This window comes from Proteus penneri (assembly GCF_022369495.1).
Lineage (GTDB): Bacteria > Pseudomonadota > Gammaproteobacteria > Enterobacterales > Enterobacteriaceae > Proteus > Proteus penneri.
The window spans coordinates 692,059-749,729 of the sequence record NZ_CP059690.1 but is presented as its reverse complement, the minus strand read 5'-3'; the positions used below and the strand labels follow the sequence as shown (position 1 = coordinate 749,729).

Sequence of the window (57,671 nt, the reverse complement as noted above, 5' to 3'; positions counted from 1 at the left end):
AAAACAGAGTAATCAATCTGAATTACTGAACGCTTTGGGTAAACCTGATGCGAAGCTTATTCCTGCTACTCCTCGCTTTGAAGATGCTTTTATCGATTTATTAGGAGGTGGACCTTCTCATAAATCTGAATTAGCTGAAATTATGCCTCAGATCCCTCCTTCACCTAATGAGACTGTGATTGAAGCGCAACAGTTAACCAAAATGTTTGGGCAATTTGCAGCAACCGATCATGTCGATTTTCAAGTTAAACGTGGTGAAATTTTCGGTTTATTGGGCCCTAACGGTGCAGGTAAATCGACAACCTTTAAAATGATGTGTGGTTTATTAGTCCCTACCAGCGGTAAAGCCCTTGTGCTAGGTATGGACTTAAAAGAAAGCTCAGGTAAAGCGCGTCAACATTTAGGTTATATGGCACAAAAATTCTCACTTTATGGCAACCTTAAAGTGGGACAAAACTTGAAATTCTTCTCTGGTGTTTATGGCTTACATGGCAAACAGCAACGCGATAAAATCAACGATATGATAACTGCTTTTGGTTTACAGCCAATGGTAAATCAAATCACTGAAACCTTACCTTTAGGTTATAAACAGCGCCTTGCCCTTGCGTGCTCATTAATGCATGAGCCTGATATTCTCTTTTTAGATGAACCAACATCAGGCGTTGATCCATTAACACGAAGAGAATTTTGGCTACATATTAATGGCATGGTTGATAAAGGAGTGACCGTGATGGTTACCACTCACTTTATGGACGAAGCCGAGTATTGTGATCGTATTGGTTTGGTTTATCGCGGAAAAATCATTGCGGCTGGTGAGCCAGATTCTCTCAAAAAAATGGTTGCCAGTGATGATAATCCAACTCCTTCAATGGAGGATGCCTTTATTGGTTTAGTGCTGGATTACGATAAAAAACTTGAAAGTGAAAATGATAAAGGGAGCGAAAAACATGCATAATTCAGCTCAATCATCTCATGCTCGCTTTTCTTGGCGACGTTTATACGCACTGTGTTTAAAAGAAACAAAGCAAATCACCCGTGATCCCAGTAGTGCCCTAATTGCTATTGTTATCCCGCTCACTTTGCTATTTATTTTTGGATATGGCATTAATTTAGACTCAAGCAAATTAAATATTGGTATTTTAACTAATCAACAAAGCCAACCCGCACAAGAGCTTGTTTACACCTTCACAAACTCACCGTATATCAATGCAACTATTAGTGATAATCGACAATTATTAATCGATAAAATGCAAGCGGGGCAAATTCGTGGCATTGTGGTTATTCCTGTTAATTTTGCTGAATTACTTGCCCGTCAAGATACTACAGCCCCTATTCAAGTGATCACCGATGGCAGTGAGCCCAATACTGCAAACTTTGTTCAGGCTTATACCAAAGGCGTTTGGCAAATTTGGTTGCAGCAACAAGCCATTAGTAAGGGTATTGATACTACACCATTAATTGAAATAGAGCCTCGCTATTGGTTTAATCCTGCGGCGATAAGTCAGCACTATATTATTCCAGGAGCGGTTACTATTATTATTACCGTTGTCGGCGCAATTCTCACTTCGTTAGTAATAGCTCGTGAATGGGAACGTGGTACTATGGAAGCGCTACTTTCCACCCAAATCACTCGCACAGAACTCTTACTTTCAAAACTTATTCCTTACCAAGTGTTAGGCAGTTTTGTCATGATCTTGTGTATGGTAGTCACCGTATTTGTGCTTGGCGTACCTTATCGAGGATCGTTGTGGATTTTAGGTGGGATCACCTCGCTCTTTTTAGCTACCGCTTTAGGCATGGGATTGCTTATTTCCACGCTAACGCGTAATCAATTTAATGCGGCAATGATTTCGTTAAACGCTGCATTTTTGCCCGCAATTATGTTATCAGGCTTTGTGTTTGAAATTGATAGTATGCCCATCTTTATTCAAGTGGTGACCTATTTTATTCCTGCGCGTTATTTTGTGAGTAGTTTACAAACGCTATTTTTAGCTGGCGATATTCCATTGATATTGATGCTAGATATGTGGCTATTAATTGTATCGGCGATATTTTTTATTGGATTAACGGCGTTAGCAACACGTCGTCGATTAGATTAAAGGGAGAACTTTATGTTTTATCGACTTCTCACCTTGATAATGAAAGAGCTACAGTCATTATTACAAGAGCCTCAAACGCGTATTATTTTAATAGTACCCGTGATCTTTCAGATGATCTTATTCCCTTTTGCAGCGACGTTAGATGTTACCAATGCCTCTATTGCAATTTTTGATGAGGATAATGGAAAACAATCTATTGAGTTAACCCAACGTATCGCCAAAGCAAGTGCATTTTCTCAAACTCTTTTGCTTAAAAACGAACATGAAATAAAAGAAACGATTGATAATCGCAAAGCGCTTTTATTAGTTCGTTTTCCACAGAATTTTAGTGCTGATTTAGAAAGCCGTGCTCCTACCAAATTGCAATTAATCCTAGATGGTCGAAATTCAAATAGTGCGCAAATCGCTGCTAATTATGTACAGCAAATCGTTCAAAACTATCAAGCTGAATTAGCAGGTAATACACCTTCTTTGCTGAATAAAACAGAACTTGTTGTTCGCAATTGGTATAACCCTAATTTAAACTACAAATGGTTTATTGTACCTTCGTTAGTAGCGTTGATTATTACCATTGGCGTGATGATAGTCACTTCACTTTCCGTTGCTAGAGAACGTGAACAAGGCACTTTAGATCAACTATTAGTTTCACCTCTATCAACATGGCAAATTTTTATCGGTAAGGCGATTCCTGCAATGGTTGTCGCTGCCGTTCAAGGTACCATCGTATTAATTATTGGGATATTTGGTTATCAAATTCCGTTTTCTGGCTCACTGGTTCTATTTTACTTTACCATGCTGATTTATGGCTTATCGCTGGTAGGGTTTGGTTTGTTAATATCGGCCTTAAGTTCGACACAACAACAGGCTTTTATTGGTGTATTTGTGTTTATGATGCCTGCGGTTTTATTATCCGGTTATATTTCTCCCGTAGAAAACATGCCCGTTTGGCTACAACATGCCACATGGATAAACCCTATTCGTCATTTCACCGATATCACAAAACAGATTTACCTTAAAAATGCAGATATCACCGTAATATGGCACAGCTTATGGCCTTTATTAGTGATTGCAGTAGGAACGGGTAGCATTGCTTATTATCTTTTCCGAAGAAAGATTGCTTAAAACAATAACAATTAAATTATTCAATACAAAAAAATCCCACAACTTATAAAGTTATGGGATTTATTTTTTATACTGTTGTTAAACAGCGTCTATCAACGTCATATCGTTAAAATTAACGACGGTCGCCTAAAATACGCAGTAACATTAAGAACAAGTTGATGAAATCTAAATAAAGCGTTAATGCACCCATGATTGAGTAACGGCGCATATTTTCTTTATCTTCTTGGTTAATCTCATTACCCATATCTTTTAGTTTTTGTGTGTCATAAGCAGTTAAACCTGCGAAAATTAACACACCAGCGTAAGAGATAACCATGCTCATCATTGAGCTTTGCATAAAGATATTCACGATAGAAGCAATAATGATACCGATAAGCCCCATAAACAGGAAGCTACCCATACCCGTTAAGCTACGTTTAGTGGTGTAACCGTAAATACTTAATGCACCAAACATTGCCGCACAAATAAAGAAGGTGCTCGCAATCGAAGATGCGGTATAAACCAGTAATACGCTTGAGATAGTGACACCGGTTAGCACGGAATAGAGCATAAATAATGAGGTTGCCATTGCACCACTCATTTTATGAACCATACCTGATAACACGAAAACTAATCCTAATTGAGCAATGATCAAACCAAAAAAGACGATCTTGCTTGAGAAAATCATTGATAATAATGCTTCGCTTGATGCAACGTATAATGCAACAAACGCAGTTAATAACAGGCCGACAGTCATCCAACCATAAACCTGAGCCATAAAGGTTTGTAGGCCAGAACCTGTGCGCTGTACGATTGAATCATTTGAACGTGAAAATCGATCCATGATGATTACCCTTTAATCATAGTGATAACGTTAGGTTTAACGATAACGTTTATTTCAGTAAAGAGTCCATTATGGACTCATTAGGATTTAATTTTATCACACTGACTTTACATTTCCATAAAATAAACTGTATGAAATGTCATCATAAAATAAATTGAAGTAAAGTTATGTAGCGTTTAATTCAGCGTAGTGGTTTATTCCCAACGCTCGGCTGAATCATAATCACTTTGGCGTGCTTCAACCCATCTATCATTATTTTCAGAGAGCCCTTCTTTTTTCCAAAAAGGCGCACGTGTTTTTAAAAAATCCATAATAAATTCAGCAGATTCAAACGCGCTATTACGATGGGAACTAGTGACACCCACAAACACTATTTCTTCACCGATATTCAATGTACCCACTCGGTGAATAACACTAACTCGTTGTAAAGGCCAACGACCTCGCGCTTCATTAACAATGTCATTAAGCGCCTTTTCAGTCATACCTGGGTAATGTTCAAGCGTGAGCGTACTGACTTCATCCCCTAAATTGTGATTACGCACTTTCCCTGTAAAGGTCACAACAGCGCCATCACTGTCGCACTCAGAGAGCCATTGGTATTCATCACCAACACTAAAGTTTTCGGTTTGTACTGAAATACGAGTTGATGCGCTCATCTTATCCTCCTGTAACAGGTGGGAAAAAGGCGATTTCATCACCATCATTAATAACGTGAGAACCTTGAACAAAAGATTGATTTACCGCTGAGAGTAACTTGCCATCTTCTAACGCAAGTGACCATCGTTCACCTTTGTTGATTAATACTTTACGTAAATCGTCTACTGTGTGGTATTCACAATCTAATTCGAGAGAATCAACACCCACTAACTCACGGACTTGCGCAAAAAAGAGAACTTTAATCATGCTTCCACCTTAAAGTGGCCTGATTTACCACCTGTTTTTTCTAATAAACGTACAGGCCCTATCACCATATCTTTTTGAACGGCTTTACACATATCATAAATCGTTAACGCCGCTACCGATGCCGCAGTCAATGCTTCCATCTCAACCCCTGTTTTACCGGTTAAACGACAAACAGATTCAATGCGTACACGATTAGATTCAGTGAGTGCTTCTAAACGCACTTCGACTTTAGTTAATAACAGCGGGTGACATAATGGGATTAATTCCCATGTTCTTTTTGCTGCTTGAATACCTGCAATTCTTGCGGTCGCAAATACATCACCTTTATGGTGTTTACCTTCGGTGATCATGCTTAATGTTTCTGCTGACATTTCAACAAAAGCTTCAGCACGCGCTTCTCGCACTGTTTCAGCTTTAGCGCTAACATCCACCATGTGAGCTTCACCGGCAGCATTAATATGAGTTAGTTGAGACATGCACAACTCCTGAAATTAACGAAATAACAGAGCGAAAAACTATCCACCAATAACAGATAAATTCGGTGTCATACCGCTATCGCCTTGATGAAGAAAATGAGTTTCTCGTTTATGAAGAAGCCCGCCCTGAATACGCTGTTGTAATGCTTGTTGTTGACTATCATCAGCAAGTAAGTCGCGTAAAGGAATGCCATTTTCACCAAATAGACAAAGATGGAGATTACCAATAGCCGAAACACGTAAACGGTTACAGGTTAGGCAAAAGTCTTTCTCATAAGGCATGATCAGACCAATTTCACCTTGATAATCAGGATGGGTAAATACTTGAGCAGGCCCGTCACTACGGGCGCGAGGAATTTGTAACCAACCTTCATTGAGTAAGCGCTGACGAATAACTTCACCAGACAAATGAAAGCGGTTGAAAATATCACTCCCGTCACCGGTTTCCATTAATTCAATAAAGCGCAGCTGAATAGGTCTGTCTTTGATCCAATTAAGAAAATCAGGGAGGTTTTTATCATTCACATTGCGCATCAACACAACGTTAACTTTGACTTTTTCGAACCCCGCAGTAAATGCTGCATCAATACCTTCCATTACTTGATTAAATTTATCTTGCCCAGTAATAGCATGGAATTGACGAGGATCGAGGCTATCAACACTCACATTAATTGCACTTAAACCCGCGTCACGCCATTGTGCAACATCTCGTGACAAACGATAACCATTTGTTGTTACTGCAATTTTTTTAATTGCAGCATTATCTTTGATTGTCGCGATAATATCAGTAAAATCGCGGCGCATTGTCGGTTCACCACCGGTTAAGCGGATTTTTTCTGTTCCTAATGCAGCAAAAGATTGCGTGAGTCTACTGATTTCATCTAATGAAAGAAATGATTTGTGTCCATTAGGCTTATAACCATTAGGCAGGCAATAAGTACAACGGAAATTGCACACGTCTGTAATTGAAAGACGTAGATAGAAAAACTTGCGGGAAAACGCATCAACGAGTTGTTGCATAATAACACCTTTCCAAATCGGGAGATGCAGACATTTCTACCTTGCACCCTGGTGACTTGCTTCGTCACGGCCAGAACATCATATCTTGTCAATACACGACTTAGACGTAAAGGCTAGGAGTTTATCTTTACCTGTTTTTCACAGGTTTCTAATACCTATATATTTATTGTGGATTCTACCTGCTAATTATGCAAAAAGCGAATAATGTTTTCGCTATATAATTTATAATACAACGACTTACAACACTTTAGTCACGCTAATAACATAAATAAAAACACTTTCATTGGTTAAATATTAGGCTATCAAAAGTGAAATAAAACTAGGAATGTGATGAAATCACGTCGTGATCATAGGCTTAAAATTTAATTGTGATAAATTAGCGGCAAATTTTTAAAGATGAGTAGAACAAATATGCGAAATCGCACGCTAAGTGATTTAGATCGTGTTGTTGCCCTTGGTGGTGGTCATGGCCTTGGACGTGTGCTTTCAGCACTCTCCTACTTAGGCTCTCGCCTTACTGGTATTGTTACAACAACAGACAATGGCGGTTCTACTGGCCGTATTCGTCAAGAAGAAGGTGGCATTGCGTGGGGTGATATGCGCAATTGCATTAATCAGTTAATTACTGAGCCTTCGGTGGCTTCTGCCATGTTTGAATACCGTTTTTCTGGTACAGGTGAACTGGCTGGGCATAATTTAGGAAATTTAATGCTAAAAGCGTTAGATAACTTAAGTGTTCGGCCTTTAGAAGCAATTAATCTTATTCGTGGATTATTAAGAGTCAATGCACATCTTATTCCTATGTCTGAACAAGCCGTTGATCTAATGGCAATAGATGATCAAGGTAATGAGATTTATGGTGAAGTTAACGTTGATATTTTGCCTAAAATCCCACAAAAACTTGATCTTTATCCTAAAGTACCCACGACGAGAGAAGCTATTGAAGCCATTGATCAAGCAGATCTTATCTTAATCGGCCCCGGTAGTTTTTTTACCAGTTTAATGCCTTTGTTATTATTGCCAGAGCTTGCACAAGCATTACGCCGTAGTAGTGCAACAACGATTTATATTGGTAATTTAGGCAAAGAGCTAAGCCCCGCGGCTGCCAGTATGACGATGTCTGATAAAATCGCTATGATGGAAAATTATATTGGTTTACAAACAATAGATGCCGTGATCATTAGCCCTGAAACACAATATGAATCGATGAAAGGTCGATTAATTGTACAGACCCAATTGGAAGCTAAAGATATTCCTTATCGTCACGACCGCCATCTATTAAGCAAAGCTATTGAGTTAACATTACAGCAATTAGGGCAACGTAATTCATCACCTCAAGCGATTAAATAGTATTTATTACCTTGCTTCCATAAAAAAACCGCATCTGCAATAAACAGCAAGTGCGGTTTTTGGTTGGTAAAAACACAATATCACTATTGGTTTTCAACGTATTATTAGCTATTAAGCTGCTTTAATGTAATACGCTGGCTAATCACTTCTTCAATTTCGTCAAGTGTCATTGGTACATCATTTTTCATCAGACCGAGACCAGCCACAGTACGAGAGAAAGATGTTAAATCCAATGGCGGTAAATCCATTATCCAGTTTTCTTCTGTTGCCAACGTATCTTCTGCATTCAGAATATTTTGTATCACATCCGTAAAAGCTTGATGTGAAGAAACCCAATCTTGATCGCCACTTGCCCAAAACCAACGAGCAGCAATAAAGTTTCTCCACATATCTTCCCAACCATCATAGATCCGACGCAACATTGATGCGCTCATTAATGACCAGGTTTGAGCTTCTTGTTGAGTAATATAACCTTGTTGGCAACCTTCTAGACAAAGTTTGTTAAAACGGCAGAGATCCCAAATAAGGTATTTCACATTTTGGATGTTCATGCGATTAGTGCTCATCATATCGATTTGCCATAAACGCTCATTTTTATCATGTTCAGTTAACTCAGAAAGTAAAATGTCATTTTTTAATGACTGAACATCGTCTTCTTTGCCATTCAAAATTTGATCACGTAGCTGATAAAAATCATTGGTGTGGCCTTGAGTGAGCAACCAAAATAGTTGATACACTAAATCCCAACGGTCGTTAATTCCCCAACCTGCTGATAATCCACCATCATCTTTACCTCGAGCATATTCGTTATATGCCCACTCATTCATTGCGGCATAAGGTGCTGCAACATATAAACCCCATTCATGAGGTAATAACTGAGCTGATGTATTTTCTGCTTCAGATAAAATGGGCTCTTGCCCTGATGTTGATGATTTTTGCAACTCACTATCTTGTACAGTAAATTTGCGTAGCCATTTAAAAAGTATAATAAGAAGAATAACTCCAAGAATTACCCCAGCAGAGCTAGGAAACCCTGCATAAACATAACCACTCATTCACTGTCCTTAATATCTTTTTTATCTTTGTAAATAATTGACGCTTTGTTTGTTGTGGTATTTAAACAGTTGAACGCCATTAAGGGAATATAAAACTAGGCAAAAAATGGAAGATAGAAGATAAAAAGGGATAATCCCTGTAAAATAAGGATATCCCTTTATCGGTTTGTGAATTTAATTTCGCTAATTAAGAGTTAGCAATAAATTGAGCACGTAATGCTTGCAACTTATCACGCGTACTCGCTGCTTTCTCAAATTCAAGATCTTTTGCATATTGGTACATTTCAGCTTCTAAACGTTGGATCTCTTTTTCCAATTCAGCCGTTGATAACAACGGATAATTTTCATGAATATCTGTTGCTTTATGCCCTTTCTTATTGCGCCCTTGCGTAGGTTGACCAATCTTAAGAATATCACCCACTTTTTTATTTAATCCTTTAGGGACAATACCATGCTCAAGATTAAATTGTTGCTGTTTCTCGCGACGACGCTCAGTTTCGCTTATCGCTTTTGCCATTGAATCGGTAATTTTATCGCCATATAAAATTGCTTTACCTTCAAGGTTACGAGCCGCACGACCAATTGTCTGAATCAATGAACGTTCTGAACGTAAGAAACCCTCTTTATCAGCATCTAAAATCGCTACTAAAGAGACCTCAGGCATATCTAAACCTTCTCGAAGTAAGTTGATACCCACTAATACATCAAACTCACCTAGACGCAAATCACGAATAATTTCGACACGTTCAACAGTATCAATGTCAGAGTGTAAATAGCGAACTCGTTCGCCATGCTCTTCAAGATATTCTGTTAAGTCTTCAGCCATTCGTTTTGTTAGTGTTGTAACCAATACACGTTCATTTTTTGCTGCACGAATACGAATTTCAGAAAGTAAATCATCAACTTGTGTGGCAACCGGTCGCACTTCAACAATCGGATCAAGTAAGCCTGTTGGTCTTACAACTTGTTCGATAATTTCATTACCCGATTTTTCAAGTTCATATTTACCCGGTGTTGCTGAAACATAAATCGTTTGTGGTGCTAACGCCTCAAACTCTTCAAAACGTAACGGACGGTTATCAAGCGCGGAAGGTAAACGGAAGCCATATTCAACTAAGGTTTCTTTACGCGAGCGATCGCCTTTGTACATTCCGCCAATTTGTGGAATGGTAACGTGTGATTCATCAATCACTAATAGACCGTCAGCAGGAAGGTAATCAAACAGGGTTGGAGGTGGCTCACCAGGCCCTCTACCTGATAAATAGCGTGAATAGTTTTCGATACCTGAGCAATATCCCAATTCATTCATCATTTCGAGATCAAATTGAGTACGCTGTGTCACGCGTTGTTCTTCAACGAGTTTATCATTCGCTAAAAGCACTTTGCGTCTGTCTGCAAGTTCTTTTTTGATTTCTTCCATCGCTTCAAGAATACGCTCGCGGGGAGTGACATAGTGCGTTTTAGGGTAAACAGTAAAACGAGGCACATTATAGTGAATTTGCCCTGTTAAAGGGTCAAACAGTGAAAGGCGTTCGACCTCTTCATCAAATAGCTCAACACGTAATGCATAATCATCAGATTCAGCTGGAAAGATATCAATCACTTCACCACGTACGCGAAATGTACCTCGCTGGAAGGCTTGATCATTGCGAGTATATTGTAAATCAGCAAGGCGGCGTAAAATGGCACGTTGGTCGATTATCATGCCGTTAGTCAGATGAAGCATCATTTTTAAATAACTATCAGGATCACCTAAACCGTAGATAGCAGAAACCGATGATACGACAATAACATCTTTACGTTCTAGCAAAGCTTTAGTCGCAGATAGACGCATTTGTTCAATATGTTCGTTAACAGAAGCATCTTTTTCAATAAAAGTGTCTGAGCTTGGCACATACGCTTCTGGCTGATAATAATCGTAATAAGAAACAAAGTATTCCACTGCATTTTCAGGAAAGAATTCTTTCATTTCACTATAAAGCTGTGCTGCCAATGTTTTATTCGGCGCCAACACCATAGTCGGACGATTGAGATTGGCAATTACATTGGCAATCGTAAAGGTTTTACCTGAACCTGTTACCCCTAAAAGGGTTTGATGAGCAAGACCATCATCTAACCCTTCACAGAGTGAGGCAATAGCGGCAGGTTGATCACCACCCGGTTTAAATTCAGAATGCAGTTTGAAATCTTTGCTCATATTTTTATCTCCTCGCTGACACTCCTTATGATACTGGATAAAAATCCAGCTTCAATCTCTATCTCACAAAATTTGTCTGAATAATTAGCATAAGTTATCCCCAGTTTTGGAACTGAATTTTTTTCAAAAAGGCAACCCCTTTTTTGTGAATTATTCCAAGAGACACACCAACACCACTTCCTCTATTGATTTTATTTAATTAATTGATATATAAGAATTAAAAATAAAAGTTGAGAATAACACCAATCTTTAGCAATGCCTTGTATTCTCTCTATTCAGCGTATTTTTATAATGGTAATACACAAGGTTATCCACAGGAATAGTGGATAACTGTACAAAGTTGTTATCTCTCGGTAGGTTACGTCTTTTTTTCTACCTTAAAATATCCCTAAAAATTGACTGAATTTATTTTTTTTATTTTTTTATTAGTATAAAAAATAGACTTTTATAATTTACTTAATAACCGCCTATCAACTTAGTTTTAAACAGGAAAGATCGAGATAAGAAGTAAAATTATGCTCTTTTACTTCGTTTAAGTAGGGTATTTTGCCTAAAAATGGTGCGTTAATATGCTGTTTTAATGTTGCCAGATATTCTTTTTGATATCGCCCCGCAGGTTCAACTTCATTTGCAACCCAGCCAGCCAATGTTAAACCAGACTGAATAATTGCTTGTTGCGTTAATAACGCATGATTAATGCAACCCAATTTAACACCCACAGTCAAAATAACAGGTAGCTTTTCATTGATAACCCAATCAGAGAAAAAATAGTTTTCTGACAGTGGGGTAAACCAACCACCAGCGCCTTCGACTAAAACCCAATCAGCTTGTTGCTTTAAATAAGACAACCCTTCTGACATCACATTAAAATCAATAGGCTGTTTTATTTCTTGGCTAACAATATGTGGCGATGTTGGCGTTTCAAAACAGTAAGGATTAATACGGTGATAATCTAACTTTACTGTACTGAATTTTTGCAGTGTCAGTGCATCTGAATTACGTAAACCTTCATTTAGCCACTCACTTCCCGAAGCAACAGGCTTATAGCCTACGGTTTGATACCCTTGATGCCCCGCACATTGCAATAGTGCACTACTAACTACAGTTTTACCCACTTCTGTATCTGTACCTGTTAAAAACCATGTCTTAGCCATATGATATTTTTCCTATAACAATTTGATAAGTGAGTAAATATTTACCTGATTCTGTTTTCCATACATTTTCTAGCGCACGAAATTTTTGTCGTGTCATCAACCCTTTTTGTCGATCTCCTTGCACAAAATTGGCGCCAACGCCCTTTAAAGAAGCAAACAACGCATGTAATGAATCATAATGTTCTGTAACCGTTTCAGTAGAAAATTGGCAATGAAAGCCACAACACGCTTTCTTAATATCGTGAAGCGATAAAAAAGGATTAACATGCGGATGTTGATCAAGAGATTGCCAAGCCTCTCTGACTTCTTGCAGTGTCAACGTAGTGAGTGTTGAGAAATAAAGTGCACCTTTTTTATTTACTGCTTTCATGAGTGAGTTAATCGCAACAGATAAATCATCACACCATTGCATCGCTAAATTACTAAACACGATATCCACACTTTGTGGCGTAATTGCACAATGCTCGATATCACTTTGTAAGTAACCATCAGCCCGCTGTTGTTGTTTTGCCACTTGTAGCATGGTGTGTGACAGATCAAGTGCAATAACAAACTTGCCTTGTTGTTTCCATTTTTGGCTGAAATATCCTGTTCCGCATCCTGCATCTAAGACAATTTTGCCACTATCATAACGCGCTAAATCCATTAATTTATTACCGCTATAGCGCTGAATATTGGCGTGATTATCGTAATGAACCGCAGCTTTACCAAATGTTTGGGCTATACGTTGTTTATCTGTTTTGACTAAAGAATGCATGAAGCGTCTCGATTAACAGCTTAATATCTGAAAGATGATGGCGAGTGGTTAACGTTATTCGTAAGCGTGCACTTTGAGGCGGTACAGTAGGAGGAAAAATTGCCTTTACCCATAGACCTTTAGATTGCAGATAATCTGAAAGTGTTTGGCATAATTGCTCATCACCGATAATTAATGGCTGAATAGCCGTTTGTGAAGGCAATAATTTAATAGGAAGCGAAACAACACCTTGGCGAAAGGTATCAATTAATTGTTGAAGGTATGCTCGCTCACCATCAGCTTGTTTAATCATATTGAGTGCTGAATGTAACGCAACTGCCTGTGCAGGTGGCATTGATGTACTGTAAATAAGATGGCGTGCGTATTGTTCAAAAAATTCCGCTGTTGACTTGTTACAAAGCACTGCCGCCCCACTGACACCAAAAGCCTTACCAAAAGTCACCACTAATAGCTCAGGTTTGATACCCGCTTCATCACAACTACCTCGACCTTCTTTACCTAAAACACCAATACCGTGTGCGTCATCGACCATTAACCATGCATCATGTTGTCGGCTTATTGTTGCTATTTCTGTTAATGGGGCTTGATCTCCATCCATGCTAAATACCCCTTCTGTAACCACCAAGGTTTTACTAGCCGACGTTTTATTAAGTCGTTGAAATAAAGAATCAGAAGAATTGTGTAAAAAACGCCATAATATAGCGGGTGATAATACAGCGGCTTCCATTAACGAGGCATGGCAAAGTTTATCCGCAATAATAGCATCGTCTTTTTCAAGTAATGCCGAAATAACACCTTGGTTAGCACTATAACCGGATGAAAATAACAATGCATTATCGTAACCTAGCCAATCTGCAAGATGCTGTTCTAACTGTGCATGAGCTTGTGTAAATCCAGTGATATGCCCTGATCCACCGCTACCTACACCATACTCATCAGCACCTTGTTGCCATGCTTTAATGACGTCCGCATGTTGGCTGATACCTAAATAATCATTACCTGAAAAATTAAGGTACTTTTCACCTGATATTGTGATCAAAAAACGCCCCTTCACCTGTTTGATCACGTTGCGTTTTCGCCATAATGGCGTATTTCTACGCCCATTAAGTTGTTCATCTAAATAGGTTTGCCAACTCATTACAGTGCCGCATTATAAAATTGTTCAGTGTCTTTATTGGCAACCGCTTGCATCAAAGCTTCTTCTTGCTGATTGTCACCCATAGATACTGCTAATCGTTCAGGATTTAAGCCTAATTTACGGAATAATTGGTGATCTTTATCTTCAGTTGGATTGGTTGTTGTTAACAATTTGCAACCATAAAAAATAGAGTTCGCTCCAGCCATAAAGCAGAATGCTTGTGTTTGTTCACTCATTTGCTCACGACCGGCAGAAAGGCGTACATAAGAGCGAGGCATCATGATACGAGCAACGGCGATAGTACGAATAAAATCAAAGGGATCGACATCTTCATTATCAGCTAATGGCGTACCTTTAATTTTGGCTAACATATTAATCGGCACACTTTCTGGCGGTTGTGGCAAATTGGCTAATTGCACCAACATTGCAGCGCGATCTTTAACTTCCTCGCCTAACCCTAAAATTCCGCCAGAACACACTTTAATACCCGCATTGCGCACTTTATCAAGCGTATCTAAGCGATCTTGATAGGTCCGTGTTGTCACAATACTGCCGTAAAATTCAGGTGAGGTATCAAGGTTGTGGTTATAAAAATCCAGCCCTGCATCTGCTAATCGGTTAGCTTGTGAATCATCTAACTTCCCCAAAGTCATACAGGTTTCCATGCCTAATGCTTTGACTTCTTTCACCATCTGTTCAAGATAAGGCATGTCACGTTCATGCGGGTTTTTCCAAGCTGCTCCCATACAAAAACGCGTTGAACCCGCTGCTTTCGCTTTTTTTGCTGATTCAATCACTTGCTGCACTTCCATTAAACGCTCTTTTTCTAATCCGGTTTTATAGCGCGCACTTTGAGCACAATATTTACAATCTTCAGGACAAGCTCCTGTTTTGATAGAAAGCAATGTACTGACTTGGATCTGTGAAGGGTCAAAATGTTGACGATGCACTTGTTGTGCTTGAAAAACCAAATCTAAAAATGGCATATCAAACAGTGCTCTGGCTTCTTTTAATGTCCAGCGTTTTAATGTGCTCACAATACAATCTCCTGTTTAAAAGTGATTGCCAGTTTAAATAATAGGGTTATCATGTCAACTAAAATTGATCACCATTGGTTTACATGATTAAGTGAAAAATAGAATGACACCTGAAGATATCGCTTTCGATTTACGCCACATTTGGCATCCATACACCTCGATGAGTAATCCGTTACCTGCTTACCCTATCGTCAGTGCAAAAGGCGTTGAATTAGTCTTGGCTGATGGTAGAAAACTAATTGATGGAATGTCTTCATGGTGGGCTGCAATTCATGGATATAATCACCCAGAACTTAATAATGCCGTTACAACACAGCTAAGCAATATGTCTCATGTGATGTTTGGTGGCATTACTCATCCCCCAGCAGTATCACTTTGTCGTAAATTATTGGCGATAACACCAGAGCCTCTTGAATGTATATTCTTAGCAGACTCAGGTTCAGTTGCTGTTGAAGTCGCACTGAAAATGGCCTTGCAATTTTGGCAGGCTAAAGGTGAAAAACGTCAACGTATTGTGGCGCTAAAGCAGGGCTATCATGGTGATACTTTTGGCGCGATGTCAGTGTGTGATCCAGATAACTCCATGCACAGTCTGTACAAAGGTTACTTGCCTAATCATCTCTTTGTGGATGCACCCAAAACAGGCTTTTATGAAGAATGGGATCCCACTGATATCCACTCATTACACTCAACACTAGAGCAACATCATCAAGAAATTGCCGCCGTTATGCTTGAACCCATTGTTCAAGGCGCGGGTGGAATGCGAATTTATCATCCTGAATATTTGAAACACGCAAGAGCATTGTGTACTGAATTTGATGTGTTATTAATTGCAGATGAAATTGCCACGGGTTTTGGCCGAACAGGTAAGCTTTTTGCTTGTGAGCACGCTGGAATTTCTCCTGATATTATGTGTGTAGGTAAAGCCTTAACGGGCGGTTATATGACCTTATCTGCTACCTTAACTACACGTCATATTGCCGAAACCATCAGCCAAGGTGATGCAGGATGCTTTATGCATGGCCCTACTTATATGGGAAATCCTTTAGCTTGTGCTGTTGCTGATGCCAGTTTGTCTCTAATAGAAAAAGGCGATTGGGTAAATCAAGTTGCACAACTTGAAGCCCAACTTAAAAAAGAGCTCCTGCCATTAAAACAGGTAAAAAGTGTCAAAGATGTGCGAGTGTTAGGTGCGATTGGTGTGGTCGAAATGAACGAGCCCGTTAATATGGCAAAATTACAAAAAATCTTTGTAGAAGAAGGGGTTTGGATCAGACCTTTTGGTAAGCTGATTTATATTATGCCACCATTTATTATGCCACCAGCAAGCCTGACTAAACTCACTCAAGCTATTGAGAAAGTGGTTAATCTCTCATAAATCTTTCATTCAAATAAACCTCTAGTAAGGTAATGTTTTGCTAGAGGTTTTCAGTAACTTTTATACTGTGATAGTTATTTCGTCACAACAGTAACCCACATTGCGCCTTTACCTACTGGATAACACGCTAATTCTGTTAAGGCACCCGTATGTTTATCAATCCGAGAAACAGACGCAAAATCTGATTTTTGACCACAAGAAATCAAGTAATTACCTGTATTATCAAGATTAAAACCACGAGGCTGTGTTTGTGTTGGATAATAGCCTACAGGTTGTAGATAATCGCCAGCCTCAGAGATTGCCATCGCACAAATAAAGCTTTCAGAGCGTTCGCTAGCATAAAGAAAACGCCCATCAGGCGTGATATGAATATCTGATGCCCAACGAGTACTGTTAAATGTTTCAGGAACAATATCAACCGTTTGCATTAAACGGTATAAATCTCCCATGCGACGATAAACATTGATTGTCGCATCTAATTCATTAAGGCAATAAAACACATTACCATTAGGATGGAATGCCATATGGCGAGGCCCTGCATTTTGTGCTGTTGTCAGCTCTTCAGTACCTGCTTCTGTTAAACGCCCCTCTTCTGATAAATTAAATAAACGAATATGATCTTCACCTAAACAAGGCACAATCAGTTGTTTATTATTCCAATCAATATTAGATGAGTGAGGTTTATTTAATCCTTCAATAATTTGGATAGGTGATTGAGGGATACCCTTATCATTAATAGGTAAAACAGCTAAATTACCTTGATGATAAGAAGGTACAAATAAGAAACGCCCCGTTTTATCTAAGCATAAATGAACAGGAGTACTTGGAATGGAAGTGATAGCCTTTTGTTCTAACTGACCATCGGCAGCAATCGCAAATGTCACCACACTAAAATGAGGTCGAATACCGACATAAAGGTATTTTCCATCTGCACTTGCAATCATCGGTTGTACTTGCCCTGCAATCTCTACAACCTGCAATAAATCCATTTCACCTTCAGCGTTTAATGCATAAACATGGATTTGTTGACTCTCTGGACTTGCTACGTAGACTACCTGTTTCATCCCTTCTCCTTAAAATCGATTACCCATTGATTTATAAAGAATAATAGAGTAACTAACGATAACCTGTCACGATTAAGCTAGTTTATCTTTTATTAGTTAACGTGTACCATCAGCAACATTGCATCTTAATACTATCAAGGGGCTTATTTATGTCATATCGCGTTATTGCATTGGATCTTGATGGCACACTGCTTGATGACCAAAAACGTATCCTGCCAGAATCTTTAGAAGCACTCAATCTTGCAAGAAAAGCAGGTGTTAAAGTCTTAATTGTAACAGGTCGTCATCATGTTGCTATCCATCCATTCTATCAGGCACTCGATCTTGACACCCCTGCAATTTGCTGTAATGGGACTTACCTTTATGACTATATTGGTAAAAAAGTACTGGAATCCGATCCATTAACCACTCAAGAAACCAGAGCAGTATTAGATCTCGTTAAGCAAACAAATGTACACCATTTAGTTTATGCTGACGATGCAATGATGTACGACCAACTTACTGCAGCAGTACAACGCACTCTTAATTGGGCAGATACCCTTCCCATTGCACAGCGCCCCAATCTCGTTAAAGTCGATGATTTTTATAAAGCAATGCATGATGTTAATGCCATTTGGAAAATTGCCACAACAACGCCTGCTCACGATGAACTACACGCATTAGTTGAAAAAATTGAACAACAAGTCGGCTTAGAGTGTGAATGGTCTTGGGTTGATCAAGTTGATATCGCTAAAAAAGGCAACAGTAAAGGTCGTCGTTTGCAACGCTGGGTTGAAGCGAATGGGATGAATATGAGTGATGTTATTGCCTTTGGTGATAATTTTAATGATCTTAGCATGTTAGAACATGTTGGTTTAGGTGTTGCAATGGGTAATGCTTCAGATGAAGTGAAAGCACGTGCGAAAATGGTCACCAAAGTGAATTCGCAGCCGGGTATTGCAGAAACTATTCACAAATATATTTTGTCTTAGTTTTATTTTTACCTCCCCAAAAGGAAAAGACCTCATTTAAAATGAGGTCTTTTTTATCAGCACATATAACGAATGAATCAAAGATGGCGGCTTAGGGAAATACTCTTAATTTGCGCATAAAGCCATTGCCCTTCTTGAATATTCAATTCATCTTTTGCCCAAGGCGTGATCCTTGCCCATAAATAATTACCATCATTGACAAGCTTTACATCGACTTGACCATCATTTTTAATGGTTTCAACCACTTTCATATGCAAAATATTACGAATACTGCTATTTGATGGACGACTCGTGGTTAATGACACATCAGAAGCATCAATACGGACACGCACATCACGACCAATTTTAGCCTCGATTTGAGGTAACCACAGCACTTGGTTACCAAAAGCCGTTGCTGTCATATCGTAATGACTATGGTGTTCTACCACCATCACATTGGCGATACTGCTTAATGTCTCTTTTTGTAACCATGGACGTAATGCACTGCTTGCCCATACATCTTCCAGCTTACCTGTCGCCTTAATTTTTCCTGCATCCATCACAATAACGTTATCTGCAAGTCGAATAATTTCATCAAGACTATGGCTCACATACAAAATAGGAATTTGTACATCTTGTGAGAGCTTTTCTAAATACGGCAGTAACTCGCGTTTACGCGGTAAATCAAGCGAGGCTAACGGCTCGTCCATTAGCATAATATCTGGCGCTGTTAACAATGCTCGCCCTATGGCAACACGCTGTTTTTCACCACCTGATAGTGTTATCGGGAAACGTGAGAGTAAATGTTCGATACCTAACAAATGAATAATGCGATCAAACTGCACTTTCATTGTTGGAGACATACCATAAAGCAAATTTCCTCTTACTGTATAATGAGGAAACAGTCGAGCATCTTGGAATACATAACCCACTTTACGTTTTTCAGGTGGCAGATAAATCTTCTTTTCAGTATCAACCAGTGTGTGATTATTTAATACGATGCGCCCTGAATCGGGTTTGGTTAAGCCACCAATTACATTAATCAGTGAGGTTTTACCCGCGCCAGATAAACCAAAAACTGCAGTAATACTTTCTGTTGGCAGTTCAGTATTGACTTCCAGACGCAGTGATCCTAGCGTCTGTTTAAAATTCATCTCTAGCATACGCCCCCCAATCTTTTACGACCCCAACGAGTTAGCCACTCTGAAGCCATTAAAGAGACGAGCGCCAAAATAATTGCAATGACACATAAACGGGCAGCATCCATTTCCGCACCAGGTGTTTCAATCAAAGTATACATTGCCAGAGGGATAGTTCTTGTTTCCCCTGGAATATTGGAGACGAAAGTGATTGTTGCGCCAAATTCTCCCAATGAGCGCGCAAATGCCAACACAATGCCTGCGATGATCCCTGGAATAGACAAAGGTAACGTTATGGTAAAAAAGACACGCAACGGTGAAGCACCTAAAGTTCTCGCTGCTTGTTCCATTCGTTGATCGACGGCTTCTAATGCTAATCTGATCGCTCTTACCATCAATGGAAATGCAACCACTGCAGATGCAAGTGCTGCGCCTCGCCAACTAAAGGTAAAGCTAAAACCAAACCAGTCATATAACCATTCACCAATAAATCCGCGTCTCCCCATACTGATCAGTAAAAGATAACCGACTACAACAGGAGGTAGAACTAAAGGTAAATGGATAATGCTATCAAGCAATGATTTACCGGGAAAACGTACCCTAACTAAAAGCCAAGCCATAAAAATACCAAAAGGTAGACTAATAATAACTGCAACAGTCGATACCTTAAGGCTTAGTATGATGGCTTGCCATTCGTATTCACTTAACATCTCCAAAAGTATAATTCCTACAGTGGACTAAAGCCGTATTTCTTAAAGATTTCTGCGGCTTGAGGTGTTTTCAGATAGTCATAAAAATCACGAACTGCTTTATTGTCCTGACCTTTTACAACTGCCATTGGATACTCAACAGGTTTGTGGCTATCAGCTGGGAATACGCCGACCACTTTCACTTTATCACTCGCAACTGCATCAGAACCGTATACGATACCTAATGGTGCTTCATCACGCTCAACCAGCGCCATACCGCTACGCACGTTATTAGTACGAGCCATATCTGGGCTTACTGTATCCCATGCACCTAAATATTCTAATGATTCTTTTGCATAGATACCAACAGGCACATGGTCCGGATCGCCAACAGCAAGTTTTCCACCATTAAGTAAGGATTTCCATTTGGTTTCCTTATTAATAACAACGTCATTTAATTTGCTATCTTTAGGGGCAATGAGTACTAAATCATTACCTAATAGTGTATGGCGTGAATCCGCAACCATTAAATCTTTATCGATTACGTAATCCATCCACTGCTGATCTGCTGAAATAAACAGATTTGCAAGTGCACCTTGCTCAATTTGACGAGCCAATGTTGAAGAAGATGCATAAGATGCAACCACTTCAGTTTTCTTTTCTTGCTTATATTGTGCCGAAATTTCATTAAGAGCATTGGTAAGAGAAGCGGCAGCAAATACCGTTACTTTTTCCGATGCGAAACTTTGACTCACTAAAGCAAAAGAGATAACCGCACCAGCAAGTAACTTACCTGATAATTTTTTCATGTTCTAATTCCACTTAAATTAAGGATAACCACGCTGTATATATCAAGATATAGCGTGAAATGAAAGGATTAGATGTTAGAAACTGGTTATATATCAATAAATATAACCATAAAAATAGAGGCAAAAAATAGAGATAGAAGCGCAATAAACAACACAACAATATGAAATGAGTGAATAGATACTCTAAATAATTCAAGTCACAGCTAGGCGACAAGTGAATGAGTCACTGGGAGCATACATAAGTATGTGACAGTGCGAATGAACACAGTAAACAACGCTGTGGCTTGAAGTATGACGAATATGGCGAGTAAAAAAATAGCCCTTTAAGATAAAGGGCTATTCTAAATCAGGAAGGGAAAATTATGATTTTTTGTCTGCTTTTGGCTGACTTGGTGAAATCAAGTTAAACACTTCACCTAAACCATAAATGATGCCCATAATAAGTACCATTACAACAGGTACCATCAAGAGAGCGAACCCTAAACTTTTCAATAATTCAAGCATGATAACCTCTTTATCATGGTATATTCGGAAAGCCAGAGTTGGCATTTCTTCACGAATAACGAATAATAACGCTATAGTTGTATATATTCTAGAGAATTATCGCTTTGTGTCGGCACAAAAAATGCGATAAACACACAAAAAAGAAGAAGCCTATCATTATGCAAGCAGAAATATTATTAACACTTAAACTTCAAGATAAGCTCTTTGCCGATCCTCGTCGTATTGCATTATTAAAACAGATCAAAGCGACAGGTTCTATTAGCCAAGGGGCAAAAATGGCAGGCATTAGTTATAAAAGTGCTTGGGATGCCATCAATGAAATGAATCAACTCGCAGACGAACTTCTTGTTGATAGAGCAACAGGGGGGAAAGGTGGTGGCGGTGCAACACTGACACATTATTGTGAGCGTTTACTTCAACTTTACGATCTGCTAGGTCAAATTCAGCAAAAAGCCTTTGATGTATTGAAAGACGACTCACTTCCTCTTGATAGCCTGTTAGCAGCTATTTCTCGTTTCTCATTACAAACCAGCGCAAGAAACCAATTTTTCGGTACCATTATTGAGCGTGATAACTTACAAGTTCAGCAACATGTTAATGTTCAACTGTCTGATAAAAAAACCATCATTCATGCAGCCTTAACGGAAAAAAGTGCAGATCGCCTAGGGCTTAAAAAAGGTAAAGAAGTACTGATCTTAATTAAAGCGCCATGGGTCAATATTGAAAAAGGCTCATCTTTAACACAGCAATATGACAATGCCTTGTCAGGTATCTTAACTCAAATTGAGACGGGCAATGAAAACAGTGAATTAGTAGTGACATTAGAAGGTGGACAAGAAGTGTGTGCCACTTGTTCTAATCAACATGTTAAAGAGCAAAAACTGCATATTAATGACAGCGTAACGGCTTTGTTTAATGCCGATCAGGTCATTATTGCCACACTGTGTTAATTATTAGCATGGTTGCTTTTTATTAAAAAATAAAACCATCACTTAGTTAGTGTTTTAGTAAAAATATTAAGTGATGGTTATATTTATATTTTAAAAATTGAATATGGAATAATTTTAGGCATTAATTAAATCTAATTTGGCACTATTCAAAATGGCCATAAAATTATCTAAATTAAATTTATGCTTCACATCTTCACTTAAACACCGACTATCATTAAAAAATTCAATTTCTATGTTATCGGCTCCACTATCTTTATTTAATTGACAAAGTATTTGTTTTTTATATGAAATTTCAACAGTAATATTCTCATATTTATTGTCACTTACAAAATCAATTTCAAAGTTAGAATCGATCATCTTTTTTCCTTTAATTTATGAATAACATTATAAAAAGCTCTAGATAACAGGCCCATCCCATCGTAATTGATGACGTAATTCATTAGGGACCAAATTAAATAACATTTTTATATACTTTATATTGCCATCATATAATATACTTATTTTTGAACTGCATTTTTCAGTATATGTTTTAGCTTGAAAGTTTAAAAATGAAATATCACTTTCATCAAAATTTTGATTAAGTATTTTTTTTGGTAAATTATGAATTAACTGTAATTCATAATAACAAGATTTATCTTTTGCTTTTGCTATCATTCCTCTGGACTGAATATTTCTTAATTGAGGTAAAATCCAATACATCATATCTATGTATATTTCATTTTTAGTCATTATTTTTTATCTCTTAAAAAAACATTATGAATATAATGTCAGTTAATTAAGCTTCACAACTAATACAACGCGTAAAAGCTTCTTTTATTGAGACGCCTAAAACCTCGTCACTACAATTGCTTTTTAATGTAAATTGCATTATTAGATATATTTTTTCCAACTTAATGATTTAATCGTAAGTAAACATTTGTGATTTTAAACTCCATATCAAAGCTAATATTTTGTAATCGTAATAAATCACCTGAAAAATTATCCATACGTAAATGGTTTTTCATTTATAAACTAAAGTGATTTAATCTATTTTTTGATAGCAACATTTTAATTTTTATCTTATCTTCAGGATGCTTTAACAAATACTTTTCACAAGATAATCTAATAAATTGATAACAAGTATCTTCGCTTACAATAACAATATCTTTATCTGTTAGAGGATATCCTACTCCAAATTTAACACCTAAAAAATGATCAGATACATCAGCACTATTCATATCTGGAAAAAAGCAATATATTCCATCAAGGGCAAAAGATTCTTTTTGAACAATATTAGAAACAGCATCTAAAAAACAACCTTCATTATATATAAGATCAAAATAACTTTTTATAGTCCAATTAGGCTCACTCTTTTCATAGGGTAATTCAAATAAATATTTCATCAATAATGCTCCTACTTAGGATGGAAGTTAGTAACCATCTTTGTTTCTTTATCTAAATATACTCTAAAAGTAATGCCTTCTGACATTGCATCATAGGATTGCAATTCTTTATCTAACGCATTCTTATATCCATTAGCCGCTGCTTTTTGACCTAATTCAAGTATTTTTTAGTCAGAAAAAATCTTGGGATCATAAATTGTTTTTTTAAAAGGTTGAGCGCCATTACCTTTATAATGAGTTATTTCTCCAGTTTGAGGATGCTTCGCAGGTATTTTATATTCATATATATTATCCCTCGCACATTTGTTGGGATCTCTTTTATAATTTTCAAATTTTTATCCTTTACAACATTGTAAAATACATTAGCATTATGACCACCTGAAATTCCTATTTTCTGGATAAATTTATCTACTGTAGCTAAATTTACTTTAATCTGTTCGCTCTTAATCGGTGCGACTTTTGCATAATAACCTAATTCTTCATCAAGAAAATCATTAGGTAAAACTTTATAGCCTTTTTTTAAATCCATTATATAAATTGAGCATCCAGAAAAGGTGACTAAAATATAGTAATTACCATTGTAATAAACACTTGCCTCTAGTTCACTTTTTTTAGATAAAAGCATTAATTATTCCTCTATAATAGTGATATTAACTTTTATATTTTCTGATGATGCATTTTTAATAAAATTATTTATTACATCCCATTGTTCTTTGGTTGTTCTTGCAGGAACACCTAATTCTAGATTTTTTTGATTTAACATCAATTGATAAAATCTAAGCTCTTCTTTTTCTCCAGAATATTTATCTATTTAAGTATTTTTAAAATAAAAAAAATCACCTAACCATTATCTTTAGAATAATATTAAGCAACAGTTTTTTATTTAATTAATATTTTTATAAAAAATTAGTAGCTAAGTTATTTACTCTGAATACATGCGAGTGAAATAATCGCTAATTTTATTGTTATCGAGCAATCTATCTTTGGTAAAATCAAGACTATCAGAGACTACAATATATTTTCTTAGCTCTTCAGGAATATCCTCTATCGTTGCATAAATAGTTGGAACAATAAAACGAAAATAGTCACCCATTTTGGTTTTTCCTTCATATCCTACTGGATGGTCTTCATATAATTCATTAAGGGCTTCAAAAAGAAACATTCCAATCTTTTTAATTCAAAATCAAATTATTTAATTATTTTAGTATCCATTACCTAAAATTTACATATATATTACATTTCAATTTTACAGGATTCTCACTTTCGTTAAATTAAAATTTCTTAGTAGTACACCGACTAAATGCAAGACGAATACCCGAACCTATCTCATCAAATGAGCTATCTAACGATAAAATAACCTTATGGGATGCCCCAATTCCTTCCCACCCTTCAAGACTTGAATGGTAAGAAGGTAAAATTAATATTTTGTTATTAGAAAGATAAATAGAACAGTTTAGCATATTAGCTAAAAGTTGGCGTTTTGAGCGATAATCATATTTATACCGTAATAATTCTAACCATGAATTCCAGTTTTTTTTATATTTTCCTTTTTAAAGAGTTTATCATATTCCTCATCTTTGAGCTGAGTTCGACTATTTTCTAAAACTTTAATTAAACTTTCACCAAGCTTCTTATTTGAACACGTTAAAGAAAGTATAATTGATGAAAAATTCGGATCGATTGTCATTAGCCCATAGCCAGATTCAGTATTTAAGCAAAAAAATTTATCTGTCATTACTATCAAAGCACAATACTCATTATCGTTAATAAACGTCATCATTTTACCTGCGTTATTTTTATTTCAATATTCATACTTTTTCCATAAGCTACCGCACGGTTAATTTCAATCCATTGAGCCTTTGTTGTCGATTGTGGTACGGCAAGCCAAATTTCTCGTTTTGCTATCATTTCTGAATGTAAATTGACTCCTGACAATCTATGACCTTCAAATTTTGCAACATCATCTATATTACCTTTAATTGTATTATAAATTTGTTTTGGTCGATTAAGTTTACTCATCGTTTGAGTATCTAGGCTTTTTGCACTTATTGCTACTTTATCTCATCATCAGAATACCCCTTTATTTTATGGATATTGATAAGAATTTCTGGATAGATAGAATGTAAATCATTTATTAATTGATTATTTTTCATAAATAAACTCATATGATAAAAAATCACCTTACACATCATTAGAATAAGGTGATTTTATTTATAACCCATTTAAACTATATAATTTTACATCATTAGATTTCAATCAACTCACCAATAAAATCATATTTTAAAATATTATTTATATTCTTTCTTGTTGATTTATCTATTAAATACATTAGATAATCATTAAAATCCCAATGAGTATTTTTTATCACTTCTTCATTTTCATCATACTGATAAACTTTATTTGGATTATCTGAATAAGTTAATAAAAATAGATATTGCGTTTCTGACTCTATCGAAAAAAAGAAAGGTTTTTGATCTAATAAATCGTGTTTTTGTATGCCACAAAGCTCAGAACAACTACCTATTTGAAACTGCACATGATCTCTAACAGAGAAACTATTACGGTAAAATAACAACGAGGAATCACCAAAGAAACCACCACTGCAACGCCCCATACAACTTAGAAAATCATATAATTGCTCTGTTACATTAATACGATATAAACGTTCAATTTTTCTTATCTCATCATCAGAATACCCCTTTATTTTATGGATATTGATAAGAAGTTCTGGATAGATAGAATGTAAATGATTTATTAATTGATTATTACTCATAGATAAATTCATATAATAAAAAATCACCTTACACATAATTAGCATAAGGTGGTTTTATTTAGTATCCATTTAAACTCTACGACTAATACAACGCGTAAAAGCTTCTTTTATTGAGGCACCTAAATCCTCGTCACTACAATTGGTTTTTAATGTAATAATTGCACTATCGGGTATTCCCTCACCTACCCAATGATCCATACGTAAATGGTTTAGAGGACTAATAGTAATTTCATCATCTGTAAGCTCTAAGCTACATCTATTCATATTATTAAAAAGTGCTGTTTTATTTTTATAATCATACTCTTTGATTATTTTTTTTATCCAATCTTGATAAGTTTTTTTATCATTATACATTTGATGAAACTTATCTGAATTTCCTTTAATCTGTTCGCTCTTAATCAGTGCGACTTTTGCATAATAACCTAATTCTTCATCAAGAATATCATTAGGTAAAACTTTATAGCCTTTTTTTAGATCCATTATATAGATAGAGTGGCCAGAAAAAGTTAATAAAATATAATGAGCATCATTATAATAAACACTCGCTCTTAATTTATTATTTTTTAATTTAAACATATACTATTCCTCAATAATTGTAATATTAACTTTTATATTTTTTGATGATGCATTTTTGATAGAATCATTAATAGCATCCCATTGTTCTTTAGTGGTTTTTTTCTGGAACTCCTAATTCTAATGTTTTTAACTTTACATCTTTTTTATAAATTTCTGTAGTTCCACGTCCATCACCATTATAACTATCTATTTTTGAAATATATGTATTTAATGTATTTTCTATTGATTTTGGATTTTTAATTCTTGAGGCTGTTTGGGTATTCAATGTCTTTACACTAATATATTCACCTGTATTACCATCATAATAGTCAAATGTTTTGGCGTTAAGATGTAATCGTGTCAGTCGTTTATTTGATAGACCAATGTAATTCTCAAATGTCATTCCTTGCTCTACTATTGTACCTTGGTACATCCATTGCATTGTGATTTTATTTCCTGATTTGTCAATAAAATAAATATCATTTATTGGTATAAACTGCGTTTTATTGGCATTAAAACTTATTGGACCATAAATTCTATTACCATTACGCCTAGTTATTGATGCACCTATTGCAATTACTGAAGTTAAGTTTTCAAGTGTTTTTTTATCCCATCCAGTAAATTTACTCGCATTTTCAATCCATTGATTTTTTGAAAATGTTTCACTATCTGTTAATTTATCGGCTTCAGTGTAAGTAAATAATTTGATTTTTTCATAACCACTAAATAAGGGATAATTTCCACCTATCCTAGTTTTCTCTTTTGTGATCCAATAATCTGAAAGTAATGAATCTTCCACATGTGTATATGGATATTTTTTCATTAAAGATTCATAATAATTTCTTTCAGATGAATCTAATGATTCTTGAGCAACGCAATAAACTTTTCGACAAGACGCAGCTAATAAGCGCTCTAATTTATTTTTATCTCCATTGGCTAATTTATTAATTGCTTTTGTTTCTTCTAAATGAAGTTGTCGATTATAACGTTCTACTAACTCTGCTGAATTAGCTGCACTAATAACGCCTTCCGCTTTACCTGTTGCTAGTAAACCAGCCAAAGCACCAACTAGACGGCTTCTCTGAGCTTGCTGTTCTCGCCACTGCTCTGTCTTAATTAGATTATCGTTGAGTGATATCGCCGCTATCTCTGCCGCCAAGGCGCCTGCTACTGCACCAGTAACACTGCCTCCTGCAATTTCTGCACTAATACCTGCAACGACACCATGACTTAACACCTTTCCCGCATGCCCTAATACGGCACCGTTATCACCAATTAGATTGGCACCTTCGGCATGGAATTGACTGCCAATATTGCTTAATAACGCGGTTTTAAAATTATCAATAAACTACCGCCTTGAATTGCCGTACCCAGTGTTGAGCTAACAACTGAATGCGAGGCGACACGCTGTGCAACTTGATTCCATGTGGCATTATCAGTAAGCAATAACTTGCCTGTTGAGGGTAAAGTTCCTCCTTGGATTGCCTGATCCCAACCCATAAATTGGTCAAGACCTTGCAATGCCCCTGCAACCACCATACTTGTAACAATAGATTTAGCGGTATCACTACGGCCGAGTGATTCAAGTGTTTTTGAGATATTGCCTCGGTTTTCAGCTAAAGAGACAGTCGCTTGCGAAACTAAAGAAGCAAAACCTGCTTGTGCTGCAACCGATGCCGTTGAAGCCACGCTTGCTGAAGCCCCTGCCGCAATAGTAGCTTCACTTGCCATTCCACCAATGGTTGCCGCCGTGGCAGTACCGTAAGTTGCGACCCCTACCGCGATGGCAATAACGGCACCAACAACCGGATTTAATTGCTGAGTTTTATCATTCCAACTGGAATAAGTGTCTTTAACTAAATTCCAATTAATATTTTCTTGCTGTTGGAGAGCGTTAAGCCAAGCATATTCTGGTGTATTACTTAAAACAGTTAATGCTTGTTCTAGTGATTCTTTTTTCTTAGCCTTAATATCCGCAGATATGCCTTTTGGGGCATCAATTGTGAGCTTTCCGCCAATATAGAGTTCAGGTAACACCCATATTCCTTTGGTGTATCCCTGATCACGCTGAGTAATATAAATATCTTTTGAATGAGTAATAACTTGTTTAAATGCCGTATTTTTTACTGCTCTAAAATTAACTTTTCCTGTTTTACTGGTTAATTTTGCATTCTTAGCAGTTTCTAGTTTACTTGCTTCTAAGGTAATATCATCTTTAGCAAATAAATTAATATCGCCATTAGCAATAAATTCGGTAACTTTATTATTGGTATTATAAAATGTTTTTGTATATTTCTTTTTAGTAATACACAAAGTCCACCTATTACATTTTTTCTTTTCCTCTTCGTAATAACTCGACTCTTCCATTGCTTGCGCGTAAAGAAAACCACCTTTAGCGGCGATATCCATCTCTTTATTAGCAGTTAATCTTGATGCTTGAAATAAAATACTGCCTTCAGATAATAGAGTTAGATTATTACCACTATTAATTTCCGTACTTATTTGTTTGCGAAGATCTTCTAACTCAGAACCCGACTCTTTACGAAAATGTGTTTGCAGTGATCCCAATTGAATATTGCCACTACTTGAAATAGTGACATCACCCTCTGATTTAAGTGAACTTCCTTCTGTGATTAAAGTGCCTGATGACGCAATAGAAATACCTTTATTTCCCGTAATAGCAGATGTGGCATACTGAATATCTTGAGCATCTTCGTGAGGATCTGTAATAGCAGAATAAGCATTTGCACCCAGTTTTATATTTCTACCTGCTAATACAATGACTTTATCTTTTGAATTTAATACGGTTGAACTTAAGTCAATATCACGAGCGGCATTTAAAATAAGGTTATTGTCTGAAAATAACTTAGATTGTAATTGAGGATAATAAACATCACTAAAGAAAGGATCGGCTTCTTTTATTGATTTGGAGGCAAGGAAAATATCCTGTCCGGCATTGAAAGTTATGGCTTTATCACTATGATATTTTATTCCTTGACTGATAATATCTTTACCTGAAGTAAAAACGATATTGTTATTACTTTCCCAAACCCCCATGTTAATTAAAAAGCCCGGAATATATCCACTATCTCTAATAAAAGGTACTAAATTAAAAAGAAAAGATTCATCACGATTTATTTTAATATCTTCTAGTGCAGATAAATTTATTTCATTAGGTTTATTAATTATTACATTTGAAATGTAAATATTTTTTCCAGAATGAAAATCTATTTTTTTAGAAATATCAATATATGGTGATTTAATACCTTTTAGAGTATAAAAGGTAGTGGGATTAAATAAATGACTAATATCTCCCTTTTTAGTTGTAGTAGAAAAATATTTTGCAGCTACATCTATATTCTCAAAATTTATAGCATCAGTCGCTGTCAAACTTATATTTTCATCAGCTAACAACTCTGAATTAGTTATATTTATATTTTCATCAGCAATAATAGATAAGGAATCTTTCGCTGTTAAATTTAAAGAAATATTCACATTATTATCATTTAATAATATATTTTTAGCTAATATAGTATTTTCAAAATCTGATAATCCTCTGAATTTTTTTATTTCTTTTTCTAAAAATGGAAGTTTACGTTCTAAATCTATACTATTTTTAAAATCTAAAACTAAATTGTTACCTGCTTTTATTACATAGTCGGAAACATCATTTACAGAAAATTCATAATGACTACCCGTTTTCACAAAAGGTACGAAATGACTTACCTTATTAAACTTAGCTTCATCAAGCTTATATTTAATTATATCATCACGATAATAAAATTTAACATTATCATGAGAGTACATGTCCCATTTATTAAAATATCCAGAACGATAATAATATGATTTCGCATTACTGCCTGTTGCAATTAAATTATTATTTGCAACAATTCTAGATTGGTTATTAATAAACTCATTAGATTGTATATATAAATTATTCCCTGAAGAAATAACACTTGGAACATATTGATCACTTTTTTCAAAAAATGTGCGTTCTACATTAACTCCTCCATTACTTTTTAAATCTAAAATATCAAACCATTTTTTATCAGAAAAATCTTTTAATTCAGGGAATAAAATAACTAAAAGAAAATCATCCGTAGGACTTCTGGAAGGCAAGAGGAGATGATTACCGATATTTATAGAGAGATTAGAATCAGGCTCTTGTTGTATCTCTTTAAATAAAGGAGTAATAGATTCATTGACCAACTTCTTTGTTCTAATAATCAAATCACCATTTTCTGTTTTTATTGTGGCTGATTGATTTTCAATTAAACTACTAGGATCACCCTGCGCATTTTTTTGTATCCATAAATTATCTTTTGCCTGAATAAGTGCCTTTTCACCTTTATTAGTGAGTTTATCTGCAAATAAACGCATATCTTTTTCTGAGATAATTTCACTATGATTAGTTAATGTGTTAGATGCTAAAGTAATATCCCTTTTTGCTTTTAACTTTGCATTACTATTAATTTGTAGTTCTTTACTGCTAACATTAATATCTTGTTCAGATTGAATATTGCCATTAAAGGTAATTTTTCCATCAACCGTTAAATTCACACTATTTTGATTTGTTTGAATACCACTTAAATTAACGCCAACCCCTTTTTCTGTACTGACTAGCCTGATTTGGTTGGCATACATTCCACCCAGTGCTTTCGTATCAATAGAGATTGTTGGCTTTATGCCTTCTCCAATAAGGTTATTTACTGTTCCTTTTTCAAAATCAATACGGTTATTTCCTTGCATTAAAGAAAGGTTTTTAGCATTTATTTTCCCGTTTAACTCAATACTACGGCTAATAATGTCAGCATAATTCTGAGCTTGAAGATCTATACCTTGCGTGCCAATAACAACATCACCTTTTTTCACTTCTATTGCCGAATAAGCACCTTGAGGATTAAAAAGAGGTTTTCCTGTTGTGAGCGTAATTGCTGGAGTATTAATAAATGAACAATCATCACAAGTAATGCCATTTGGATTGGCAATTAAAACATCTGCTTGTTGTCCTGCAATTTCTAATTTACCTAATAATTGTGAACGCCCATTTCCCACCACTTCATTAATAATTAAATTAGCTGCATTACCTTTTAAATTGGTATTGGCATTCACTTGTTTGGCTAATTGTGTATTAACAGCGGTTGTTGCATTATTTAGTACAACACCTTGTTTGCCGACGTTAAAGGAGTGAAATTGATTATGAGAAATACCAACATTATTAGGTGTTGTAATATTAATAATAGGAACGGTATTTTGCTGACTTATTTTTATTGTTTTATCTGATGGAGTCATCGCAGAACTCCAAGCAGGGTGTAATGGATAAATAGCAGTTAAATAAATAATGCTATAGCCAATTAAGCGCTGTTTTCGAGAGATATCCTTTTCGTGCATATAAACCTCCAAACTTTAAATAGCAAAAGAAACAGACCAAAATAAAGACCAGTGATCGGGCTTTAATGATGTGGGATAAAACATAGGTTTATTAATTAATATTTGAGAGGAAAAAATAGAGTGATAAAAAGAAGCACCTATTGCACTTCCAATTATTTCACTCTTCTTTGTTTCATATTTATCTGAATGAGCAACACCATAATCAAGTGAGAAAATAAAATTCCATTTTCCTAAAAAAGAATTTATTGGTGATATATTGATTTCATTACGCCAATAAAACCCGCTATTCGCATTCAATTTTGATTCTTTATATCCACGAACTGCTTTTATTCCATCAATTGCTAGTTTTTCTATACTATAAAGATTATCTTGCGTATATTGTCCATAAAATGACGTAATATAGGAAAGTTTATTAAATAATAAATGTTGATAGCTTAAATTTATGCTTAGCTTTCGATAATGACTACGAGGTGAATTATCAGCAATATAATCAGGTGATGCCCCCCAAAAAGAAAGTCCCACTTCTATCATTGGATTAATCGTTAAATATCCTCTATCGAAATGTAAACTATATTGTGGGCTGAATAATAAAGAAGTTAATGTGGGGCTACTTATTAATAATTTTTGTTGAGCTAATTGTGTTTTTGCTTTTCTATGTTTTAATGTCCCCTTTAGGGTTATTCGTTGTTTATTATCACGATAGACTAAACGGCTAATATCAAATTGTTGATTTCTATTTTTGTTTTTATAACTATACTGAGCATTCTGACTTTGAAAAGGATAAGAGGATTGACTATGGGATAATTGATATTGATAAAACCAATAACCATAAGGAATATTCACACTTGCAGAATAAGAGCGAGAATAGTGAGCACGAGAAAAATCTATATTTGAACTTAGTGAAAAACCCCATTGTTCGCCCAATCCAAATAATGAATCTATGGTTGTAGTATTAGCTAATAGAATTTCACCTGTTGTTTTATCACCTGAATTATCAACGATTAATTGATTTTTAAAAGGAGTTTTTTATTATTTTGAACAATAAAAATAGAAGAATATCCCACACTATCGCTTGGTTTTATATCTAATGTATATTGTGATGTTGTTAATCGATTAAGTTGTTCTAACCCATGTTCTAACTCTCGTAGATTTAAAATCGCTCCTTTAAATGAAGGAAAAATAATATCGACCAATCTAGAAGAAACACCATTGATAGAAATATCTTTTATTCTGCCTTCAATAATCTTTATTACTAATTTATGATTGGAAATCTCTTGCTCTTCAATTATTGCTTGCGATGTGACATAACCTTTTTTAATATAATTATGAGTAATTAATTCAGCTATCTTTTTTATCTTATTTGATGTTAAACATTGTTGTAGATATGGTGAAATTATTTTAGATTTACTTCTATAATCTAATAAATTGCTTCCTATCAGATCAATTTTATTAATAAGAAAGCAATTGTTATTTACACTTTCATTATTCAAAGAAAAACTATTTTTACTAAAGAGTAAAAGTACAAAGCAGAATAGGTGAATTTTTTTAAATTTATGCATATATAAATCATCCTTAAAAAGATGTTTATATATTTACATAGGAAACGCATTTTAAAGGTTATCATTAAATAGTAGGTGTATAATACTTGTGGAAAACGTTCTTTCAGCAAATATTGACAAGTTTCTATTAACCCTATATTGCTAGATACTTAACTTGCACTTAGCTTACATTAAAAAAACAAGGCTAATAATAATGAAACACTTGCAACTCAACAAAACACAATTTCGCTTAAGCGATAAACTCTGTTTACAAATTGACAATTTAGTCATAAACGAAGGTGACAGTTGGGCATTTGTAGGCAGTAATGGAAGTGGCAAAACTGCCTTAGCAAATGCATTATGCCAAGAAGGTATTTTGCTCTCTGGTGAGTTTATCAATACATTTTCTCGTCCAATTAGCCTCTCTTTTGAAAAACTACAAAAAATGATTGAAGAAGAGTGGCGTCGTAATAACACAGATTTATTAAGTGAAGGTGAAGAAGACACTGGCTTAACCGTAGCTCAAGTTATTCAAATGCAGGTAAAAGATGATGACAGATGCTTTTTATTAGCAAAACAATTTGGTATTGAATACTTGCTATCAAGACGATTTAAATATCTTTCTACTGGTGAGTCTCGGAAAGTATTACTTATTCAGCTTTTAATGAACAAACCAGATTTGATTATTTTAGATGAGCCTTTTGATGGCTTAGATGTTGATTCTCGCCGCGCTTTAAATGAGTTACTAACTCTATTACATCAACAAAATCTTACTATCATACTGATTTTAAATCGTTTTAATGATATTCCTGACTTTATTCAGTATGCAGGTCTACTAATTAATTGCGAATTAGTCGCCAACGGTGAGAAAGAACAGGTGTTATCTGACTCTGTAATAGGGCAATTATCTCACAGTGAAACGCTGGAAAATCTCACATTACCTGAGCAAGATCTACCAGATGCTATTCCTCAATTATCACCGACACTTTCCCCTATCGTGCTAAAAAATGGCGTAGTGAGCTATAACGACAAACCTGTTCTTCACCATTTAAGCTGGGAGGTAAAACCTCAGCAACATTGGCAGATTTTAGGCCCTAATGGTGCAGGGAAATCGACGTTATTAAGTTTGATTACAGGTGATCACCCTCAAGGTTACAGCAATGACTTAACACTATTTGGCCGCAAAAGAGGCAGTGGTGAAACAATATGGGAGATTAAACGCCATATTGGTTATGTCAGTAATGCCTTGCATCAGAGTTATCGAGTTTCTTCAACAGTAAAGAATGTCATTATTTCAGGTTTTCATGACTCTATTGGCATTTATCAAGCGATTACAGATAAGCAGCTTAAACTTGCTGATGAATGGTTAGCGTTAATTGGTTTAACAAACTATGCCAATAGTCCATTTCATGCTTTATCATGGGGGCAGCAACGTTTAGTGTTAATTGTTAGAGCATTAGTTAAGCACCCTACTTTGCTCATTCTTGATGAACCACTGCAAGGATTAGATACAACGAATCGGCTCTTAATCCAACGTTTTATAGATATCATGATAAGCCACAGCAATACGCAACTTTTATTTGTGAGCCACCATCAAGAAGACGCGCCATCGTGTATTACTCATCGATTGACATTTATTAAAGAAGGCGAAATTTATCGTTACCAACAAGAAATTTGTTAAATGTTGATTTTTACTGTCATAATCAGGGCAATGATTTTAGAAATTAACGGTAAACTTAGCTTTACTTTTTTATTTAAATTGACGCTTTTTTGCTTATTATTCGAACAATAATAAATAAAAAATGTGTCATTTTTACGGACGTTATTTTCGTCTATTTTTTATACAAAACGGATATTTTGTTTTTTTACGCCGATCCCGCTAGATTAACAGCTTGAACGATTAAGCAAAAGGTGTGACAACTGTGCAATAATTCATCGAACAAACGACATTTTTGACTTAATCCCTCTTGTTTTGTCACTTATGTTTGGCGTTCTTGTCGATGATCCATATAATGATTGAAGTGCTGATTTTAAACTTATATTAAGAAAGTAATTATAGGAGTCTAAACTATGGCAGTAACTAAGCTTGTGCTAGTTCGACACGGTGAAAGTGTATGGAACAAAGAAAACCGTTTTACAGGCTGGACTGACGTTGAGCTGTCCGAAAAAGGCCGTAATGAAGCGCAAGAAGCAGGTAAACTGCTAAAAGCTGAAGGTTTTGCTTTTGACTATGCATATACTTCTGTTTTGAAACGCGCAATTCACACCTTGTGGAACATTCTTGATCAAGTTGATCAACAATGGCTGCCAGTTGAAAAAAGCTGGAAATTAAACGAACGTCATTATGGCGCTCTGCAAGGTTTAAACAAAGCTGAAACCGCTGAAAAATACGGTGATGAGCAAGTTAAACAATGGCGTCGTGGTTTTGCTATCACTCCACCAGAATTAACTAAAGACGATGAACGTTTCCCAGGTAAAGATCCTCGTTATGCATCTTTAACTGAAGCAGAACTGCCATTAACAGAAAGCCTAGCATTAACTATCGACCGTGTAACACCATACTGGGAAGAAGTGATCAAACCACGTGTTGCTTCTGGTGAGAAAGTTATCATCGCCGCTCACGGTAACTCACTGCGTGCTCTGGTTAAATACCTAGACAACATGAGCGAAGATGAAATTCTTGAGCTGAATATCCCAACCGCTGTACCTTTAGTTTACGAATTTGATGAAAATATGAAACCAATCAAACGTTACTACTTAGGTAATGCTGACGAAATCGCAGCAAAAGCAGCCGCTGTTGCTAACCAAGGTAAAGCAAAATAATTTTACTTTTATTTTGAGTTAGATAAAAAAATGCCACTTCAAAGTGGCATTTTTATACTCTAAATTTAATTATTACGCTTTATTTCGACGCGCCGCAACTGCATATGCTAGTTGGCGTAACAGTATTTCGGTATCATCCCAACCAATGCAGGCATCGGTAATGCTCTTGCCGTAAACCAAAGGCTCGCCGCTTTCTAATGACTGGCTCCCTTCCACTAAATGACTTTCAATCATAACGCCAATTAATGCTTTTTCACCCGCACTAATTTGTTGGCAAATGTCAGCACCAACTTCCATTTGTTTCTCAAATTTCTTGCAACTATTGGCGTGACTGAAATCAACCATCACATTTTGTGGTAAACCGGCTTTTTTAAGCCCTTCTTTCACCGCTGCAACATGTTCAGCGCTGTAATTTGGCTCTTTACCACCACGTAAAATAATGTGGCAATCACCATTACCTGCTGTACGCACAATAGCTGAATGACCCCACTTAGTCACTGAAAGAAAACAGTGTGGTGATCCCGCCGCATTGATTGCATCAATAGCAACTTTAATGGTGCCATCTGTACCATTTTTAAAACCAACAGGACAAGATAAACCAGATGAAAGCTCGCGGTGAACTTGTGATTCTGTGGTTCGAGCGCCAATAGCCCCCCAACTCATTAAATCAGCAACGTATTGAGGTGTTATCATATCTAAGAACTCGCCAGCAGTTGGTAAGCCACTATCATTAATCGTTAATAAAAGATTACGAGCAATGCGTAAACCTTCATTAATATCAAAAGTATGATCCATATGAGGATCGTTAATTAAGCCTTTCCAACCGACTGTTGTACGTGGTTTTTCAAAATAAACACGCATTACAATTTCAAGTTTATCTTTCAGCTCTTCTCTAATAAGACTTAAACGTTGTGCATACTCCAGTGCAGCTTTCGGATCATGAATAGAACAAGGTCCAATTACCACTAATAGACGATCATCTTTTCCTGCTAGGATTTGATGAATAGCTTCACGGGCATGACGAACTGTAAAAGCCGCATTATCAGTTGCTGGAAACTTTTCCAATAAAGCTACTGGCGGTAAGAGTTCATTAATTTGTGTTATTTTAAGGTCATCATTTTGATAATTCATTCCCGTGTATCCACTCTTTTATGTTATCTAGTCAATGTTATTATTGCTTTCCCAATCTAACCATTCATTTTCTATCTGTAAACACCCTTTCACCTTAAAGCATCTATAGTTATTTTTCTAAAAAATCGTCAAAAATGGAAATAGCGCATTTAAGCGAAATAATGATTCAAAATTGCGTTAAGGATAAGAATAAAAACAATGAATAGTAAAGCTGGCGAGAAAGATAACTCTGCCAGCCTTTTTTTTATTAGGAGAGATAATTATTTCTACTAGAGTGTTTTGCTGCTTTGATCCACAAACGAGAACCATTAATAGCGATAGCCAGTAAAATAATATATTCAACAGACATTGCATAAACACCTTGTTTGTAGAATATAACAATACTAATCACATTAATAACAGACCAAATTAGCCAGTTTTCAACTAATTTCCGTGTCATTAAGATCATCGCTACAATCGACAGGACGGTCATTGTAGAGTCCCAGAATGGGTAAGCATCAGGTTCAATCACTGGTGTAGCTAAGTTTGCACCAAAGACATTTAGTATATCAACAGCAACAACGGCTAAATAACCAAATACAGTATCAATATTAAAAGTCAAAGCGACAATAGCAGCAATTGAAACAATAATTAAAAAGAGACGATGCCTTGGTTTTAACCAACGAATTCTTAGTTCCGCTTGCTCAAAATCATTTACTCGGCTCCATGCATACCATCCATAAATATTGGCCGCAAAGAAGAAAATTTGAAGCAATAAACTCGCATATAACTGAATTTGGAAAAAGATAATGGCAAATAAGGTGACGTTAATCAGTCCAAATAAGTAATTAATAATTTTTTCCTGACTTGCAAGCCATATACACAAGAGACCTGCTATAGTGCCCACAGCTTCAATCCACGAAAGTGGGTACCCACCTTGTCCAAGTGGAATGTTGACTAAAATATTATTGATACTAAACCAACTCATGACATCCATTTTACAACCCCGACTTAATCATAGAAAAAAACAAAGAAAATATGGGTTATTGCGACATCTTTGCAAAGTAGTAAAGATATATTATAAATTCATATTTATAATGGCACTTAGTTTTAAATACTAAACATTATATTGTTTAACTATAAAAACAACAAAAAAAATGTTTTATACACTAAACAAATTATTCTGATCTACGCTTTAAACAATAAAAACGATAAATAACTTTATACCTTTTAATTATTAGAGAGAAATATGGAGCCAACAACACGCTTAATCGATCGCACACTATCTTTTGCTCTCCTCGATCCTAGAATTGAAGCTGTAATACTGACAGGATCATTAGGTCGTAATAAAAAGATAGACAGTTATTCTGATATTGATATAGAGCTTATCGGTTATGGTGCGACTGAACTCGCAAAAAACCAACATTGGTTATCACAATTTGGTGATAGCTTAGTTAACTTACAATTAGAGTGTGAAGATCCTAAAGGTAAACTTTGGCCTATTTATTTACATGTTTTAGCTCAAGGTCGCAAAATGGACATTATGATGGCAGAGCCTGAGCGTATTTTTAGCATGAAAACAGAGGGACTTAGCCCAGTTTACCAGCGTGGATACCAGATCTTACTTGATAAAACAGGTTTATGTGACGGACTTCCTGAAATTAGCACTATAACGCCACCTACGCTCACTAAAGAGCAAGCTTACAATAATGCTCAAGAATTCTGGTTTGAAGCGTCACAAGTCGCTATAGCCATTTTACGCCATGAGTTTTGGTTTGCTAATTATCGTATAAACGATATGCGTGAATGGCTAATCGAGTTACTTGAACAAGTTGCGCTAAGTACATCAACACAAGATGTGTGGTATCAAGGAAAAAATCTGAAAGAATGGCTACCTAAGTTTTATTCATTGCGTTCACTAGAAAGCACCTTGGCAATGAGTACACCTTATGAGTCAGCAGCCGCCCTTTCTGTTATGATGGCTTTTTTCCTTGATGCTTCGAAACAGTTAAACCATCCTATCGATACAGCCATTAAAACCCAAGAGCTTGTCAGTAATTGGTTAATCGATAATGAATTTTTGACTGAAAATGAATACACACAAATCACGTCATCAATTATTTGTCATTACTGATTTGAACATTATTACAAATTAAGACCTGATAGTTTTTTCAATTGGGATAAAACTATCTTCATTGCTTAATAAAGTGGTGAACTGCACTATCAAAAAATAGAAAGATAATAAACGTTATTTACTGTTTAAGAAATGATAGATATACAAGGAAGGGTTTGAAATGGTGGGTCGTGGGCGATTCGAACGCCCGACCAATTGATTAAAAGTCAACTGCTCTACCGACTGAGCTAACGACCCATTTCAATAAAAACGGATTGGTATTCGAAAATGGTGGGTCGTGGGCGATTCGAACGCCCGACCAATTGATTAAAAGTCAACTGCTCTACCGACTGAGCTAACGACCCTTTTTCGAACTCGCCACATTCTCTGTGGCAACGGCGGGTAATAATACTGATTTAATGTATTTGTGCAACGTTTTTTTTCAAAAAAACATTCAACCGTTGAAAAAACAATCATTTAACCCCGAAAATGCAACATTTTACATTACGGGGTCAATAATTAGAGTGTTCCTAGCTGCTTTTGCGCTAATTTAGCGCCAGCGCTATTTGGATATTGCTTAATCACTTGTTGGTAAACAGCTTTAGCATTATCCTTTTGCCCTTTCTCTTGCATAATTAAACCAATTTTATAAAAGGCTTCACTTGCTTTTTGAGATTTTGGATAGTTTTTAACAACAATAGCAAAGGTGCTTGCTGCCTGATCCTTATTACCTTTTAAGTAATACATCTGACCCAACCAAAATTGTGCATTTGATTGATAGCTAGATTTTGGATAGTTATTGATAAAGTTGTTTAATTCAACAATTGCCTTATCGTAATCTTTTGAATTCAATACGATATCAATTGCTGCATTATAATCAGCCTTCTCATCACCTTGCCCTGAATTAGTTGCCGCAGGAGATGTTGAAGAAGCAGTATTATCAGATTGGGTGGCTTCTGTTGATGTTGAAGCTCCACCACCAAGGCTATCTAATTGTTGATAGATATTGCGTTGGCGTTCAACAACTTGATTTAACTGATATTGATTTTCCTGAATTTGACCACGTAACATATCAATATCACGCTGAGAATCAGCGAGTTGTTGCTGTAATTGAGTCAAAAGCTGGCTGTGAGCATTTGAAAAACGCTCAAGTTGGGCGAGTCGTTCATCGGTCGAACCTGAACCGATATTACTGATTGGCGCTTGGGCAATAGCGGCTACAGGAGCCGCTACGCCAACCAGTAACAACAGACTCATCAAGAAAGGTCTGAAGTTACTGTTGTTCATGCCGTTCTCTTAGTAATCCAGTACTGCACGACGGTTTTTCGCATAAGCGGCTTCGTCATGACCCAGTACAGCTGGTTTTTCTTTACCGTAAGAAACGATTGACAGTTGATCAGCTGATACGCCTTTACCTTGCAGGTACATTTTCACAGCGTTAGCACGACGTTCGCCCAGCGCGATGTTGTATTCTGGAGTACCGCGTTCATCCGCATGACCTTCTACAGTGATACGTACTGAAGGATTAGCACGCAGGAATGCAGCGTGTGCATCTAACAGGTTAGCGTAGTCTGAGCTAATGTCATATTTGTCAAAACCGAAGTAAACGATGTTTTGTTGTTTCAGTTGTTCTAATTGCTGACGTGCTAATTCTTCAGCAGTAGGACCTTGTTCAACAACTGGTACATTGTTTGTATCAGTTTGATCGTCGTTTTTGTTTGAGCTACATGCTGCAACAGCAACGAGTGGTAATGCTAACATCAACCCTTTAAACACTTTGTTTAATTGCATCTCTATTTGTTCCTTTATTTGTTTGCCATACATAATTTTTATGCATCACATAAACGGCGACCAGGCAGGCGATTTAACCTGACCATCAGTCGCCGGAAGACGCGCTTTGAAACGTCCATCAGTCGATACTAGCTGCAAAATGGTGCCTAAGCCTTGTGTAGAGCTATAAATAACCATTGTGCCGTTAGGCGCGATGCTTGGCGTTTCATCCAGAAACGTATCTGTTAGATATTGTACGGAATTCGTTTCCAGATCCTGCTTAGCGATATGTTGCCTACCGCTTTCAGAACTCACCATAACTAAGAAACTGCCATCTGGGCTTACTGCAGGATTTTGGTTTTGTTTACCTTCCCACGTAATACGCTCAGGCGTTCCTCCGTTAATATTAACCTTGTAAATTTGTGGACGTCCACCTTGATCTGAAGTATAGACTAAGGTTTGTCCATCTGGCATCCAATTTGGCTCAGTATTATTACTTCTGCCATTGGTTACCTGTGTCATATTTCCACTGGCTAAATCCATAACATACAGATTTAAGCTACCACTCTTAGAAAGAGCAAATGCAAGTTTAGAGCCATCTGGTGAAAACGATGGTGCACCATTATGTCTTGGGAATGATGCTATTTGACGAATTTCACCTGTTGCTAATGTTTGTACCACTAAAGCAGATTGACCACTTTCAAAGGTCACATATGCAAGTTTAGCACCATCTGGTGACCATGCTGGTGACATTAATGGCTGTGATGAACGATAAACACGATCTTGGTTAAAACCATCATAGTCAGAAACGCGTAATTCATAAGGATATGCGCCACCATTAGTCACAACAACATAAGCAATACGTGTACGGAATGCCCCACGAATACCTGTCAGTTTTTCAAACACTTCATCACTGGCTGTGTGAGCAGAATAACGTAGCCATTTAGATGGGACCTTAAACTCGCTTTGAGATAAAACCGCGCCTGGAGAGCCCGCAACGTCAACTAGCTGATAGCTTACTAAATATTGACCATCCGCTGACGGTTGTACGCGTCCAACAACAACAGAATCAATCCCTAATGCAGTCCATAATGCAGGTTGGACTTCAGAAGCCGTGACAGGCTGTTGAGGTATACGTGATACATCAATAGGATTAAACTTTCCGCTATTACGTAAATCTGCTGCAATCACACCAGCGATATCTTCTGGCATTTGACCAGTGCCTTCCCATTTAAAAGGAACAACACCGATAGGGCGTGCAGTATTCACCCCTTGTGTAATTTCAATTCGAACTTCAGCGTTAGCCAGAGTGGTTACGCATAAAATTAAAAGCCCGAAGATAACATTTAATGCCTGCTTCATCATGTCTCCCTTTTATTATTGCGGTTATTACGCAATAACGCACAGAATAGTAACAAACGCTTTTCAACAACACCATACAACGCATCAATAACATTCTAAAATAGATATAAATTAGTGTGTGTTTTCCTACAATCAGACAGTTTTATGGTTTAAACTCAATTACTGATGATTTTACTTGTTCATAAACATCTTTCGGTGGCTTCGGTAATTTAGCGGTATTTGCTGCTCTTAATGCCACTTGACATAAAGAAGGGTCCCCCCCTACAACCTTCGCACTGATTAACAAGCCATCAGGTGCAATACTGACTTTTAGCTCACAAGTTCGCCCTTTATACAACTCAGGGTCAATAAACTTTTGCTCAATAGCCGTTTTTACTTGTCCAATATAAGTAGCAACACCTGCATTATTGGCACCAGTACGATTTCCACCGCCTTGACCAGCGGCGGCTGCACCACTTTGTTTATTACCATCAGCCATTAAACCATCAAGTAAACTATCTACTGCTTTACTTTGCTGTTGAGCTGCGGCTTTTGCTTTAGCCTCTGCTGCTGCTTTGGCTTTTGCTTCTGCGGCTGCTTTGGCTTTAGCGTCCGCTTCAGCTTTCGCTTTGGCTTCAGCTTCTGCTTTCGCTTTAGCATCTGCCTCAGCTTTAGCTTTCGCCTCTTCCGCTTTTTGCTTTGCGGCTAATTCAGCTTGTTTTTTCGCTTCAGCTTCTGCTTGTTTTTTAGCATCTGCTTGCTCTTTTAAAATGCGATCACGTTCAGCTTTTGCTTGCGCAGCCGCTTCTTCTGCAACCTTTTGTTCTTCTTTTGCTTTAGCGGCAGCTAATGCTGCTTCACGTTTTTGAGCCTCTGCCGCCTCTTTTGCTTGTAAACGTTCAACTTCTAACGTTTTCAAACGTTCTTGTTCTTTCATTTGCTGCTGACGCAACTCTTCTTCTTGTTGCTCAGCTCGCTCTTTACGCTCTTGCTCGGCTTTTTGGACGTTAGCTTGTTGCGCTTTTTGCTGATTATACTGTTGCACCACAGCATTAGGATCGACCATAATAGCATCAATAACTTGTCCATCAGATCCACCGCCACCACCTAAATCCCATTTCTGAGTTAACGAACCCCAGATAAGTAAGGCTATAACGAGTAAATGCAAGGCGGTAGACAAGATAACTGAACCGCTCAATTTACTTCGAATTGGCTTCGTTTTCTTTCCCACGCTATTATCCAAACTTATTTCAACCTAATTACATAGGTTGAGTCATTAAACCTACAGATTTAACACCTGCTTGACGTAACATGTTGAGCGCTTTAATTATCTCATCATAAGGAACATCTTTAGCACCGCCAATAAGAAATACAACTTTCGGATTTTTTTCCAGTTGTCGTTTAGCTTCAGCCATAATCTGTTCTTGTGGTAATAATTCTAATACTTCCTGATCAACACGAATATTGTATTGCCCAACCCCTGCCACTTCGACAATCACAGGAGGGTTATCACTACTTGAAACAGTTTGTGTCTCTGTTGCTTCAGGAAGATCAACTTCAACACTTTGCGAGATAATAGGTGCCGTTGCCATGAAAATAAGTAACAGTACTAATAATACGTCGAGCAAAGGAACAATGTTAATCTCTGATTTTACGCCTCGGCGGCTACTGCGACCCCGTGCCATCAGCTCTCTCCTTCTGCGTTAACTATTTCTTTTCTGCGGAGGCAAAAGCTTGGCGATGTAAAATCGTCAGGAACTCTTCCATAAAGTTATCGTAACTTTGTTCCAGTTTATTTACACGCTGCGTAAACCGGTTATAAGCCATAACTGCGGGGATTGCCGCAAATAAACCGATAGCTGTTGCAATCAACGCTTCAGCAATGCCGGGAGCAACCATTTGTAATGTTGCTTGTTTAACACTACCTAATGCAATAAATGCATGCATAATTCCCCATACTGTACCAAACAGACCAATATATGGGCTGATAGAACCAACAGTGCCGAGGAAAGGAATATGAGTTTCTAAAGATTCTAATTCACGATTGAAAGAAACACGCATTGCTCTTGATGCCCCATTAACAACTGCATCAGGAGCATGAACGCTTGCTTGATGCAAACGGGCAAATTCTTTAAAGCCAGAATGAAAAATTTGCTCTGAGCCAGATAATTCATCACGGCGAGCTTGGCTATCTTTATATAAACGAGCCAAATCAGTACCTGACCAGAATTTATCTTCAAAATCTGCAGCTTCACGATCGGCGGCATTCAGAACTTTAGTTCGCTGAATAATAATCGCCCAAGATGCAATAGAAAATCCGATTAAAAGCAACATGATCAACTTAACTAAAAGCCCTGCTTTTAGAAAGAGATCGATAACATTCATGTCAGCCACTACTTAAACTCCGCGATAATGGACTTGGGAAGCGCTACTGGCTTCATTTTTGATGAATCTACGCAGACAACAAGCACTTCTGCGCTACATAATACACAACCATCTTCATTAATAATCTTTTGAGAAAATGTCATTGAAGCACCACGCAATGTGGTAATTTCACTTTCTACTTGCAAAAGATTATCAAGTCGAGCTGGCGCAATATATTCTATTGATAATTTACGTACAACAAATACAACATGATCATACTCCCGTAAATCATGCTGATGAAAACCTTTTTCTCTGAGTAGTTCAGTTCTAGCGCGTTCAAAATATTTCAGATAACTGGCATGATAAACAACACCACCGGCATCAGTATCTTCATAATAAACACGAACAGGCCAAAGAAACTGCATATTACCTCCATTACCTTTCCCGAGTTAAGTCCATAAATAATGTAGCTATAGGTTATCTAACTATACTTAAGAGGTCGCTCTAAGGGAATCGTAGTAACGTAAAGAATAGAAAACGCAGTTTTCAGGCGCCAATCATAAACTCTTCTTTGCAACACGCAATATGCTTTGTGCTCTGAATAGAAAAAATATTTTTATTAAGACAGCATAAAAATGCTTGCTAATTAGAAATTCATAGATTGTTTAATTTAATAGTATTATTTTTAATGACAGAAAAAAACCAGTTAAAAACTGGTTTTATATATAAATCAATTAATTACTTACGATTGGAGTTTCATGAAGATAGTGCCATTGCCAACACTCATCATGAGAATTACGTCTCAATAACACTACAGATTCGCGCATAAGAATTTTCTTATTTTCACTGTGTATTTCTTGATATCTGACAAGCGCCAAACAATCTGACTGATAAATTATTTTATAATCTCTCGTTTGTATTTTCAGACCACGTCTTTTTCCTGCATTTTGTCTGAACATCGCGATAACGTCATCATAACTCACTGCTTTCCCACTGATCCCTACCATTGAAAACTCTTGAGATAAAAGGTTTTCTATTTTTGTAATGGCATCAACTGATAGTGGGTATTGTGTAAAAACTGTTTCAATCTCATCATGCAAAGATTTAATGCTTTCTATAATTGAGTCAGTATTAAAATTCATCTTGTGTTTCCTGTGTAATCACTTTTTTCTTTATTGTAAATAATAAAGTAAGAGGTAATATGCCTATCAATGCACATATTAAAAAGGTCATGCTATAAGCTGTTTGTGGTAAACAAAAAAGAGAAAGAATATTAAATAACATAGCAACCATAGTTGCCCCGATACTAAAAACAACTTGTCTATTAATATTCCAAATAATACTTGCTTGAACTAATTTTTGTGTACTAAAGTCATACAACGCTGTGGTTTGAGCGGTGTTAGCACCAATCCCCCCACCCACTCCGATAATTAGATAGGCAATAATCAGTAATGGAATATCTGTATTACTATTTACAAATGTTAATAAAGAAATACCAATACTGTGCAATAGCAATGCAATTATAAATAAATATTTCATACCTAATTTATTATAAAGTGCACCACTTATTGTCATTGAAATAAAAGCACCCAGTGCATACAACAACATGAAAAAACCTGTTCCTTGAGCAGTAAATTTTAAATATTGTTGTAAATAAAAAATAGCGAGAATATTCACCCCAGTAAAAACACCTGGAATACAGTAATAAATAAAAATAGAGAGTGATAGATTTCTATTTTTTAATAATGCTAAATTAATAACCGGCGATGAATGATGCCGATAATGGTAATAATAAAGTACAGCAAAATTTGTTGAAAGTGCGGCAATCACTAAGGCAAATAATGTTGAGTGATATTCACCATAAGCAGATAATGCGAACAATCCAGATACAATGATCAAACTAATAAGAATGATCCCTTTAATATCAGGTATAACATTTTCTTTAGGTAAAGGCTCTTTTACCCAGATAAAGGCCAGAAACGCAGTTAACAATGAGAATGGAATATTACTATAAAAAACCCAACGCCACGAAACAACATCAACAATAAATCCACCTAATGTCGGTGATATTGCCGGTGCAATCAAAGCTATCGCCATAATGATCGTTGATATTTTGCTTCTTTCATGTCCTTGAAAATATTGAAAAGTTAATGCTTGTCCGATTGGGATTAGCAGTCCACCACTCACACCTTGAATAAAGCGCCAAAAAATAAGTTCGCTGAAAGCGTGAGAATATCCGACTAATGCGACCGATAAACTAAACATCAACATTGACGTTACCATCAATGCTTTAATTCCAAAACGTTGAGATAACCAGTGACTCAAGGGAATAATTAATGTTAATCCCAGAATATAACTATTTGAAACCCATGTAACAGAAACGATAGAGATCTGCATATCATTGGCTATTGCAGGTAATGCAATGGCTGACATAAAAATGTTAATACAATCGATAAAAAAGCCCAGCAAAAATATAGATGCAATTCGATAGCGGTAAGTCATAAAAATCCTCCGCACATAGAGTACGGAATATTGACGAATTTCGTCTATCTGACAAAATAGAATTTATTGTTTAATCAGAGTAAACAATCATGCAAAATCAAATTGATCGAATTCGCTCTTTTATTGCTGTTGTTGATACCGGTTCATTTACTCAAGCAGCAAAATATTTGCGCCTAAGTAAATCGATGGTGAGTATTCATATCAAAGCATTAGAAACAGAATTGGATGTCTCTTTACTCAATCGTAATACACGACGATTTTCACTGACAGAAACGGGAGAAATGCTTTATCAAGACTTTCGTCTTGTGTTAAGTCAGTTAGAACAAACTTTGGATAAGGCGCGATTAGGACAACAAGAGCTGCAAGGATCGTTACGATTAAGTTCAACAACTGAATTTGGTGAACACTATATTTTGCCATTACTCAATCAATTTATACAGTTACACCCAAAGCTAAAAATACAATATGCATTTAATTCTTCTATTGAGGATTTAATAAACCATAAGCTTGATCTCGCTATTCGACTTGGTACATTGAAAGATAGCAATTACCGATCTACAAAGCTGGCTGATTATAAGATAAGTTTGGTTATTTCCCCTGGTTTATTACAGAAATTCTCAATAAAAACTATCGACGACTTAAAGGTTATTCCTTATTTAGCAAATAGTAATTTACGTCAAAGTAAACTTTCACCATCTTTAGAATTTAATATCTTACTCTCTCAGTTATCTCAAAATGCTTATTTTGAAACTAATACTATTTCGGCATTAAAAAAAATGGTACTTTCGCATACAGGAATGGCTATTTTACCATATTGGTTCATTCATCAAGAATTATTGGAAGAGAAATTAGTTGTGCTGTTTCCTGATATTTCTTTGTTAACACAATCCGTTAATATTATTTTCCCTTATAGTGAATATATCCCAAGAAAAACACGTTTATTTATTGATTACTTAAAAGAAAATATCCAGCTATAACGTTAGAAAAGTGAACGAATGTAGCAAGGATATTTAGAAAATAAAATACCTTATTTCTTTTTCATACACTGAGTAGAAATAAGGTATTTTCTTAGAAGAAAAAGTAAATTAGCCCAACAACCAAAATAATAATTGCAGGGATTGGATGTAATAAACATTTTGCAACAACATGCTTAGGACGGAATGCTAGACCAAAAGTTGCTCCAGCACATACAGACCAAATAAGAAGGACACCTTGCCAAATTGCCAGTGAACTTGTGTTCGCGGCAAATCGGCTAGGGTCCCACATGACACAAAATGCCATTACCAACGCCATGATTAAAACAAGAGCCCTAATAGGGCCCTTGTCTAATAGTTGGTAGCTTTTATCCAACATTATTCTTCACTTTCTGAAGCTTTTTTCGCTTCAGCATGCTCGAAAGCCAGTCCTGCGATCACCGCAATACTACAAGCGAAGAGCGTTCCGAGAAGCCATGTAAAATACCACATTCTCTATGCTCCTTAGTACAGAGTATGATTATTGCCTTCGATAAATTTCTTATCGAGGCGACCATGCATTTTCCAGTAACACCAAATGGTGTAAAGGAGAACGATAGGTACAAAGATAATCGCAACAACTGTCATCACCTGAAGAGTAAACAGGCTAGAAGTTGCATCCCACATAGTTAAGCTCACATCTGGGAAAGTGCTTGAAGGCATCACAAATGGGAACATGGTCACACCACACGTCAGGATAACACCCGCAATTGTCAGTGAAGTGAACAGGAATGCCCAACCCCCTTTATTTGCTTTAGTTGCAACAATCGCCAGTAATGGAGATAACAGACCTAAGGCCGGTAATACCCATAACACAGGATAATTGTTGTAGTTAGTCATCCAAGCACCTGCTTCATGAGAAACGGTTTTCAGTAGTGGAGATGATGGACCAGCTGTATCAATAGCGCTTGTAATAATAAAGCCATCGATACCATAGATTAACCATACACCTGCTAATGCGAATGCGATGAAAGTAATTAATGAGGTAATGTACGTTGTTTTACGAGTACGCTCATGTAATTCACCAGTTGTACGCATTTGAAGATAACTTGCACCATGTGCAACAATCATCATTAAACTAACCACACCCGCTAATAAACCGTATGGGTTTAACAGACTTAACAGGTTGATCAGCGCATTAGTCGTACCATTATAAGATACACGTTGCATGCTATCGACTTCTAAAGGTACACCTTGTAACAGGTTACCAAAAGCAACACCGATAACTAATGGTGGAACGAAGCTACCAATAAAGATACCCCAATCCCACATACCACGCCATTTTGGAGATTCCAGTTTAGAACGATAATCAAAACCCACTGGGCGGAAGAATAAAGCCGCCAGTACGAAAATCATACCAAAATAGAAACCCGAGAATGCTGCAGCATAAACCATTGGCCATGCAGCGAATAATGCACCACCTGCTGTGATTAACCATACTTGGTTACCATCCCAGTGAGGTGCAACAGAGTTAATCAAAATACGGCGTTCAGTGTCATCTTTCGCGATAACGCGTAGTAACACACCAACACCCATATCAAAACCGTCAGTGACTGCAAAGCCAATTAGTAAGATACCAATCAGTAGCCACCAAACAAATCGCAATACTTCATAATCAAACATAGTGGACTCCTGTGTTACTTACTTTGAGAAGAAGCTGTCTTCTGTTCAAAGTGATAGCGACCCGTCTTCAGGCTGCTCGGCCCAAGGCGACCAAATTTGAACATCAGGAACATTTCAGCAATTAGGAACAGTGTATACAGACCACAGATAAGTCCCATAGATACTAGGATATCAGCCTGTGTCAATGAAGAAGTTGCTACAGCCGTAGGCAGGATTTCACCAATCGCCCATGGTTGACGTCCATATTCTGCAACAAACCAACCTGCTTCAACTGCGATCCATGGTAATGGAATACTAAACAGAGCAGCACGCAGTAACCATTTATAGTTACCAATGCGGTTAGACAGAACTGTCCAGAAGGAAATCGCAACAACTAGTAACATCAGGAAGCCTGAAGCGACCATGATACGGAACGACCAGAACAATGGTGCGACATTAGGAATAGTATCTTTTGCAGCAGATTTGATTTGCTCTTCTGTTGCATCAACAACTTTATCAGTATAACGCTTCAGTAATAAGCCGTAGCCTAAATCTTGTTTAGTATCATTAAATGCTGCACGAATAGCAGGATCAGTATTACCTGCGCGTAATTCGCTTAATAATTCGTAAGCTTTCATACCATTACGAATACGAACTTCGTGCTGACTCATCAGATCATTAAGGCCTAATACAGGTGTGTCGAAAGAACGCGTTGCAATAATACCCATGACATAAGGGATTTGTAATGCAAACGAGTTTTCCATTTTTTCTTGATTAGGGAATGCAATCAGATTAAATGCAGCTGGAGCGGGTTCTGTATGCCATTCACCTTCAATCGCAGCCAATTTGGTTTTCTGTACGTCACCCATTTCGTAACCAGATTCATCACCCAGCACGATAACAGATAATACAGCTGCGATACCAAAAGTAGCAGCAACTGCGAAAGAACGTTTTGCAAAACCGATATCACGACCTTTGAGCAGGTAGTAAGAGCTGATACCCAGAACAAAGAATGCACCAGTACAGTAACCAGCAGCAACGGTGTGAACAAATTTAACTTGAGCGACAGGGTTTAAAACCAGATCAGCAAAACTCAACATTTCCATTCGCATGGTTTCAAAGTTGAAGTCTGCAGCGACAGGGTTTTGCATCCAACCATTCGCAACAAGGATCCACAGAGCAGAGAAGTTAGAACCGAAAGCAACTAACCAAGTTACCATCAAGTGTTGCTTCTTACCTAAGCGATCCCAACCAAAGAAGAACAACCCGACGAAAGTTGATTCTAAGAAGAACGCCATTAAACCTTCGATTGCTAAAGGTGCACCGAAGATATCACCGACGTAATGAGAGAAATATGACCAGTTAGTACCAAATTGGAACTCCATGGTCAATCCAGTTGCGACACCCAGAGCAAAGTTAATACCAAATAACTTACCCCAGAACTTTGTCATATCTTTGTAAACTTGTTTACCCGACAGAACATATATCGTTTCCATGATTGCCAGCATAAACGCCATACCCAGCGTTAATGGGACAAACAGGAAGTGATACATTGCTGTTAAGGCAAACTGTAACCGTGACAGTTCGACAATATCAAACATCTTGACTCCTTGCTCCTAGCAGGAAGACACCGACTTGCGGCAACCCGACTTTATTAAATTATAAAGCCTCATAACTACCAGCAATAAATGCCTCTAAAAACAACAACGAATATTAAAGACCAAAAACACAATACCTTACAAATAGTACGCTTATATTTACATATAATAAATATATTTTGCGTGACCCAGATTTGAATTTTGAGCTTAGGTCAACAATACGACTTTTAGGTTTGTAACAGCATATTTGATCGTGTGCCAATTTAAGCATATTCAGAATTTTTTTCCACAATTAATAACTTGACCCACATCAAAAAAACACTTTAATGTTAACTAGTTGCGAATAAATTGCCCAATAGTTACCATTGTGTTAATGCAATGTTGTTTTTATTTTTGAGTGTTATTTACCTCCTTATAACTTCCATAATAAAATTAACTTTTTATTTTCATAAAAGACTTAAAAATAAACACATTTAATTGTGTTTTATTAATTTTAATATCAATTTTATTTTTTTGCAGGTAAATAATAAATATTTTAAAAAAATAAGCTATTAATTAATAAGTTGAAATTTACAAAAATGTATATATAAAAAAAATACTCTCAATTTTTGATCTAACAAAGATATATGAAAAAGTCTAATCTTGCTTATTTATTCCTAATATTATTTTTTATAACCTCTTTTTTATTCTAAATAGAAAAAGTACAATAAATCCATATTTAGCTGACAAAATACAAAACAGCCATTTACACAAAAACAAATAACCACAAATAAATCAATAAGATAGATAATTTAAATAAGTCAATCATTGAACGACATGAGAAATAATACGAAAACTTTTTTATTATTTTTTCTTATTTAAACAAAATGTTCTTCGAGATAATACCAACTTCTTATTATCAATTCTTATAACGATAAATAGAACATAATCTGACTTTAATCGTCATTTTGATGTTTTGTATAATAGAAAGGTATTTTTTCCTACCAAAGAGCTTGCCTCCTTCTCTTCTTTATGCATTCATTAGCATGCTTAACCGTCTTATATTCTTAGTAAAAATCAGCGTTACAGGGTGATCCTTGTATAAATTTAACGCTAATTATTACGATATTTATAGAAGAACCTAGTATTGAAAACACCATAAAACAAATGTTCATTTTTTCTAGATGACACTCTTTTCATTCAAAACACGTATTTAAAATATTATTTTTAACAATCCAAGAGACTTGTTTATGGTTTTTATCATTATTTTTAGGATCGACAATAAAGTAAATAAATAGAAAAATGCGTTTTCGCATACAGATCAATTTTTAAAAAAGATAATATAAAACAAATTATTAGCGTAAATTTAGGCAAGGTATTGATATGTTAATTACAATACTAGCTATTTATATAAGCTGTTAAATGAAACTAGAAATAAAAATGCCAGCTTCTTTTTTGGAAACTGGCATTTTAGATAGTATTAATCTGAAATTATTAACAGAATTGTTACTTACTTGATCAGTGATTTAATTGCTTCACCGATATCAGCTAAGCTACGGACAGTTTTCACACCAGCAGCTTCAAGAGCAGCAAATTTCTCGTCTGCGGTGCCCTTACCACCAGCAATAATTGCACCCGCATGTCCCATACGTTTGCCTTTAGGCGCTGTTACACCAGCAATATAGCCGACAACCGGCTTAGTAACGTGATCTTTGATATAAGCGGCCGCTTCTTCTTCCGCTGTACCACCAATCTCACCGATCATTACAATCGCTTCTGTTTGTGGATCTTCTTGGAAAAGCTTCAGAATATCAATAAAGTTAGAACCCGGAATTGGGTCACCACCGATACCAACACAAGTTGATTGACCTAAGCCAACGTCTGTTGTTTGCTTAACAGCTTCATAAGTTAATGTACCTGAACGAGATACAATACCTACTTTACCTGGTAAGTGAATGTGGCCAGGCATAATACCAATCTTACATTCACCTGGAGTGATAACACCTGGGCAGTTAGGGCCAATCATACGCACGCCAGCTTCATCTAATTTCACTTTAACAGTCAGCATATCCAGCGTAGGAATACCTTCAGTAATAGTAATAATTAGTTTGATGCCTGCATCAATCGCTTCTAAGATTGAATCTTTACAAAATGGCGCCGGTACATAGATAACTGTCGCAGTTGCACCTGTTGCTTCAACGGCTTCACGCACTGTATTGAATACCGGTAAGCCTAAGTGCGTAGTGCCGCCTTTACCTGGTGTAACACCACCGACCATTTGTGTACCATAAGCAATTGCTTGCTCAGAGTGGAATGTTCCTTGGCTACCAGTAAAACCTTGGCAAATTACTTTGGTGTTTTTATCGATTAAAATAGACATTATTTTGCCTCCGCTGCTGCAACAACTTGTTTCGCGGCATCAGTTAAGCTTTTAGCTGCGATAATATTTAATCCACTATCCGCTAATTTTTTGGTGCCTAACTCTGCATTGTTTCCTTCGAGACGAACAACCACAGGAACATTAACGCCAACTTCTTCAACTGCGCCAATAATACCGTCTGCGATTAAGTCACAACGAACAATACCGCCGAAAATGTTGACTAATACAGCACTGACATTTTCATCTGACAAAATAATTTTAAATGCTTCAGTTACACGCTCTTTTGTTGCACCACCACCTACATCGAGGAAGTTAGCGGGTTCGCCACCGTGAAGTTTAACAATATCCATAGTACCCATTGCTAAACCTGCACCATTGACCATGCAACCAATGTTGCCATCTAATGCAACGTAGTTCAGTTCCCACTGTGCCGCTTGTGCTTCACGAGGATCTTCTTGTGAAGGATCGTGCATTTCACGCATTTCTGGTTGACGATACAACGCGTTGCTATCTACGCCTAATTTACCATCAAGACAAATCAGATCGTCTTCTTTAGTGATAACCAAAGGGTTAATCTCAATTAGCGCAAGATCACGCTCTAAGAAAATAGAGGCTAATCCCATAAAGATCTTAGCAAATTGACTGACTTGCTTGCCTTTTAAACCCAGTTTAAATGCTAATTCTCGTCCCTGATAAGGCATAGGGCCTGTCAGTGGATCAATAATTGCGCGATGAATAAGTTCTGGCGTTTCTTCCGCCACTTTTTCGATTTCAACGCCGCCTTCTGTTGAGGCCATAAAGACAACGCGACGGGTACCACGGTCAACAACCGCACCAAGATAAAGTTCTTTAGCAATATCAGTTGCTGCTTCAACCAAAATCTGTGTAACAGGCTGACCATTAGCATCTGTTTGATAAGTGACTAAACGCTTGCCTAACCATTGTTCAGCAAATGCGCGGATCTCTTCTTTAGATTTAACGACTTTTACGCCGCCCGCTTTACCACGTCCACCCGCGTGAACCTGACATTTCACGACCCAAGGGCCTTGACCAATTTTTGATGCAGCTTCTTCTGCCTCACGCGGTGTAGTGCAGGCGAAACCAGCAGGTGCTGGTAATCCATACCGTGTGAAAAGCTGTTTTGCCTGATACTCGTGTAAATTCATGATGTTCTATCCATAATCTTGTTGAAAGTCGGGCTTTCTTATTTTTTTGACTATAAGCCAGTAAAATCTGGCTTCACGAACACACTGTACTTCTTTGATGCTTGTGTCTGTTGCTAAGTAGGCAGGAGGAGCATCTCCTGCCTAAAAGCGATATCTATTACCTATACATCAAGTAATAAACGAGCTGGATCTTCTAGCATCTCTTTAACGGTTACTAAGAAACCGACAGACTCACGACCATCAATTAAACGGTGGTCATAAGACAGAGCCAGATACATCATTGGTAGAATAACAACCTGGCCATCTACTGCCATTGGGCGATCTTTAATAGCATGCATCCCTAAAATGGCACTTTGTGGTGGGTTGATAATTGGAGTTGACATTAATGAACCGAAAACACCACCATTTGTGATAGTGAAGTTACCGCCAGTTAAGTCTTCAACAGTTAACTTACCGTCACGACCTTTTACAGCTAATGCTTTGATATTTTTCTCAATATCGGCCATGCTCATTGCATCCGCATCACGTAATACTGGTGTTACCAGACCACGTGGTGTCGATACTGCAATACTGATATCGAAGTAGTTGTGATAAACCACATCAGTGCCATCAATAGAAGCGTTCACTTCTGGATAACGTTTCAGGGCTTCAACAACGGCTTTAATATAGAAAGACATAAAACCTAAACGTACACCGTGACGTTTTTCGAATGCTTCACCATACTGAGCACGTAACTCTTTGATTGGTTGCATGTTGATTTCGTTAAATGTTGTCAACATTGCAGTGGTGTTTTTCGCTTCTAATAAACGTTCTGCTACACGTTTACGTAAACGTGTCATTGGTACACGTTTTTCGCTACGGTGAGATAACGGTGCTTGAGGAACTTCTGCTACAGGTTGTGCCGTTGACTTATTCGCAACATGGCCTTCGATATCTTGGCGAGTTAAACGTCCACCTACACCGCTACCTTTCACATCCGCAGGGTTAATATCGTGTTCAGCCACTAAGCGACGTGCTGTTGGACTTAAGGCATCATTATTGTCTTTTGCAGCAATATCCGCGCTTTGACGCTGTGCTGGCGTACTATCTTGAGCAGGTTTCACATCAGCAGGAATGCCAGTGCTATCACCTAAACGAATACGACCTAGCAATTGGCGTGAACCAACAGTAGCGCCCTCTTCTTCAAGAATGCTTTCTAAAACACCAGCTTCACTTGCAGGAACTTCTAAAACAACTTTATCTGTTTCGATTTCAACCAGCACTTCATCGCGTTGAATGCTATCACCAGGTTTTTTATGCCAAGTTGCGACCGATGCGTCAGCAACTGATTCAGGGAGATCCGGTACTAGAATGTCTACACTACTCATTTTCTATCCTTATTTATTCAACTTTCAGTGCGTCTTCAACCAGAGCTTTTTGTTGCTCCTGATGAACAGAGGTATAACCAACAGCTGGAGAGGCTGATGCAGGACGTCCTGCATAACGTAATGTTGCACCCGTAGGGATCGCATCACGGAAATTATGCTGGCTGCAATACCAAGCCCCCTGATTTAAAGGCTCTTCTTGACACCAAACGAAATCTTTCACATGGGAGTAAGGTGCCAGAATTTGCGCAATATCTTCGTGTGGGAATGGATACAGTTGTTCAATACGAATA

The 57,671-nt window shown here is 36.8% G+C and carries 57 protein-coding genes, 2 tRNA genes, 2 pseudogenes and 1 riboswitch (2 of these 62 only partly in view); of the genes and pseudogenes, 11 read left to right on the top strand and 50 right to left on the bottom strand.

Features of this window, described 5'->3' with window-relative positions:
• The 3 genes in view from H1225_RS03285 to H1225_RS03275 are tightly spaced (at most 12 nt apart) and all read left to right on the top strand, a layout consistent with a single transcriptional unit that may run on beyond the window.
• Positions 1-955: the 3' portion of an ATP-binding cassette domain-containing protein gene (locus H1225_RS03285; protein ID WP_115065184.1), read on the top strand. Its footprint begins 815 nt before the window's first position; only the last 955 of its 1,770 coding nucleotides appear in the window; its start codon lies beyond the left edge, outside the window; the stop codon is at positions 953-955.
• Complete coding sequence (locus H1225_RS03280; protein ID WP_072062885.1) at positions 948-2,099, top strand: ABC transporter permease; 1,152 nt, start codon at positions 948-950, stop codon at positions 2,097-2,099. The genes H1225_RS03285 and H1225_RS03280 overlap by 8 nt, the downstream gene beginning before the upstream one ends.
• Before the next feature lie 12 nt (positions 2,100-2,111).
• Entirely contained in the window at positions 2,112-3,221 is a 1,110-nt protein-coding gene (locus H1225_RS03275) for an ABC transporter permease (protein ID WP_072062886.1), read from the top strand.
• A gap of 112 nt (positions 3,222-3,333) precedes the next feature.
• Here H1225_RS03275 and H1225_RS03270 read toward each other — a convergent pair whose 3' ends face one another.
• The 5 genes from H1225_RS03270 to moaA form a co-directional block, all read right to left on the bottom strand.
• The gene (locus H1225_RS03270) at positions 3,334-4,044 is read right to left on the bottom strand and encodes a Bax inhibitor-1/YccA family protein (protein WP_006537586.1); all 711 of its coding nucleotides are present in this window, start codon (positions 4,042-4,044) and stop codon (positions 3,334-3,336) included.
• Positions 4,045-4,238: 194 nt separating this feature from the next.
• Complete coding sequence (gene moaE / locus H1225_RS03265; protein WP_006537587.1) at positions 4,239-4,700, bottom strand: molybdopterin synthase catalytic subunit MoaE; 462 nt, start codon at positions 4,698-4,700, stop codon at positions 4,239-4,241.
• Between the two features lies 1 nt (position 4,701).
• Positions 4,702-4,947, bottom strand: a complete 246-nt coding sequence (gene moaD, locus H1225_RS03260) for a molybdopterin synthase sulfur carrier subunit (RefSeq protein ID WP_109400705.1) — start codon at positions 4,945-4,947, stop codon at positions 4,702-4,704.
• A complete protein-coding gene (gene moaC, locus H1225_RS03255; RefSeq protein WP_072062889.1) occupies positions 4,944-5,423 on the bottom strand; it encodes a cyclic pyranopterin monophosphate synthase MoaC in 480 nt (159 codons plus the stop codon). Before moaC ends, moaD begins: the two co-directional genes overlap by 4 nt.
• A 39-nt stretch (positions 5,424-5,462) precedes the next feature.
• Positions 5,463-6,443, bottom strand: a complete 981-nt coding sequence (gene moaA / locus H1225_RS03250; protein WP_072062890.1) for a GTP 3',8-cyclase MoaA — start codon at positions 6,441-6,443, stop codon at positions 5,463-5,465.
• Positions 6,433-6,575, bottom strand: a riboswitch (molybdenum cofactor riboswitch). (Overlaps the previous gene by 11 nt.)
• Positions 6,576-6,854: 279 nt before the next feature.
• Here moaA and yvcK point away from each other — a divergent pair.
• A complete protein-coding gene (yvcK, locus tag H1225_RS03245; protein ID WP_072062891.1) occupies positions 6,855-7,793 on the top strand; it encodes a uridine diphosphate-N-acetylglucosamine-binding protein YvcK in 939 nt (312 codons plus the stop codon).
• Positions 7,794-7,897: 104 nt separating this feature from the next.
• On the opposite strand, the gene H1225_RS03240 is transcribed toward yvcK, so the two are convergent.
• The 6 genes from H1225_RS03240 to bioB all read right to left on the bottom strand — a co-directional run bounded on the left by H1225_RS03240 (position 7,898) and on the right by bioB (position 15,131).
• Entirely contained in the window at positions 7,898-8,848 is a 951-nt protein-coding gene (locus tag H1225_RS03240; RefSeq protein ID WP_072062892.1) for a DUF1266 domain-containing protein, read from the bottom strand.
• 187 nt (positions 8,849-9,035) lie between these two features.
• Complete coding sequence (gene uvrB, locus H1225_RS03235; RefSeq protein WP_109847482.1) at positions 9,036-11,045, bottom strand: excinuclease ABC subunit UvrB; 2,010 nt, start codon at positions 11,043-11,045, stop codon at positions 9,036-9,038.
• A gap of 470 nt (positions 11,046-11,515) precedes the next feature.
• On the bottom strand, positions 11,516-12,199 hold the full coding sequence (gene bioD / locus H1225_RS03230; protein ID WP_006537597.1) for a dethiobiotin synthase: 684 nt from the start codon (positions 12,197-12,199) through the stop codon (positions 11,516-11,518).
• A complete protein-coding gene (gene bioC / locus H1225_RS03225) occupies positions 12,192-12,956 on the bottom strand; it encodes a malonyl-ACP O-methyltransferase BioC (RefSeq protein ID WP_109400701.1) in 765 nt (254 codons plus the stop codon). The genes bioD and bioC overlap by 8 nt, the downstream gene beginning before the upstream one ends.
• A complete protein-coding gene (gene bioF / locus H1225_RS03220; RefSeq protein ID WP_006537599.1) occupies positions 12,931-14,094 on the bottom strand; it encodes an 8-amino-7-oxononanoate synthase in 1,164 nt (387 codons plus the stop codon). Before bioF ends, bioC begins: the two co-directional genes overlap by 26 nt.
• A complete protein-coding gene (gene bioB / locus H1225_RS03215) occupies positions 14,094-15,131 on the bottom strand; it encodes a biotin synthase BioB (protein ID WP_072062897.1) in 1,038 nt (345 codons plus the stop codon). Before bioB ends, bioF begins: the two co-directional genes overlap by 1 nt.
• A gap of 103 nt (positions 15,132-15,234) precedes the next feature.
• On the opposite strand from bioB, the gene bioA reads away from it, so the two are divergent.
• Positions 15,235-16,509: an adenosylmethionine--8-amino-7-oxononanoate transaminase gene (gene bioA / locus H1225_RS03210; protein WP_161669309.1), complete on the top strand. Its 1,275-nt coding sequence runs from the start codon at positions 15,235-15,237 to the stop codon at positions 16,507-16,509.
• A 74-nt stretch (positions 16,510-16,583) separates the two neighbouring features.
• On the opposite strand, the gene pgl is transcribed toward bioA, so the two are convergent.
• Positions 16,584-17,573, bottom strand: coding sequence for a 6-phosphogluconolactonase (pgl, locus tag H1225_RS03205; protein WP_006537604.1), 990 nt, complete (start codon positions 17,571-17,573; stop codon positions 16,584-16,586).
• A gap of 149 nt (positions 17,574-17,722) precedes the next feature.
• On the opposite strand from pgl, the gene H1225_RS03200 reads away from it, so the two are divergent.
• Positions 17,723-18,544 carry a pyridoxal phosphatase gene (locus H1225_RS03200; RefSeq protein WP_006537605.1) on the top strand — a complete coding sequence of 274 codons (822 nt, stop codon included), beginning with the start codon at positions 17,723-17,725 and terminating at the stop codon, positions 18,542-18,544.
• A 77-nt stretch (positions 18,545-18,621) separates the two neighbouring features.
• On the opposite strand, the gene modC is transcribed toward H1225_RS03200, so the two are convergent.
• The 4 genes from modC to H1225_RS03180 all read right to left on the bottom strand — a co-directional run bounded on the left by modC (position 18,622) and on the right by H1225_RS03180 (position 21,664).
• Complete coding sequence (gene modC, locus H1225_RS03195) at positions 18,622-19,686, bottom strand: molybdenum ABC transporter ATP-binding protein ModC (protein WP_006537606.1); 1,065 nt, start codon at positions 19,684-19,686, stop codon at positions 18,622-18,624.
• A complete protein-coding gene (gene modB / locus H1225_RS03190; RefSeq protein ID WP_239739683.1) occupies positions 19,680-20,372 on the bottom strand; it encodes a molybdate ABC transporter permease subunit in 693 nt (230 codons plus the stop codon). The genes modC and modB overlap by 7 nt, the downstream gene beginning before the upstream one ends.
• A 17-nt stretch (positions 20,373-20,389) precedes the next feature.
• On the bottom strand, positions 20,390-21,160 hold the full coding sequence (gene modA, locus H1225_RS03185) for a molybdate ABC transporter substrate-binding protein (RefSeq protein ID WP_239739442.1): 771 nt from the start codon (positions 21,158-21,160) through the stop codon (positions 20,390-20,392).
• A 360-nt stretch (positions 21,161-21,520) separates the two neighbouring features.
• Complete coding sequence (locus tag H1225_RS03180; protein ID WP_071788544.1) at positions 21,521-21,664, bottom strand: AcrZ family multidrug efflux pump-associated protein; 144 nt, start codon at positions 21,662-21,664, stop codon at positions 21,521-21,523.
• A 158-nt stretch (positions 21,665-21,822) separates the two neighbouring features.
• Between H1225_RS03180 and modE the strand changes: the two genes are divergently transcribed.
• Positions 21,823-22,614: a molybdenum-dependent transcriptional regulator gene (modE, locus tag H1225_RS03175; protein WP_161707277.1), complete on the top strand. Its 792-nt coding sequence runs from the start codon at positions 21,823-21,825 to the stop codon at positions 22,612-22,614.
• Positions 22,615-22,728: 114 nt separating this feature from the next.
• On the opposite strand, the gene H1225_RS03170 is transcribed toward modE, so the two are convergent.
• The 13 genes and pseudogenes from H1225_RS03170 to H1225_RS03115 all read right to left on the bottom strand — a co-directional run bounded on the left by H1225_RS03170 (position 22,729) and on the right by H1225_RS03115 (position 34,274).
• A complete protein-coding gene (locus H1225_RS03170) occupies positions 22,729-22,971 on the bottom strand; it encodes a hypothetical protein (protein WP_161669310.1) in 243 nt (80 codons plus the stop codon).
• A 39-nt stretch (positions 22,972-23,010) separates the two neighbouring features.
• Positions 23,011-23,343 (bottom strand): zinc ABC transporter substrate-binding protein, encoded by a 333-nt coding sequence (locus H1225_RS03165; RefSeq protein ID WP_109847477.1) that lies wholly within the window; start codon positions 23,341-23,343, stop codon positions 23,011-23,013.
• Positions 23,344-23,618: 275 nt separating this feature from the next.
• Positions 23,619-23,996: a ribonuclease toxin immunity protein CdiI gene (gene cdiI, locus H1225_RS03160; protein WP_006537614.1), complete on the bottom strand. Its 378-nt coding sequence runs from the start codon at positions 23,994-23,996 to the stop codon at positions 23,619-23,621.
• A gap of 238 nt (positions 23,997-24,234) precedes the next feature.
• Positions 24,235-24,621: a contact-dependent growth inhibition system immunity protein gene (locus tag H1225_RS03155; RefSeq protein ID WP_161707278.1), complete on the bottom strand. Its 387-nt coding sequence runs from the start codon at positions 24,619-24,621 to the stop codon at positions 24,235-24,237.
• Positions 24,622-24,624: 3 nt separating this feature from the next.
• Entirely contained in the window at positions 24,625-24,759 is a 135-nt protein-coding gene (locus tag H1225_RS18385) for an endonuclease toxin domain-containing protein (protein WP_006537616.1), read from the bottom strand.
• Positions 24,760-24,918: 159 nt separating this feature from the next.
• A complete protein-coding gene (locus tag H1225_RS03150; protein ID WP_157955970.1) occupies positions 24,919-25,089 on the bottom strand; it encodes a hypothetical protein in 171 nt (56 codons plus the stop codon).
• A 178-nt stretch (positions 25,090-25,267) separates the two neighbouring features.
• Positions 25,268-25,731, bottom strand: a pseudogene (locus tag H1225_RS18380) (contact-dependent growth inhibition system immunity protein).
• Between the two features lie 41 nt (positions 25,732-25,772).
• Positions 25,773-26,045 carry an endonuclease toxin domain-containing protein gene (locus H1225_RS03140; RefSeq protein ID WP_322975547.1) on the bottom strand — a complete coding sequence of 91 codons (273 nt, stop codon included), beginning with the start codon at positions 26,043-26,045 and terminating at the stop codon, positions 25,773-25,775.
• A gap of 196 nt (positions 26,046-26,241) precedes the next feature.
• Positions 26,242-26,781, bottom strand: coding sequence for an SMI1/KNR4 family protein (locus tag H1225_RS03135; protein WP_237584398.1), 540 nt, complete (start codon positions 26,779-26,781; stop codon positions 26,242-26,244).
• Between the two features lie 57 nt (positions 26,782-26,838).
• The gene (locus H1225_RS03130) at positions 26,839-27,345 is read right to left on the bottom strand and encodes a contact-dependent growth inhibition system immunity protein (RefSeq protein WP_109847471.1); all 507 of its coding nucleotides are present in this window, start codon (positions 27,343-27,345) and stop codon (positions 26,839-26,841) included.
• A 3-nt stretch (positions 27,346-27,348) separates the two neighbouring features.
• Positions 27,349-32,715: pseudogene (locus tag H1225_RS03125) on the bottom strand (DUF637 domain-containing protein).
• Positions 32,716-32,730: 15 nt separating this feature from the next.
• A complete protein-coding gene (locus H1225_RS03120) occupies positions 32,731-33,681 on the bottom strand; it encodes a ShlB/FhaC/HecB family hemolysin secretion/activation protein (RefSeq protein ID WP_239739681.1) in 951 nt (316 codons plus the stop codon).
• A gap of 35 nt (positions 33,682-33,716) precedes the next feature.
• Positions 33,717-34,274, bottom strand: coding sequence for a POTRA domain-containing protein (locus H1225_RS03115; RefSeq protein ID WP_239739441.1), 558 nt, complete (start codon positions 34,272-34,274; stop codon positions 33,717-33,719).
• Positions 34,275-34,467: 193 nt separating this feature from the next.
• Here H1225_RS03115 and modF point away from each other — a divergent pair, with 193 nt between their 5' ends.
• Positions 34,468-35,934, top strand: a complete 1,467-nt coding sequence (gene modF / locus H1225_RS03110; RefSeq protein WP_115065180.1) for a molybdate ABC transporter ATP-binding protein ModF — start codon at positions 34,468-34,470, stop codon at positions 35,932-35,934.
• 389 nt (positions 35,935-36,323) lie between these two features.
• Positions 36,324-37,076 (top strand): 2,3-diphosphoglycerate-dependent phosphoglycerate mutase, encoded by a 753-nt coding sequence (gene gpmA / locus H1225_RS03105; protein ID WP_072062906.1) that lies wholly within the window; start codon positions 36,324-36,326, stop codon positions 37,074-37,076.
• Positions 37,077-37,148: 72 nt separating this feature from the next.
• Here the strand turns inward: gpmA and aroG are convergent, their stop codons facing one another.
• Together aroG and pnuC are read right to left on the bottom strand one after the other, a co-directional pair.
• On the bottom strand, positions 37,149-38,207 hold the full coding sequence (aroG, locus tag H1225_RS03100; protein WP_109400688.1) for a 3-deoxy-7-phosphoheptulonate synthase AroG: 1,059 nt from the start codon (positions 38,205-38,207) through the stop codon (positions 37,149-37,151).
• Positions 38,208-38,454: 247 nt separating this feature from the next.
• Positions 38,455-39,183, bottom strand: coding sequence for a nicotinamide riboside transporter PnuC (gene pnuC, locus H1225_RS03095; protein WP_275585108.1), 729 nt, complete (start codon positions 39,181-39,183; stop codon positions 38,455-38,457).
• Positions 39,184-39,435: 252 nt separating this feature from the next.
• Here pnuC and H1225_RS03090 point away from each other — a divergent pair, with 252 nt between their 5' ends.
• Positions 39,436-40,320 carry an aminoglycoside 6-adenylyltransferase gene (locus tag H1225_RS03090; protein ID WP_161671366.1) on the top strand — a complete coding sequence of 295 codons (885 nt, stop codon included), beginning with the start codon at positions 39,436-39,438 and terminating at the stop codon, positions 40,318-40,320.
• 161 nt (positions 40,321-40,481) lie between these two features.
• On the opposite strand, the gene H1225_RS03085 is transcribed toward H1225_RS03090, so the two are convergent.
• The 11 genes from H1225_RS03085 to H1225_RS03035 all read right to left on the bottom strand — a co-directional run bounded on the left by H1225_RS03085 (position 40,482) and on the right by H1225_RS03035 (position 48,276).
• Positions 40,482-40,557: transfer RNA gene (locus tag H1225_RS03085), tRNA-Lys, on the bottom strand.
• A 31-nt stretch (positions 40,558-40,588) separates the two neighbouring features.
• Positions 40,589-40,664 (bottom strand) — tRNA-Lys (locus tag H1225_RS03080).
• A 154-nt stretch (positions 40,665-40,818) separates the two neighbouring features.
• Positions 40,819-41,586 (bottom strand): tol-pal system protein YbgF, encoded by a 768-nt coding sequence (ybgF, locus tag H1225_RS03075; RefSeq protein ID WP_072062909.1) that lies wholly within the window; start codon positions 41,584-41,586, stop codon positions 40,819-40,821.
• A gap of 9 nt (positions 41,587-41,595) precedes the next feature.
• Complete coding sequence (gene pal, locus H1225_RS03070; protein ID WP_036912100.1) at positions 41,596-42,090, bottom strand: peptidoglycan-associated lipoprotein Pal; 495 nt, start codon at positions 42,088-42,090, stop codon at positions 41,596-41,598.
• 45 nt (positions 42,091-42,135) lie between these two features.
• A complete protein-coding gene (tolB, locus tag H1225_RS03065; protein WP_023581196.1) occupies positions 42,136-43,431 on the bottom strand; it encodes a Tol-Pal system beta propeller repeat protein TolB in 1,296 nt (431 codons plus the stop codon).
• 142 nt (positions 43,432-43,573) lie between these two features.
• Positions 43,574-44,641 (bottom strand): cell envelope integrity protein TolA, encoded by a 1,068-nt coding sequence (gene tolA / locus H1225_RS03060; protein ID WP_115065178.1) that lies wholly within the window; start codon positions 44,639-44,641, stop codon positions 43,574-43,576.
• A 28-nt stretch (positions 44,642-44,669) separates the two neighbouring features.
• Positions 44,670-45,095, bottom strand: a complete 426-nt coding sequence (gene tolR / locus H1225_RS03055; protein WP_023581195.1) for a colicin uptake protein TolR — start codon at positions 45,093-45,095, stop codon at positions 44,670-44,672.
• A 22-nt stretch (positions 45,096-45,117) separates the two neighbouring features.
• A complete protein-coding gene (tolQ, locus tag H1225_RS03050) occupies positions 45,118-45,804 on the bottom strand; it encodes a Tol-Pal system protein TolQ (RefSeq protein ID WP_036912094.1) in 687 nt (228 codons plus the stop codon).
• Positions 45,804-46,199 carry a tol-pal system-associated acyl-CoA thioesterase gene (gene ybgC, locus H1225_RS03045; RefSeq protein WP_006537646.1) on the bottom strand — a complete coding sequence of 132 codons (396 nt, stop codon included), beginning with the start codon at positions 46,197-46,199 and terminating at the stop codon, positions 45,804-45,806. The genes tolQ and ybgC overlap by 1 nt, the downstream gene beginning before the upstream one ends.
• A 309-nt stretch (positions 46,200-46,508) precedes the next feature.
• Positions 46,509-46,916, bottom strand: a complete 408-nt coding sequence (locus tag H1225_RS03040) for a DUF4440 domain-containing protein (RefSeq protein ID WP_109847467.1) — start codon at positions 46,914-46,916, stop codon at positions 46,509-46,511.
• On the bottom strand, positions 46,906-48,276 hold the full coding sequence (locus H1225_RS03035; protein ID WP_161671365.1) for an MFS transporter: 1,371 nt from the start codon (positions 48,274-48,276) through the stop codon (positions 46,906-46,908). The genes H1225_RS03040 and H1225_RS03035 overlap by 11 nt, the downstream gene beginning before the upstream one ends.
• Before the next feature lie 89 nt (positions 48,277-48,365).
• Here H1225_RS03035 and H1225_RS03030 point away from each other — a divergent pair, with 89 nt between their 5' ends.
• Positions 48,366-49,253 carry a LysR family transcriptional regulator gene (locus H1225_RS03030; protein ID WP_161748420.1) on the top strand — a complete coding sequence of 296 codons (888 nt, stop codon included), beginning with the start codon at positions 48,366-48,368 and terminating at the stop codon, positions 49,251-49,253.
• A 91-nt stretch (positions 49,254-49,344) separates the two neighbouring features.
• On the opposite strand, the gene ybgE is transcribed toward H1225_RS03030, so the two are convergent.
• The 8 genes from ybgE to sucA form a co-directional block, all read right to left on the bottom strand.
• Positions 49,345-49,629: a cyd operon protein YbgE gene (gene ybgE, locus H1225_RS03025; RefSeq protein ID WP_006537652.1), complete on the bottom strand. Its 285-nt coding sequence runs from the start codon at positions 49,627-49,629 to the stop codon at positions 49,345-49,347.
• The gene (gene cydX, locus H1225_RS03020) at positions 49,629-49,742 is read right to left on the bottom strand and encodes a cytochrome bd-I oxidase subunit CydX (RefSeq protein WP_072062915.1); all 114 of its coding nucleotides are present in this window, start codon (positions 49,740-49,742) and stop codon (positions 49,629-49,631) included. The genes ybgE and cydX overlap by 1 nt, the downstream gene beginning before the upstream one ends.
• A gap of 12 nt (positions 49,743-49,754) precedes the next feature.
• Positions 49,755-50,912, bottom strand: coding sequence for a cytochrome d ubiquinol oxidase subunit II (gene cydB, locus H1225_RS03015; protein ID WP_006537654.1), 1,158 nt, complete (start codon positions 50,910-50,912; stop codon positions 49,755-49,757).
• A 14-nt stretch (positions 50,913-50,926) separates the two neighbouring features.
• Entirely contained in the window at positions 50,927-52,492 is a 1,566-nt protein-coding gene (cydA, locus tag H1225_RS03010; protein ID WP_006537655.1) for a cytochrome ubiquinol oxidase subunit I, read from the bottom strand.
• Between the two features lie 1,486 nt (positions 52,493-53,978).
• Complete coding sequence (gene sucD / locus H1225_RS03005) at positions 53,979-54,848, bottom strand: succinate--CoA ligase subunit alpha (protein WP_006537657.1); 870 nt, start codon at positions 54,846-54,848, stop codon at positions 53,979-53,981.
• Entirely contained in the window at positions 54,848-56,014 is a 1,167-nt protein-coding gene (gene sucC, locus H1225_RS03000; protein ID WP_006537658.1) for an ADP-forming succinate--CoA ligase subunit beta, read from the bottom strand. Before sucC ends, sucD begins: the two co-directional genes overlap by 1 nt.
• Positions 56,015-56,175: 161 nt before the next feature.
• Positions 56,176-57,381 carry a 2-oxoglutarate dehydrogenase complex dihydrolipoyllysine-residue succinyltransferase gene (odhB, locus tag H1225_RS02995; protein WP_072062917.1) on the bottom strand — a complete coding sequence of 402 codons (1,206 nt, stop codon included), beginning with the start codon at positions 57,379-57,381 and terminating at the stop codon, positions 56,176-56,178.
• A gap of 13 nt (positions 57,382-57,394) precedes the next feature.
• Positions 57,395-57,671 carry the 3' end of a 2-oxoglutarate dehydrogenase E1 component gene (sucA, locus tag H1225_RS02990; RefSeq protein ID WP_072062918.1) on the bottom strand. It continues 2,528 nt past the right edge of the window, so 277 of the gene's 2,805 nt are visible here — the last part of the coding sequence; its start codon lies off the right edge, out of view; it ends in the stop codon at positions 57,395-57,397.

Coding starts and splice junctions, on each gene's coding strand:
- H1225_RS03280 (WP_072062885.1), top strand. CDS start 948: ATGCATAATTCAGCTCAATCATCTCATGCTCGCTTTTCTTGGCGACGT.
- H1225_RS03275 (WP_072062886.1), top strand. CDS start 2,112: ATGTTTTATCGACTTCTCACCTTGATAATGAAAGAGCTACAGTCATTA.
- H1225_RS03270 (WP_006537586.1), bottom strand. CDS start 4,044: ATGGATCGATTTTCACGTTCAAATGATTCAATCGTACAGCGCACAGGT.
- moaE (WP_006537587.1), bottom strand. CDS start 4,700: ATGAGCGCATCAACTCGTATTTCAGTACAAACCGAAAACTTTAGTGTT.
- moaD (WP_109400705.1), bottom strand. CDS start 4,947: ATGATTAAAGTTCTCTTTTTTGCGCAAGTCCGTGAGTTAGTGGGTGTT.
- moaC (WP_072062889.1), bottom strand. CDS start 5,423: ATGTCTCAACTAACTCATATTAATGCTGCCGGTGAAGCTCACATGGTG.
- moaA (WP_072062890.1), bottom strand. CDS start 6,443: ATGCAACAACTCGTTGATGCGTTTTCCCGCAAGTTTTTCTATCTACGT.
- yvcK (WP_072062891.1), top strand. CDS start 6,855: ATGCGAAATCGCACGCTAAGTGATTTAGATCGTGTTGTTGCCCTTGGT.
- H1225_RS03240 (WP_072062892.1), bottom strand. CDS start 8,848: ATGAGTGGTTATGTTTATGCAGGGTTTCCTAGCTCTGCTGGGGTAATT.
- uvrB (WP_109847482.1), bottom strand. CDS start 11,045: ATGAGCAAAGATTTCAAACTGCATTCTGAATTTAAACCGGGTGGTGAT.
- bioD (WP_006537597.1), bottom strand. CDS start 12,199: ATGGCTAAGACATGGTTTTTAACAGGTACAGATACAGAAGTGGGTAAA.
- bioC (WP_109400701.1), bottom strand. CDS start 12,956: ATGCATTCTTTAGTCAAAACAGATAAACAACGTATAGCCCAAACATTT.
- bioF (WP_006537599.1), bottom strand. CDS start 14,094: ATGAGTTGGCAAACCTATTTAGATGAACAACTTAATGGGCGTAGAAAT.
- bioA (WP_161669309.1), top strand. CDS start 15,235: ATGACACCTGAAGATATCGCTTTCGATTTACGCCACATTTGGCATCCA.
- pgl (WP_006537604.1), bottom strand. CDS start 17,573: ATGAAACAGGTAGTCTACGTAGCAAGTCCAGAGAGTCAACAAATCCAT.
- H1225_RS03200 (WP_006537605.1), top strand. CDS start 17,723: ATGTCATATCGCGTTATTGCATTGGATCTTGATGGCACACTGCTTGAT.
- modC (WP_006537606.1), bottom strand. CDS start 19,686: ATGCTAGAGATGAATTTTAAACAGACGCTAGGATCACTGCGTCTGGAA.
- modB (WP_239739683.1), bottom strand. CDS start 20,372: ATGTTAAGTGAATACGAATGGCAAGCCATCATACTAAGCCTTAAGGTA.
- modA (WP_239739442.1), bottom strand. CDS start 21,160: ATGAAAAAATTATCAGGTAAGTTACTTGCTGGTGCGGTTATCTCTTTT.
- H1225_RS03180 (WP_071788544.1), bottom strand. CDS start 21,664: ATGCTTGAATTATTGAAAAGTTTAGGGTTCGCTCTCTTGATGGTACCT.
- modE (WP_161707277.1), top strand. CDS start 21,823: ATGCAAGCAGAAATATTATTAACACTTAAACTTCAAGATAAGCTCTTT.
- H1225_RS03170 (WP_161669310.1), bottom strand. CDS start 22,971: ATGATCGATTCTAACTTTGAAATTGATTTTGTAAGTGACAATAAATAT.
- H1225_RS03165 (WP_109847477.1), bottom strand. CDS start 23,343: ATGACTAAAAATGAAATATACATAGATATGATGTATTGGATTTTACCT.
- cdiI (WP_006537614.1), bottom strand. CDS start 23,996: ATGAAATATTTATTTGAATTACCCTATGAAAAGAGTGAGCCTAATTGG.
- H1225_RS03155 (WP_161707278.1), bottom strand. CDS start 24,621: ATGCTTTTATCTAAAAAAAGTGAACTAGAGGCAAGTGTTTATTACAAT.
- H1225_RS18385 (WP_006537616.1), bottom strand. CDS start 24,759: ATGTTAAATCAAAAAAATCTAGAATTAGGTGTTCCTGCAAGAACAACC.
- H1225_RS03150 (WP_157955970.1), bottom strand. CDS start 25,089: ATGGGTGACTATTTTCGTTTTATTGTTCCAACTATTTATGCAACGATA.
- H1225_RS03135 (WP_237584398.1), bottom strand. CDS start 26,781: ATGAATTTATCTATGAGTAATAATCAATTAATAAATCATTTACATTCT.
- H1225_RS03130 (WP_109847471.1), bottom strand. CDS start 27,345: ATGTTTAAATTAAAAAATAATAAATTAAGAGCGAGTGTTTATTATAAT.
- H1225_RS03115 (WP_239739441.1), bottom strand. CDS start 34,274: ATGCATAAATTTAAAAAAATTCACCTATTCTGCTTTGTACTTTTACTC.
- modF (WP_115065180.1), top strand. CDS start 34,468: ATGAAACACTTGCAACTCAACAAAACACAATTTCGCTTAAGCGATAAA.
- gpmA (WP_072062906.1), top strand. CDS start 36,324: ATGGCAGTAACTAAGCTTGTGCTAGTTCGACACGGTGAAAGTGTATGG.
- aroG (WP_109400688.1), bottom strand. CDS start 38,207: ATGAATTATCAAAATGATGACCTTAAAATAACACAAATTAATGAACTC.
- pnuC (WP_275585108.1), bottom strand. CDS start 39,183: ATGGATGTCATGAGTTGGTTTAGTATCAATAATATTTTAGTCAACATT.
- H1225_RS03090 (WP_161671366.1), top strand. CDS start 39,436: ATGGAGCCAACAACACGCTTAATCGATCGCACACTATCTTTTGCTCTC.
- ybgF (WP_072062909.1), bottom strand. CDS start 41,586: ATGAACAACAGTAACTTCAGACCTTTCTTGATGAGTCTGTTGTTACTG.
- pal (WP_036912100.1), bottom strand. CDS start 42,090: ATGCAATTAAACAAAGTGTTTAAAGGGTTGATGTTAGCATTACCACTC.
- tolB (WP_023581196.1), bottom strand. CDS start 43,431: ATGAAGCAGGCATTAAATGTTATCTTCGGGCTTTTAATTTTATGCGTA.
- tolR (WP_023581195.1), bottom strand. CDS start 45,095: ATGGCACGGGGTCGCAGTAGCCGCCGAGGCGTAAAATCAGAGATTAAC.
- ybgC (WP_006537646.1), bottom strand. CDS start 46,199: ATGCAGTTTCTTTGGCCTGTTCGTGTTTATTATGAAGATACTGATGCC.
- H1225_RS03040 (WP_109847467.1), bottom strand. CDS start 46,916: ATGAATTTTAATACTGACTCAATTATAGAAAGCATTAAATCTTTGCAT.
- H1225_RS03035 (WP_161671365.1), bottom strand. CDS start 48,276: ATGACTTACCGCTATCGAATTGCATCTATATTTTTGCTGGGCTTTTTT.
- H1225_RS03030 (WP_161748420.1), top strand. CDS start 48,366: ATGCAAAATCAAATTGATCGAATTCGCTCTTTTATTGCTGTTGTTGAT.
- ybgE (WP_006537652.1), bottom strand. CDS start 49,629: ATGTTGGATAAAAGCTACCAACTATTAGACAAGGGCCCTATTAGGGCT.
- cydX (WP_072062915.1), bottom strand. CDS start 49,742: ATGTGGTATTTTACATGGCTTCTCGGAACGCTCTTCGCTTGTAGTATT.
- cydB (WP_006537654.1), bottom strand. CDS start 50,912: ATGTTTGATTATGAAGTATTGCGATTTGTTTGGTGGCTACTGATTGGT.
- cydA (WP_006537655.1), bottom strand. CDS start 52,492: ATGTTTGATATTGTCGAACTGTCACGGTTACAGTTTGCCTTAACAGCA.
- sucD (WP_006537657.1), bottom strand. CDS start 54,848: ATGTCTATTTTAATCGATAAAAACACCAAAGTAATTTGCCAAGGTTTT.
- sucC (WP_006537658.1), bottom strand. CDS start 56,014: ATGAATTTACACGAGTATCAGGCAAAACAGCTTTTCACACGGTATGGA.
- odhB (WP_072062917.1), bottom strand. CDS start 57,381: ATGAGTAGTGTAGACATTCTAGTACCGGATCTCCCTGAATCAGTTGCT.